Raw genomic sequence first — 55,621 nt, 5'->3', positions numbered from 1 at the left:
AACCATCGCAGCGGCAGTGTTCGCGACCCTTGTCGTCTCAAGCATAGCCGAGGCCGCCGACCATCAGGTGCAACTGCTCAACAAGGGCGAGCACGGCATCATGGTCTTCCAACCGAATTATATCGAAGCAGCCGTTGGCGACACCGTGACCTTCGTCCCGACCGACAAAGGCCATGACGCGGCCAGCATCGACGGCATGATTCCGGACGGCGCGCAGCCCTTCAAGGGCGAGATCAGCAAGCCGCTCACGGTCACGGTCGACAAGGAAGGGCTCTATGGCGTCAAATGCGTTCCGCACTACGGCATGGGCATGGTGGCGCTGATCGTCGTCGGCAAGCCTGTGAACCTGGAAAAAGCCAAGACCGTCAAGCAGCCTGGCAAGGCCAAAACCGTGTTTGCCGATCTGTTGTCGAAGGTCCCGGCAGGCAACTGAGCTGCAACCCGCCGGCGTCTGGCCGCCACCGGCTTGTCCGGCGGCGGCCTTTGTGTGTTTGCCGCCTCCGGTTGGGGAAGGCGAGATCGCGATCCCGCGCAGGTGGCCAGGCAACCAGCCCGCAACCCTGTCCTGGCCGGTTGAGCGCTCAACTTCGCGGCGACCTCCCTTCCGGATATTAGGCCGCAGCAGGACTGGCTTGCGGCAAAAGGCCTTCAGGTGACATGTTGCTTGGAGCGCAAACCATGGCACAAGCCGGAAAACAAAGATGAGTCGTCTTGACCGCTCGCTGATCGCCAGCCTGTCGGCGTTCCAGGGGCTGACCCCGGCCGAACTCGACCGCATGGTCGGCCAGGCCCGCTCGCTGCGCATCGCAAGGAACCGGGCCGTCTTCGAGCAGGAGGGGGACGCCCATTCCTTCTTCCTGCTGCTGGATGGCCATATCCGCGTCGTCAAGAGTACGGCGGAGGGCGGAGAGGTCACTGTGCGCTACATCGGTCCTGGCGAACTGATGGGCATCGCCACGGCTCTTGGCCGCACCACCTATCCAGCCAGCGCCATCGCCGCGGTCGACTGCGTGGTGCTGGCGTGGCCCAGCGTCCTGTGGTCGCAATTCGCCTCCGCCTATCCAAGCTTTGGGGCCAGCACCTACAGGACCGTTGGCAACAGGCTGCAGGATGCCCACACGCGTGTGGTCGAAATGTCAACCGAGCACGTCGACCGAAGAGTGGCCCATGCCCTGCTCAAGCTGGTCAACCAGACGGGAAGAAAGACGCAGGAAGGCCTCATGATCGACTTTCCGATTTCCCGCCAGGACATCGCCGAGATGACGGGAACGACGCTGCACACGGTTAGCCGCCTTATGAGCGCCTGGGAAGGAAGAGGACTGGTCAAGAGCGGCCGCCAGAAAGTGACTGTCGTGGAGCCGCATCGCCTGCTCATGCTGGCCGAAGGCCGGACGCAGAAGACATAGGCGCCGCACCGCCGGAGGCGGCAGCGGCGGCCTCCAGATCGCTGCGCAACGAATCGACATCCAATCCGTGCTCGCGGGCGGCGTCAGAAACCGTATGGAAGGAAGCAATTGGACAACCAACGCACAGCATGCCGCTGCGAATGACCACGCGGATGGTCAGCGGCCATCTGCGCATGATCTGGTCCATGGTCATATCGTCATCAATCAAAGATCCCATGGTCGTCATCCGCTCCCGAAGTCGGTCAACCCTACAGCAATGGACGGCGGCGGCTCTTTGCGCATTGGCAAACCCCCGCGCGGAGCCGGCGTCATTCGCTCAGCCGCGCCGGATCACGACGCGATAATGTCCGTCGGGCTCGAAGGCTCCGCGCCAGAGATGGCCGCGCGCCTGCAGTTCCTCGAAAAGGAAGATCGGCTCCCGCGGCAGCAGGGCGGCAAGCGTTTGTCCGGGCGACAGCGCCTCGACCGCTTGGAGCGTCCGCACCATCGGTTCAGGAGGCTCGAGATCGCGATTGTCCAGTTCGACGACGGGCGCGGGCCAGATCTCGCCGGTGGTGATGGCTCCATCAACGGCTGGCGCTGGTTCTGCTGCCCCAGGGTCCGGCTGCTGCCCGGCCGGCGTGAAGATCACCTCCCAGTCGCCATTGCCGATCTCGCGCGCCGCCGGTTCAAAGCCACGATTGCCCAGGACCTGAAACAGGGGGATCGGCTTGAAGGTTGCAAGAAGTCGCAAGCTCTGGCCAGGTGCGAGCGCGTCGACCGCCTCCATGATGGCGCTGAAAGGTTCCCCGCCTTCGCGCAGGATCGGCCTGACGTCGACTTCGTAGTAGGGAAGAGTCATCGTTGTCTCCAGTTCATTCGCCATCAATGCGGGGTGGGCAGGAAAAGTCGTGGCCGCGACGCGCCTTCGGGCAGCCGTTTGTCGTCCGGTACGTTGGCGAGACGGCGCGCCAGGACGAGCTCGACGACAATGGCCAACGTCGCGAGCAGCGTCGCGGCGGCCGCGGCGCGAAACAGGCCAGGCTGGTCCACGAGCAGGGTTGCCGTGCCGGCCAGCACGCCGAGGAAATAGACCGCGAACCAGATCCAGCCACGGCGTTCCATGACGAGATCCTGCACCCGCGGCGTCGGCTGTCTGCCCATGACCGGGCCATAGCACTCCAGCCAGGTCAGGAACGGCACGATCTTGTAGAGCTGCGAAAGTCCCAGTCCAGTGAGCCAGCCGAAGGCGACGAGATAGAGAAGCGCGCCGACATGGCGTTCCAGCGTTCCGGTCGCGAGCAGGGCAAGCAGCAGAATCCCCGACAAGGCGAGTGCCAGAAAGGCAGCTTGGGCCGCGCGACTGTTCAATTCGATGATACGGCGCTTGCGGTGGCGGTAGAAGAACGCAAGGTCGAATCCGTAAAGGACGAGGGCAGCCAGCGCGAGCACCACCGCCAGACCCGTCGCCGCAGTGGCTGCGCCAGCGAGCCCCACTGTTTCCAGAAGGGCTGCGATTGGCGAGGCCAGGGCCATCAGCACCAGTGCAGCGACCCCGCTCCACCAGGACAGACGGCTGGTGGCGCGCTCCCGGTCCGGTGATAGCATGAACATCGGCAAAAGCCGGTAGGAGACGCCGATCGCCGTGAAGCTCAGCCATCCGCCAAGCCCGACAGCGATATGGACGGGAAGGGCTTGCATTCGGAAGTCGATCTCGGCCAGCGCGGGGAGGAAGCCCGAAATCAGCAACGCCAAGAGCGCGCCGAGAGTGGCCGTGACGAGCACGCATGCCAGGCCGACGGCCACGAAGCGCGCGGGCCGTTGCAATTTCACGCGCCAGAGCGTGCCGCCCAGCACACCGCAGATGAGCACGAAGCCGGCCGGCAGAAGCGTGCCTGCCACGGCGAGCAGGGGAATAGCGGCGTCGAAGACGCCAGCCAATTGCAGGAAACCCGCCAGAAGAGCGGCAAGGCCGGTCAAGAGACAGATCAAAGCGGGCAACACCAGACGTTCCCCGCGCAGAGGCTGCGCGATCAGCACCGGCACGAACTGGAACAGGGCGCCGCACATCAGCAGGCTGAGCCAGCCGATCGTCATCATGTGCACGAGGATCAATGTCTCGGGAGCCTCGGCCGCTACGGCCGGGAAGCCGTAGCCGGCGACCATCACCATCTGGGCACCGACAAGAAAGATCAGTGCCGCGGTGAAATATGACATCGTCCAGCGCGAGAGCGCAGTGCCTATCATAACCGTTTCCTCGCAGCGCCTTCATGACGGACAGCGCTCCAAAACCGTCGAGACTCCCCTGTGGCGTTCCGCGACGGGGCCCTTTGCCGTTGTGGCCGCTCGCGCTGCAGACGATGAGCAGACCCGCCCAAAGTCTAGCCGGCCGGTCGCAACAGACTTTGTCCAAACGCAAACTCGTTGGCGAGCGACGCATTTTCTCTTCGCCCGAAGGATCGAGCGTCGTGGACCATCGCCGACGCGCCCAACGCAAGCTTGCGATCCGGGACGCGCTGGTTCACGACGCGTCTTGACAAGGTCGCGAACAGGTTCTGACGCTCGGAAGGGGACGAGGGTCTTTTTCAACGCGCCGCGCTTGCCTGCGCGCGCAGGCTGTCGCAAATGTATCCTGAGGATCATGGCGGATGCATCGACGGTGAATCCGCCATCACAGCCTCCGTCGCGATGCCGCTCGGGGTCGTAAGGTGTCCGCTGCGGCTGCTTGGGTTCGAGATGTGCGTGATCCGCAACTATGCGCTTGCCGTCGTGTTCATCACGGCAGCAGCTCTGACCATCGCGTCCGGTGGGCATCCAGTGCCGGATGCAGGGCACCTGCTCTGGGTGCGCGGCAACGACACCTTTATCGGCTGCGCGACCGGTCTGGGGGTCTTGTTGCTGACACCCCGCACCGTGGCCGTGCGTATTCCGCGGGAGCTCGTCGACACTCTGGCGGCGCTGAAAACAACGCTCGGCCACGCCGTCGAGGGAGCGGTCACGACCAGCGCTGCGCGACAGGCGCGCCGAGACCTCCAGCACCGCACCATAGCCCCCCTCCAGGCCTATGATGCCAGTTCGGGTGCGTCACTGCGGCCCCGCGATGCTGCAGGGCGGATGTGGCCAGCTGTCGTCGTGGCGCAGCGGCTAGCCTACGGACCTGACGGCGACAGAGAGGTCAACCACGCGCTGGCGATGCTGTCCGATGCCATCTGCGGCGAGACCAAGCCCGCGCCGCTCTCCCTTTTGCCGGAATTTCTAGGCACCGAGATGCGAAACCTTCGTGATTCGCTGGTGTATGAAGGAACCCGCGTTGCAAGACAGCCGTGACTGTCAATGCCGGGAGTGAAAGGACACCAACCGACAAACTTCCGCGTGCCCGGATCTAGGCTGTTCGCGCGGTTGTCTTCCGCCGTCGCAAGAGCCAGGCAACAAAGCCAATCACGACCAGCGCACCCAAGGCCAAGACAGTCCGAGCCACCGTCACCAGAGCGGATTTGGCAGGGCCCGCCCGCAATTCGGCAACCTGTCCGACAGTTACCTTGGCGGCCGGATTGCCGAAATTCTCGATGAGATACGAAGCCAGGGCGGCGATCTGGGTGTCGGACAGTTCCTTGGCGAAACCCGGCATCAACACCCCCGGTTGGCGATGCAGTCCCTCAAGCATCACGATAACCAGATTGTTGGTATTTGCCCGCCCCAGCGCCGTGTTGTGCAGCAGCGAAGGCAGGCCACCATCGAAGCTTCCTTGGCCTTGTGCCTGGTGGCATGTTGCGCAGTAGGCGTCGTAGAGTTGCGGTCCCGTCATGCTGTTGCGATCCAGCGGCAACGCCACACCGCGGACGCCCGCCAGGTCATCAGACGGGCTGCCCCAGGCAAAGACGGGCTGCGTGTCGGCCGTGTCGTGAACTGGCGGGACGGTTTTCACGTAGACCGCGATCGCCCGCAGATCTCCAGGCGTCAAGAATCGCAAGCTGTTGTCGACAGCTTCCGCCATCGGGCCGGCCGCCTGACTCTTGCCCATGGCGTGGCCATCCCGCATGTAGGCAACGAGTTCCTCGACGCTCCATCCACCGACGCCGCTGTTGGCATCGGACGTGATGTTGGGCGCATGCCAGAGGCCGACATCGCCGCCGCTCATTTCGCTCGATATCTTTTCCGCCATGAACAGATTGCGCGGTGTGTGGCAGGTGCCGCAATGCGCCGGTCCGCGCACCAGATAGGCGCCACGGTTCCATTCGCCGTCGTGGGCCGCGTCTGACTTGAACGGACCATTGTCGAGGAACAGCAGGTTCCAGGCCGCCATCGAAAAGCGGAGGTTGAACGGGAACGGCAGCCTGGTTTCAGCCGGGCGGGTTTCCACTGAGGTCACGCCATTCATGAAATAGGCATATAGCGCAGCGACGTCATCATCCGAAAGCAACGCATAGGCTGTGTAGGGCATCGCCGGATAGAGATGCTTGCCGTCGGCGCGCACGCCCTTGCGCAACGCCGTGTCGAACTGCTGCAGCGTGTATTTGCCGATGCCGTTTTCCTTCGACGGCGTGATGTTGGTCGACATGATCGGCCCGATCGGCGTCTCAATGGCAAGACCACCAGCCATGATTTCGCCGCCGGGTGCGGTGTGGCAGGCCACGCAGTCGGACGCCGTGGCAATATATTTGCCGGCGGCGATCAGATCCGCATCGCCGGCAAAGGCAGGGGTTGTGACAACCGGGGCGACAGCCGACAATGCCAGGGCGACGGCAACGCGGCTGGACAGGCGGGGCATCAGGCGGTTCATGTCTTGGCCTCGCCCGCGGCGGTCGAGGTGTTGTGCTGCCCCAGCATATGAGCCACCGCGCGGAGCGCCACCGCAAGACCGTTCTCCGTCGAGTTGCAGGTCGCCGATGTCGGCAGCACGCCGGTGCTGGCAAGGAACAGGTTCTCGTGGTCGTGCGCGCGTCCCCACTGGTCGCAGACCGAGGTCTTGGGATCGCTGCCCATGCTCAGCGTGCCGCAGATATGCTGGTTGTTGGCGAAGTCGCCGTCCTTGCTGAAGCGCAGGTTCGTTCCACCCATCAACTCGGCGATGCGCCGAAAGTCCTGCTGCGAACGCTCGTGACCGCGCCTGGTGTAGTCGGCGATGGCATAATGCGCTTCTGGCTTCGGAATGCCCATCGCGTCCTTTTCGGAGCTCAGCGTAATCCGATGCTCAGGGTCCGGCAGCACCTCCAGCACATTTTTCACGTTCATCTCGCGAGCCGCGCTGAAGCGCAAGCGCTTCTCGAGTTCGCTGCCGTAGATGCCCGCCGCGATCAGGCTCTTCGTCGCGCCATCGACCCGCGAGATGTTGGTGAAGTCGAGCCGGTAGGGCGAATGCTGGGACCGGAACGCGCCGTCGCGCATGGTGTTGATGGAACTCGGGCTTTGCGGTCCGCGCCCCAGCCATACGTCCTCGTCCGCGTCGAAGGTCAGCGAGGTGCTGGGATGATCCATAAGGTTGCGGCCGACCATGTCGGAGCTGTTGGCAAGGCCTTTGGGAAACTTGTCGCTTGCCGACACCAGCAACAGGCGCGGGCTCTCGATGCCGTTGGCGGCAACGATGAAGGTCTTGCCAGCAACCCGGTGTGAAGCCTTGTCGGGATCGTAGTAGAGCGCTGCCGCGATACGGCCCTTCTCTTCATGTTCAAGCTTGTAGACATTGGCGTTCGGGAGCAGCCTTGCTCCAGCCCCTTCGGCGGCTTCCGCTGCAAGCCCGCCGTGGTATTGGGCGTCGATGGGGCAGATCGGCTGGCACGAGTTGTTGCCGCAGCAGGCGGGCCGTCCGTCATAGGGCCGGCTGTTGCGCGCCGTGGTGTTGGAGACGACTTGATAGTCGGACGCTAGCCGCTCGCGCAGGCGCCGCATGGCATAGGGTTCGGCGACCGGTTCCATGGGAAAGGGCCTTTTGCGAGGCGAGCCGGTATTGGGTGCGCCCGACACACCCATGATCTCCTCGGCTTCCTGATAGAATGGCTCAAGGTCTTCATAGGTCATCGGCCAGTCGACGCCGACATCGTAAAGGCTCTTGACCCTGAAGTCGTTGGGCAGGTTTCGCCAGGCATGGGCCGCCCAATGCCATGTCGTACCGCCGACCTGCCGGATGTACTCGGCGGCGTAGGGATAGGGGCCGGCCTGCATGAGGTAATTGTTCGGCTCAGGCTGATAGACCGGGTGTGGCGCCCAGGCTGCGGGCGGATAGGGCGACATCCAGTCGCTGCGACGCGGTGAGTTGCGAAAGCGTGCCACCAGCTCGCCGCGGGTAACGCGCGGGCCCGCTTCGAGAATGATGACCGACGCACCAGCCAGCGCGAGCTTTCGCGCCACGAGCGAACCGATGATCCCCGAGCCGACGACAACAAAATCCGCTGATAGGGCGTCGGCCATGCGTTTTCCTCAGGTTGGTTTTCTGGTCCAGCTGCCGTAGGCGCCATAAGCGTAGGTCGGCGGCTTCAGCACGTCAGCGACCGCCTGGGCGTTGAGCGCGGTCTCGAACGCCAGGCAGCGCGCCTTGGCCCCGTCGCCGACAATGCCCATGTACCAGGCCGTCATGATCCGCCAGGGCACAAGCTTGAGCGGTGACTTCTCGTCGTCCAGCGTCTTCTGCAATTGCATGGGATCGATCCGGCGCTGCTCGATCGTGTCGAGCAGCGCTTTCGCGGCCGCGGGGAACCCGGGATCGTCGGCGACAAGGGCCTTGTAGAGCCGCAACGCCTGGACCGAATCCAGTGATTGGCGCCCTGCAAGGATGGCCGACAGCGCAACGAACGGCGCCGTATCCGCCTCCGTCACCTCCTGGGCCAGCGCCCACGGGATCAAGGATGCGGTATAGGCCGAAACAAGCCCGAAAAGCAGCAACCGGCGGGCGGCGTTCGGTTGGTCGACAACCTGTTCCATGGGCCTGTCCTCGGTCACCCCGATGCCCTGACACGATCGCGATCTTGCGTCCGGCATATCACCTGTTCAAAACCCAAGATGCGGCGAGGCGACCAGCGTGGCCGCGCCGTCACCCAGAAGAAATACGGCTAAGAGAACCGCCGCCCAAAAAGCCGGATATTCCCATCCGCCATCGGTATTGCTGAACAGCCATCCCTTCTTGCCGTGAACGGTCACGATCGTTCCAACAATGAGGGGGATGAGCAGCAAAGCCACACAACGCGGATAAATCCCGAGGATGAGACACGCGGCTCCACCCAGTTCGGCGGCAATGGTTGCGTAGGCCAACCAGCCCGGGAGACCCAGGGAGTTGAAGAAGGCGATGGTCCCCGGAATGGTGAACACGCGCCACTTGAGCATCGCATGCGCAATGAACATGGCCCCAAGGCAAAGTCGAAGGAGCAATATCGCATAGGGCGCGGTCACAAGATCAATCACGAGAACCTCCCTGGTGAAAGGCTGTCAACGATCAGTTGCCAGCCGCGACGGTATCGGAAAACGCAACATCGTGACAGCGCCTGGACTTGAAGCGACGTCAGGCGTCTTTGGGAAGCACCTGGAGGACCCGTGCAATGAACATATGGAATTCCGCCATGTAGTTGCGCAAGAACTGCTCGGTGGATTCAACGGTCACTTCGCCGCTGTCCGTGATCAGGCCCGGCGTGAACTGGATATAGGCTTCCGGCGCGTTCATCTGCGGCGAGTTGCAGAAGCTGAGCACGCTGCGCAGGCTCTGCTGGGCCACGGCGGTTCCGATGGTTCCGGGTGATGTCCCGATGACGGCCGACGGCTTGCGGGCGAAGGAATTCTTGCCATATGGGCGGCTCGCCCAGTCGATGGCGTTCTTGAGCCCGCCCGGGACCGAGCGGTTATACTCCGGTGTGACGAAAAGGACGGCCTCGACCGAGGCGATGGCGTCCTTGAAGGCACGCGCGACAGGCGGAAAATCCGCATCGTAGTCGTAGCTGTAGAGCGGCAAATCCTTGAAGGAGATCTCCGACATCTCCAGCTCCGGCGGGGCAAGCTGGACGAGTGCTGTCGCGAGCTTGCGGTTGATCGAAGCTTTTGCGAGGCTGCCGATCAGATAGCCGACCTTGTGCGTGGTCATGTGGCGGTCTCCTGTTCCACCGACCCCCATGACAGTATCCGCCTATTCAACGACAGGCGCCAGTCCCAATTGCAAATACCACCGTGGCCGCGGTGCGCCGCACCGGCAGGCAGGCCAGGTCAGCAAGGGTTCACGCGCAGCGTCAGCTTCCCTTCGTCCTCGCACGGAAAGACATGCGACGGCAGACGCCAATGCCCAGCAACCGCAGACCGAAGCACAATGCTACTCCCGGTCTGAAGGCGAACGCCTGATCGCTTGCTGACGATGGAAAGGCGTCGGATTCGGTCGATGACGATGAGCCGGCTTTCGATTTCAGGATTGAGGTCAAGCCTGCCTGCTTTCATGTCGGTGTGGCGCTTGCGCATGGCGCCGACATAGGAGGCTACCAGAGAGTGGTCCTTTGGGGCTCGACGGATGGGTTCGACACAGATCAAGGTCCTCTTGCCTGATGTCGACGGCTAAAATGGCCTCGCCAGTCGGGCTGGTCGCTGGATCCGGGGGGCAGCCATCCTGGCCGCCGCAAGCGTCCCAAAACGGCAGCGGGCTCCATTTGGCCAGCGCGGCGATCGCCGAGGTTCAACGCGGTGGTTCCTCGTCCGAAGGGTTTGCTTCCGCCCGTCCTCGCGCCGACAGATGTGCGACGGGCAGACGCCAGTCGTATCGGATTGCCATGAAGCGAAGGCCAAAGCACACCCCACCTCCAGCCAGGGCCGAGACGCCGTAGGAAAGACCCAGCACATAGCCGATGACGACGATGGATGCGCCGGCTAATGCGGCAACGGCATAGAGATCGGAACGCAGCACTTGGGGGATCTCTGCGAGCAGGACGTCACGCGTCATGCCGCCGCCGATACCGGTCAGCATGCCCAGGAGCGCGGCCATCATCGGGTTCAAGCCGAACTCGATCGCCTTCTGCGCGCCCGCGACTGCAAAAAGCGATAGTCCCGCCGCATCGAACAGGAGCACGGGACTGCGCAGCCTGTCGACGCCGGCATACCAGAAGAAGGTGATCAGCCCTGCGAAGACAGAAACCAGCAGATATCGTCCATCGGTCAGGCCGGCAGGCGGCACTGCGCCGATCAGCAGGTCGCGGGTGATCCCGCCAAAATTTCCTGCCACGAAGGATAAAACGAGGATGCCGAATATGTCGAGGCGGCGGTTGACGGCAGCAACCGCCCCACTGATTGCGAAAACGAAGGTGCCGATCAGGTCGAGAACATGCACGAAGGTTTCAAGGGTGTTCATCGTGGTTCCGCCCGCAAGAGCTTAGCGCGTCGGTCCGAAGGCGCGAGATGGCAGTCGGAAACCGATACGCAAAAGCGCCAGGTCGACTTACAGGCTCTACCCGACGCGCTCGCTCCGCCATGCCCCAGGCAAGGCACCTCAGGCCGCGCCAAGCCAGGCCAGCGCTGCGACAACCAGCGCTTCGACACCTGTTTCCAAGGTCGGATGCAGGACCGGCGCGAATTGTGGGCTGTGATTGACCGGCAGTTCGTTCAGCTTGCCCGCCGCCTTGGCCTTCGCATAGATGCTGGGATCACTGCCGCCCACGAACCAGAACACCGAAGGCACCTGCCAAGCGGTGCCGAAGCAGCCGAAATCCTCGCTGGCCGGCGCGGGGCCCGTGTGTTTTACCCGGTCGGCGGAAAAATACGCGCGAAAAGCCTCGGCAATGCGATTGCTCGCGGCCTCGTCGTTCACGTTGAGAGGGTAGCGGTCGAGCGGGGTGATCTCCGGCTTGCGCGGGGCGCCCGAGGCTTCGGCTTCGGCATTGACGATGCGTTCGATCGCCGCAAGCACGTGCTTGCGCACACCGGCATCGAAGGTGCGAACGTTGAGCTTGATGATGGCATCGTCGGGAATGACGTTTTCCTTGGTGCCGGCCTGCAACACGCCGACGGTGACCACTGCGGCATCCGTGGCGGCAACCTCGCGCGAAACGATGGTCTGAAGCCGCAGGACAACGGATGCCGCCATGACGACCGGATCGATGCTCGCCTGCGGCATCGAGCCATGCGCTCCGCGCCCGAACAGACGGATTTGCAAGCTGTCGGCCGCGGAGGTGATTGGTCCGGCGCTGCCGGCGACACTGCCCGCCGGGCCGACCATGACATGCTGGCCGAGCACCACATCGGGCGTGGGAAAGCGTTTAAGAAGGCCGTCGTCGATCATGGCCTGGGCGCCTTGCGCGGTTTCCTCACCGGGCTGGAAGACAGGCATTAAGGTACCCTTCCAGACATCACGCGTCTGCGACAGCAATGTTGCCGCACCAACCAGCCAGGCGACGTGCATGTCGTGGCCGCACATATGCGCCACTGGTACGGTTTTTCCCTCGGCGTCCGTCGCCGTGACCTGACTGGCATAGGCAAGGCCGGTGTTCTCGGCAATCGGCAGCGCGTCCATATCGGCACGCAGCATCACCGTCGGTCCCTTGCCGTTGCGGAGCAGTCCCACGACACCCGTCCTGCCGACCCCGGTCGTCACTTCGTAGCCGGCTTTCCTGAGCCCGTCCGCGGCGAGGCCCGCAGTCCGCGTCTCCTGCATCGAGAGTTCCGGATGGGCGTGAATGTCCTTGTAGAGCGCCTCAAGATGGGGCAGCAGCTTGCCCATGTTCGACAAGATGGCCGATGTGTCCTCGCGAGATGTATCCTTCTGCATGATAGTCTCCTACCGACGGCTTTTGAACCTTCGATGGCCAGCGGCGATGATGATGATCGTCGTCACCTGAAGGGACGGCAAGTCCAATTCCTTCGATCAACTGATCGTGACCCCATCTCACATTCGCGTTTCGGCACAAGTCGACCCTGTTCGCTGCCTTTCGTCGTCGACAACGACGTGACGTCGTCCTTCTCGGACTGGCGGAAAAGCTCGGGCGGGACCGGGGTAAACAGGGCCGCGGGAGCGCCGGTGCTGGCACCTTGTCCAAGGCGCGCCGCGGCCAGGCCTGCGTCAAGCGGAGTGGAGAACATCTGGCGGCAGGTGCTTCGCTGACGGCATGCCGGGAGCCGGCACGCCGCCTTCTCGCAGCGTCTGCGGGCGGTTCCCCTGCACGGCACAGTGAGGGGAGCGCGGCGTTGGCTGGAGGAACTGGCCAAATCAATGCCTTGCTCAATGTCAAGGGAGAACCATAATGGGCAGAGCAAGGGCTGTCTCCGATGACATTGGGCGGCAATAAATGACAGACGAAACATCGCTGGTTCTGATGATCGTCCTGCCTTTCGCGGGCAGCCTTGCCGTGATCGTACTTCCGAAAAACGCGCGCAACGCCGCAGCGACTCTCGCCGGCGCAGTGGCGCTCATCGGTCTGGTTCTGGCGGCTGGGTCTTATCGGTCCATCCTCGATCGAGGTGCGGTGCGCAGCGATATCCAATGGCTTCCCACGCTGGGCCTTGATTTCACTTTGCGAATGGATGGATTTGCCTGGCTGTTCGCCATGCTCATAAGCGGCATCGGCTTCCTCGTCGTCATCTATGCGCGTTACTACATGTCGCCCGAAGACCCCGTTCCCAGGTTCTTTTCATTCCTGCTCGCCTTCATGGGATCGATGCTTGGGGTCGTCATTTCCGGAAACTTGATTCTGCTGGTCGTGTTTTGGGAGCTGACCAGCATTTTTTCCTTCCTGCTGATTGGCTATTGGCACCGCAACGCCAGCGCCCGTGACGGCGCCCGCATGGCGCTGACGATTACCGGCCTCGGCGGCCTCGGCCTGTTGGCTGGCTTCCTGCTGATCGGCCATCTTGTTGGGAGCTATGACCTTGATCGTGTCCTGGCCTCGGGCGACCTGATCCGCTCCCACGGCCTCTACGTGCCTATCCTGGTTCTTGTGCTCCTCGGGGCATTCACCAAGAGCGCGCAGTTTCCGTTCCATTTCTGGCTGCCGAACGCCATGGCGGCGCCGACCCCGGTCTCGGCGTACCTGCACTCGGCGACGATGGTGAAGGCCGGCGTGTTCCTGCTGGCGCGCCTGTGGCCGGTGCTTGCGGGGACGTACGAATGGTTCTGGATCGTAGGCTTCGCCGGCATGATGTCTTTCGTGCTGGGAGCCTATTTTGCGATCTTCCAGCGGGACGTAAAGGGCTTGCTCGCCTATTCGACGATCAGCCATCTCGGTCTGATTACGCTTCTGCTCAGCCTCGGCAGCCCACTGGGGGCGGTCGCAGCCATCTTCCACATGATAAACCACGCCACGTTCAAGGCCTCGTTGTTCATGGCTGCCGGGATCATCGACCATGAGACCGGAACGCGCGATATGCAGCGGCTGGGCGGACTGTTCCGCTTCATGCCCTACACCGCGACGCTCGCCATGGTGGCAAGCGCAGCCATGGCCGGCGTCCCCCTCCTGAACGGATTTCTCTCCAAGGAAATGTTCTTCGCCGAGGCGATCGCAACGCACGCCGATTCCATTCTCGATACCGCCGCGCCCTATGCGGCCGTCCTCGGCAGCGCTTTCGCGGTTGCCTACTCGGTACGCTTCATCCACAGCGTGTTTTTCGGGCCGCTGCCGGCTGATCTGCCTCGCGAACCCCACGAACCGCCGTTTTTCATGCGGTTTCCGATTCAGCTTCTGGTCCTCGCCTGCCTCCTGGTCGGGATCGTTCCCGGCCTGACCATCGGCCCGTTCCTCCACACCGCTGTCACCGCCGTCCTCGGATCCGCAACGCCGGAGTACAGCCTGGCCGTTTGGCATGGGTTCACAATTCCGCTGTTCATGAGCGTGTTGGCGCTCGCCGGCGGGGCAATCCTCTATCTGCTCCTGAAGGACTATCTGGCGCGCTGCGAGGACGGACCACCCTACCTCCGCCGTCTCAGGGGGCAGCGCGTCTTCGAGCGCGTGGTGGTGGCGGTCTCGTGGAGAGGTGCGCGCTTCATGGAAAGCCGTCTTGGAACGCGTCGGCTCCAGCCGCAACTTCGCTTGCTGGTCGTCGTGGCCGTCATCGCCGCTGCATGGCCATTTTACAGGCTCGGTTTCGATCCCGGTCGGCTGACAGTCCAAGGCGCCGACGTCTCCTTCGCCGGTATCTGGGCGATCGGCGTCCTGTGCGCTCTCGGCGCTGCGTGGCAAGCCAAGTTCCACCGACTGTTCGCCCTGATCCTGCTCGGCGGAGCCGGACTTGTCACCTGCATCACCTTCGTCTGGTTTTCCGCACCAGACCTCGCGCTCACTCAACTGCTCGTGGAGGTGGTGACCACGGTTCTCATCCTTCTCGGCCTGCGCTGGTTGCCCAAGCGGTCGACAGACGTAACCCCCGGCCTGGCCACGACAGGGGCAAGACTGCGCCGCTACCGCGATCTGGCCATGGCTGTGACGTGCGGAACCGGCATGACCATGATCGCCTATGCGGTCATGACACGGACCCCGCCCGCGACCATCGCCGACTTCTTCCTGACAAAGGCCTATTCGGAAGGCGGCGGCAGAAACGTCGTCAACGTCATCCTGGTGGACTTCCGGGGTTTCGACACGTTCGGCGAGATCACGGTTCTCAGCATCGTCGCTTTGACGGTGTTCGCCCTGCTTCGCCGGTTCCGGCCGGCGCCCGACAATGTGGCCCCCCCTGAACAGCAACGCCTCCAGCGGGCATTTGACGAAGCCCGGCCCTATCGCGAGGCGGGCGATACGGTGAGCGACTATTTGCTGATCCCCGCGGTGATCATGCAATGGCTGTTTCCGGTGATCATCGTGTTCGCCGCCTATCTGTTCATGCGCGGCCACGACCTCCCCGGCGGCGGCTTTGTCGCCGGCATCGCATTGGCCACTGCCTTCATTTTGCAGTATCTGGCGGCCGGCACACGCTGGGTTGAAGACAGGCTGCGGGTCCTGCCGGTGAACTGGATCGGCTTCGGCCTTCTCCTGGCCGCCCTCGTCGGCGCCGGCTCCTGGCTGTTCGGATACCCCTTCCTGACCTCGTATTCCGGCTATGTCGAACTGCCGCTGATCGGTTCCGTCCCGGCGGCTAGCGCGACCCTTTTCGATCTCGGCGTCTTTTCGCTCGTTCTCGGTGCGACGGTGCTGATGCTGATCGCTCTCGCCCACCAGTCCATCCGCCGGCTGCGCGCATCCCGGATCGCCGCGCAAGGCAACGAGGAAATCGCATAGTGGAGCTTATCGTCGCCATCGCAATCGGCGTGCTGACGGGGTCCGGCGTTTGGCTGTTGCTGCGGCCGCGGACCTTTCAGGTCATCGTCGGCCTGTCGCTCATCGGCTATGGCGTCAACCTGTTCATTTTCTCGATGGGCAGACTTAGGGCGAATGCGCCCCCCGTTCTCCAGGCCGGCGCTGTGCTCAACCCGGCGGACCACGCCGACCCCATACCACAGGCGCTTGTTTTGACCGCGATCGTCATCGGCTTCGCGACAACTGCCCTGTTCCTCGTGGTGCTGCTCGTTTCACGCGGCCTGACGGGCAGCGATCACGTTGACGGCAGGGAGCCCAATTGATGGAAGCGGCAGGTCATCTCATTGTCATGCCGATCGTCCTGCCGCTGGCGGCAGGGGCGTTTCTGCTGCTGCTGGACGAGCGTCGCCATGTCATCAAGGCAGTGATCAGCATCATGTCGACACTTGCGCTGATGGTCGTCGCCATCGCTCTGCTTGGCTCCGCTGACAATGCCACCGCCTCGTCCGGCGCAGCAACCAACAGCGTCTACCTGCTCGGCAATTGGCCGGCGCCGTTCGGCATCGTGCTCGTGCTCGACAGGCTATCTGCCCTCATGCTGGTCCTGACCAGTGTCCTGGCGCTAGCTTCCCTGGCCTTCTCGCTGGCGCGCTGGCACAAGGCAGGTCCGCATTTCCATACGCTTTTCCAGCTTCTCCTGATGGGGCTGAACGGGGCGTTCCTTACCGGTGACCTGTTCAACCTGTTCGTCTTCTTCGAGGTGCTTCTGGCCGCTTCCTATGGCCTCGTGCTGCATGGCTCGGGACCGCTCCGCGTCAAGGCGGGCCTGCACTATATTGCAGTCAATCTCGCGGCTTCGTCGCTGTTTCTGATCGGGGTCAGCCTGATCTACGGGGTGACCGGTACGCTGAACATGGCAGACCTTGCGCAGCGAATCCCGGCGGTGCCGGCGCAGGATCGGATGCTGCTCGAAGCCGGCGCCGCCGTCCTCGGTATTGCCTTCCTGGTCAAGGCGGGCATGTGGCCGCTCGGCTTCTGGCTGCCGGGCGCCTATTCAGCGGCAGCGGCCCCGGTGGCCGCGATCTTCGTGATCCTGACCAAAGTCGGCTTCTACGTCCTCCTCCGGCTCTCCCTGCTGCTTTTCGGCGTCGATGCCGGCGCCACGGCGGGCTTTGGCGACGCGTGGCTGCTGTTCGGCGGCATGGCCACCATCGCCTTCGGCGCGATCGGCGTGCTGGCGTCGCAGGCGGTGAGCCGGCTCGCCGGCTTCAGCATCCTGGTCTCATCCGGCACGCTGCTGGCGGCGATCGGCATGGCCGACGCGAGGGTCACTGCCGGAGCCCTGTTCTACATGGTCAGTTCAACCCTGACGATCGGTGCGTTCTTTCTCCTGATCGAGCTCGTCGAGCGCGTGCAGGACCCAGCCGCGAATGTTCTGTCGGTGACCATGGAAGCCTATAGCGACGATACGCAGGAGGACGTGGCGGACGAGGAAGTCGGCGTTGCCATTCCCGGGACGCTGGCCGTTCTCGGTATCTGTTTCGCGGCATGCGGCCTCTTGCTCGCGGGCCTGCCACCGCTTTCGGGATTTGTCGGAAAGTTCGCGTTGCTGACCGCAATGGTGCGCCCCGAGCCGGTGGCGGACGGCGTCGTCGTCGCGGGCTCGACATGGGTGCTGGTCGCGTTGCTGATCCTCTCCGGCCTGTGCGCCCTGATCGCCACGATGCGCGCCGGCATGCAGATTTTCTGGGCGCCGATCGAAGGCACCGTACCGCGCGTGTTGCTCCTGGAGATCGCGCCAGTAGCCTTCCTGCTGACGCTCTGCCTGGTGATCGCGGTTCAGGGCGGACAGATCATGCGCTATATGGAAGCCACCGCCCAGGCCCTGCATTCGCCATCGGGCTATGTGCGAGACGTCCTGTCCGCCCAACCGACACCAGGCCCCAACGCTCCGAGCGACAAATGAGCGCCCTTGTGCCCTATCCGCTGCTGACAGCGTCGCTGCTGATGATGTGGGTCCTGCTCAATGGGCTGTCCGTCGGCCAGGTGGTTCTCGGCGGCATAATCGCGCTTGCGGCGTCCTTGGCGATGGCAGCGTTGCAACCCGTCAAACCAAGGATACGACGCTGGGACATGATCCCGCCACTGGCCCTGATCGTCCTGGCCGACATTCTGCGCTCCAACATCGCCGTGGCGGGCATCATCCTGCAAGGCAGGCGGCATGCGCGAACATCCGGCTTCGTGATGATCCCTCTCGAACTGCGCGACCGGACTGCGTTGGCCGTGCTCGCCTGCATCATCACCAGCACGCCCGGCACGGCTTGGGTGGAATATCATGCCGGCAACGGCATGCTTCGCATCCATGTTCTCGACCTGATCGACCAGCAGGCGTGGATCGAGCTGATCAAGCGGCGTTACGAACGGCGGCTGATGGAGATTTTCGAATGAGTGGCGTCATAATCGCCTGGTCCGTCACCATCGCCCAATTGCTTCTGCTGGCCGCCATGGCATGCGCTCTGCTGCGCCTCGTTCGAGGGCCGCGCGCCCAAGACCGGATTCTGAGCTCCGATGCGCTCTATGTCGGCGCCATGCTCCTCCTGCTGACCTTCGGCATCCGTGCCGGCAGCACCGTCTATTTCGAGGCTGCCCTGGTGGTCGCGCTTCTCGGCTTCGTCTCGACCGCGGCGCTGGCGAAATTCCTCATGCGCGGCGAGGTGATCGAATGACCCATGCCGCTGATCTGCCGGTCTGGGCGGCTCTGCTCACGGGGTTCTTCCTGATCCTGGGATCGACGCTGACCCTGCTCGGCTCGGTCGGGCTCCTGCGGTTCAGGAGCTTCTACGAACGAATACATGCGCCGACGCTGGGGACCACCTGGGGCACGGGCGGTGTTCTGATCGCCTCGATGATCTTTCATTCCGTGCTTCAGTCGAAACCTGTCCTGCACGAGATACTGATCGCACTGTTCGTGACGGTCACGACGCCGGTCTCGCTTATGCTTCTGGCGCGCGCGGCGCTTTACCGGGACCGCAGCGAGGGCAACGACGGCGTCCCGCCATTCGAGGCGGCTGCGGAATCCCGGAACGAAAGACGACGATCATCCAACACATAGCCTCGATCAACTTCGGACAGGCGGCACCGCTAGAACATCCACGTCGACCGATCGCAGAATGCTTTCAGTCACGCTTCCCAGCAGCACCTTGATGAGACCCGTACGGCCATGCGTTCCGATCACCAGCAGATCTGGCGCAACCTCCTTGATCGCCTCCATGATCGCGTCGACAGGGCCCGCTTCCTTGACACGCAGCGACCATTTGTCGACGCCAAAATCATTTGCTTCCAGAAACGCGACCAGGTCCCTGCCCACCTGCAAGCGTTCTAATGCCACGTAGCGCGCGATCTCGTCCTTGCCTATTCCAGCATTTGACATTTTTCCCTTGGCGAACGCATCGAAACCATGGACCAGCCAAAGGTTGGCATCGCCGATCAGCCCAACTTCCCTCGCCGTCCTGATTGCACGGGCGGAGGGCTCGGACATGTCGACAGCGGCCATCACCTTTCTGTATGCATGCTTTGCGTCTGCATTCACCATCAGCACCGGGCACGGTCCTGTACGGATCACCCGTTCGATCGTTGTCCCGACAAAAATATCGCGGAGCAACTGCTTTCTGTGCGCGCCCATGACAATGAGATCGATCGAACGCGCCTCGGCCGCCTTCAAAAGGCCGTCGAACGGATCGCCGGCGACAACCACGGCATCACACCGCAGTCCCTGCAGTTCAGCCATGGAGATCGTTTGCTCCTCAAGATATCTCCGAGCTTCACGGCTTTCGAGTTCAACGATCGCCGAGGGTTGGTCGTCGTCGACGACATGGACGAGTGTGAGTTGCGCGGCAACCTGCCGAGCCAAAAGACCGGCCCGCCGCACTGCCCGCTGTGAGCGGGTGGAAAAATCTGTCGCCGCAAGGATTTTCATGGCAGCTCCTGTTCCTCGCCCGTGAGATCATCAGCGTAGCCCTTCGGCAGATCTTGGGTCGTGATCCAGTTGACGATGGTCTCGCTTGTGCGGAAGGGCCATCCTAGGCGCCAGCTCCTCAATACGGCAAGTGCCGCCCTGGCAATGCAAAGAGCAGGTGGTCTTGCAGCCGCGCCTGCCATCGTCGGCCTTGACTTCCAGGATTGCTTCACCAACTATGACTGTATGAACAGCGCAGCCAAAATCCGTCGTGATTTTCTTTTCCGGGTTTGCCCGATCGCGGGATCGTAACCCCCGGCTCGGCTGCTATGCGCGCCCCGAGCCGCGGGGCATGACTTACATCAACATCGGATGATCCGCACGGCTGCACAGCCTCGGCGATATCGCGGTTATTATCAAGATTTCAGGAATTGGCTCAGTTCCGGCGCCCTTGGCGGGCGGCTGGTGTGGGCAAAGCATGAGTGTTCAAATGCAAACCAACACGAAAACCCGGCGTAAGCCGAACATCCGCATCTCGCAGTCGGACCATGCGCGTCTGTCGGTGCTTGCGAGCACTGTGGCGACACGCAACCCGGAGGCGTCCGATGAACTGCTCGCCGAACTTGAGCGCGCACGCATCGTCGCCGATGGTTGGGTTTCCGACGGCACCGTCCGGATGGGTTCGACGGTGACGTTCAAGCCCGATACTGGCAATGCGAAAACAGTGACGCTGGTATATCCAGCCGATGCGGACATCGCTGAGGGCAAGGTTTCAATCCTCACGCCGATTGGCACGGCCCTGATCGGTCTCTCGGCCGGACAATCGATCATGTGGACCGCCCGCGACGGACGCCGGCACGAACTGTCGGTGCTTGCCGTGGCCCAGCCCGCTTCGCAAGGCGACGGCACCGATCGGCACGGACCCGCGTCTGCGACGATCGCGGCGGGCGTCTAGACATGGGCATTTCGATCCGTCTCCTCAATCACGCAGGCGGCCTGATCGTGGGAGTCTGACCCCCTGCGCCGGCCTATCTGGTCCGGCACAGGGGTTGCCTTCCACATCCGATCAACCGCTTGACGCCGGATCCCTTGCGCGGGCCCGGCTGGAGACGCACCATGCCCCCTATCGACAGCTGCCAACTGACCACCAAGGACTATACAATTCTTGAGGTGATGCGGGAGCGCCATCCCGCCCGCGATGAAACCTTCTCGGCTATCCTTCGACGGAAGATCTCGAGCGCGGTTGTGGTGTTTCGCGAAGACATCCCCGCAACCGTCGTGACGCTGAGCAGCCGCGTCGCCTATCGCGTAAACAACGGCCCAGCCGAAACCCGCATCGTCGCACATGACGAGATGCGCGGTCTGGTTGGCATGCTTTTGCCCATCACCAATCCGCGCGGCGTGGCGCTGCTGGGTCTGGCCGAAGGTCAGTCCATGTCCATTCCAGCTGCGGACGGCGGCGTCGAGACGCTGACCGTGCAGGAAGTGGTCTATCAGCCAGAAGCCGCAAGGCGCGAGAGATTGAAGCTGACGGAAGGCGCTGCGCAGGACTCGTTGCGGCCGGGGGGACCAATTCTGCGCGTCGTCCATCGTTCGGATGAGCTGCAGGACAAAGCGGATGACAAGGCCATGGCGGCTTTCAACGCCGGGTTCGACGACCCGGGTCCGTCAGCGGCCTGAGCGCTCGACTATCCCAAAGGCTGTGAAGGCGGGCAGACAACCGTTCCGTTGGCTGCTGCCCTCACAAGACGCCCCGTCGGCAGAGTTGTTGACGGGCCTGATCTTGTACCGAATGAGACCGACCAACGAGGATCTGATCATGCATGACGATGACCACCAGAATGGCGCCAAGCCGGAGGATGTGCGGGCTGCGTTGAGGGGCTGGGCATTCTTTGCCGTCCTGATGACCGGCATCTTTGGCGTGGCCTACGCTTTGATTGAAATGTAAATGACCGACGAAGCCAAGCACCTAACCGGCTTGGGCGGCAGGCTTTCGCGAGGGTATGAGCCGCGACGTCCTCCAAGACCAGCCGACGTCAGCCATCCCTGCCGGCCTGGAAACGCCGAAGACCAAGCATAAGAGCGGTCATCGTTGCGCTCGCGCACGCCACTGCCAGCAGGGTGATCACGCCCGCGGAGCCGGAATTCTGCGCTGCGCGAAATGCGTTGTGTTTTGCGGGCAAAGGACTGTGAACCAGAGCTTTCAGGTCTGACTTGCTGCCGTGTCGAACAGAATAGGCGCGCGTGAATTCGGCCCCGAGGAGAAAGATTTCAGACGAATAGAAAACCCACAGGAGGACGACGAGCAGCCCACTGGCCGCCCCATATGAGGAGGCGACAGCACTGGTGCCGATGTACCAGCCGATAAGAGATTTCCCCAGTGTGAACAGGGCTGCGGTCATGACAGCGCCAATCGCCACGTCCCGCCATTGCAGGGTTCGATCGGGCAAGACTTTGTAGATTGCGGCGAACATGGCCGAGATCAGCACAAACGAAATGACCGCGTTGATCATGCCGAGGATAATTGTGCCGAACGGAAGATGAGCATTGATGATGTTCCCCAGTGCCGCGATCGCTGCGCTTGCAACGAGAGACACCAGCAACATGAAACCGAGCGCAGCGACCAAACCCAGACTTGCTGCGCGGGCCCGGACCAGACGCGACAACGAACTTCCCTGGGGCTCAACCTTCCAGATCGTGTTCAGGGATTGCTGCATTTCGCCAAAGACGCCCGATGCGGCCACCAGCAACGTGACGACCCCGATCGCTGCGGCCCAGGTTCCGGATAACCGGCTCGAGGCGCTCTGCAGCGCGCTCTGCAGGAGATTTGCGCTTTCTGGCCCCATCAGCCCCGAGATCTGAGCAGACAATGCCAACTGCGCAGCGTCGCGACCGAAGACAAGACCTGCAATGGCGACCATAATCAGCAGAATTGGGGCCAGGGAGGTGGCGGCATAAAAAGCCATTGCCGCGCCATGACTGAGAGCATTGTCGTTGACGAAGCCGACAGCGCTTTCCCTCGCCAGGTCCCATACATTTGTGATCGAGCGTCGCATCTTGCGTCCGTCGGCATTTGGCAATTGTGTCTACCAGCAATGCGCCAGAACTTCCGATGTTCCGATCAGGCCGCTCACGCGGATTCAGGACTTGGATCGAAACTCTCGACGAGGAACCGCCGCGGGGTCTCGTTTCCTATGGCAGCGCGAGCCCGATCTGCGGTGGGCCGACTCCGCGCGGCCTCCATCGCCTGGCAGGAAGTCAGAAATGGCGTCTCTGCCTGGTTGGCTGGCGCGGGGTTTGCGACAAATGCCGGTTCAACGCCAGTTCGGGGGCTCCAGAAGAGCCTCGCCCCCTACCGCCGGCGTCGACGTCGGGTGACACCTGGTCGCTCGCTCGAACTGTCCCCTGGGCCGCAGTCGGTCGGTCTCGTCCGCGATACAGCGAATTGCGGTCAAGCAGTTGTGCGACGATCTTGCGGGCCAGCAGCGTCAGGGGCCCCCTTCACACCGATCGTCAGACGGCGTCGGAACCGCATGCCAAATGCTTGTTTGCCCCCTCCAACCAGTCGCGAGGAAACGCTGATGCCACCCTCCAACTGCAAGGGTCATTGGCGTTGGCCCATTGGATAATCCTGCGTGTTGATGCAGGAGCGCCATTGTCTCTCAACCGGTTGTCTGACCTATTCTGGATCTATGGCTCAGGGGTGGGCCGGGCATTGGGGAAAAATCTTGAAAACTCTTGGATATTTAGGGGTGGCTTCGGCCGCTCTGCTGACCGCCTGCGCCACGCCAGCAGATAAGATCACAGCCGCTTATACATCACCAATTTTGTATCAGAGCTTGACCTGTCAACAGATCGCTGCAGAGGCACAGGCGGTGACGTCTCAAGTTGCATTGGCAACCGGAAACCAGAACCAGAAAGCGACAGGAGATGCCGTCGCCTTTACGGTGGGAATGGTTGTCTTCTGGCCTGCCTTGTTCTTGATGCATGGCGACGGCGCTGAAGCTGGCCAGGTCGCCAATCTGAAAGGCCAGATGCAGGCGCTCGAAATAGCCAGCGCGCAGAAGGGCTGCGGGATAGTGTTCCAACAGCCAAAGCCGGAGCCGAAGCAAGCCAAGAAAGGCGCGACGCCTTATCCGTGACCGAACAAGGAGGAACCACCCGACTACGATGGCAGGAATTCACATAGCTGTATGAGCGGGCTGAACTCGTTCTGGACGGTCTTGTTCCGATTGTGTTGGCTGTGGGCGTGCAGCGTTTGAAGCAACCGCCGTGGACCACGTGACGAAATCAGCCTTCCAAGGCCTGAACAAATGACGGCACCCGGCATCCAGCGTTATTGGCGCGAGCGCCCTGGCTGGCGCAACGATGCCGGCTGGGCTTCGCGAAGCCAAGGCAGGCACCGCGTTGGCGCTTCCCGCATCGAGGCTCGCGGCCTCCAAGATCGCGATATTTCGCCGTCCAGTCGTGACCTTCGGGGGGCCGGTCGACGAGCGCCGGCATCAATGTCGGGATGAAACCGCAACCCAAATCAGCGGGCACTTAATTGGTTGCGAAGCATTTTAACGAATCGTTGACCGCGCCGTCCTATTCTGGGACAGCGCGGTCGAACCCCAACCCTGGCTGCGCGGGCGGCTCCGGCAACCCACCCCGTCGCTGTGTCGGAGCCGCTGCCTCACCAAAATACTAGCAATGGTTGAATTAACTGTTACCGCACGCGCTCCCGACTCTCTGTCGCCAGCATTGCTGGCGGCAGGGCACTTGCAGTGGCAAGGCAAGGTATGGGTGCCGAAGGCGCCTATTCTCCCGCATTTCGGTGTTCCCCATTGACCTATCCCAAGGCCCGGCGTGAAACCGGGCTTTCTGTTTTGGCTTTCAGGTCCTTGCAATGAGCCAGCCACGACCGGCCCCTGCTCACCAGGCACACGGCCGTCTTCCGGTTTCTGCCAGTTGTCAGCGTGCCCCCGGACTTCGATGCCGAACAGAACAAGACGGCGTAAGGGCGTCGAACCGTCGCGAAGGATCTTCTGATAGGTTGCCGGGCTCTTGGCTTTGATTGGCCAGCCTTTGGCACAATCCGCCGCCCCGGCGCGCGGTGCTCAGGATAGTCTTGAGCTCACCACCCTTGGATTGGCGCCACGCAAGGGCGCCTTGTCGACGGATTATATCGGTGTCCTGGAACGACGCTCGCTCGCCGTGGCAAGCAGCTTTTCAATCGTCGGCGCAATCTAGGTCCCGGCGCTTTCGAGCGCCGCAGACCGATGGCCTCGAAAGCCCTTTCTGAGGGCGTGCATGACAGCCATGCTGACGGATGCCCTGGCCAGCGCACCAAGGGCACCGGCGTGCAGCTCTGGGCAAGTTACGGCGACAGGTCTGGCACGTGACGGCCAGGACGTGGGTGAACATAGTGGACTCCAGGCGCACGTTGTAAAAGCAACGTGCAAAAAACTGCACCGCGTCGATTTGGCGATCCATCCCGGAGTGGAGTACTGTGCGGCCCTCAGTTCACCATCGAGCCACCCCGGGGAAAAGCATATGCTTCCCCGGAAAGCCTCAGCATCAAGATAAACGTTTTCGTGCGCATGCCGGCAATGTAAACGTTGCTCCGGCTAAAGCAAGGATGGAAACTGCCCTGCGACAAAAGTATTCCTTGTGACATGCATTCCCACATTTGACTTCTGCGGCGTTATGGTCAAAATGGCGGCATGCAAAGTTTGCTCCGCTATTTGCCGTTTGTTCGGCTGGGCCTCATCGTAGGCCACTAGCCCTGGTCCGGATTGTCGCCGAAGCGACAAGCGGGCCAGGGAGTTCTTCTGACATCACCGATCTAAGTGGGTGAGCTGGCCACAACATTTGCGGGCTCAATCCGATTGTGAACGTCACGCGGCTTGTTCCGGCGCGATAAAGAGCCGGACGCAGCTGACGAAACCTTGACCTCAGGGCAGGAATCCAATGTCAAAGAAAAACGGTAACCGAGAAATTCGCAAGCCAAAGAAAATCAGAGAAAAAGATGTAGAAATATCTGCGGTATCTCAGCAATCTGTCAGAACGGGGCAGCGCGTGCCGAAGAAATAGTATTCGACATAACACATATGACGCTGCCTTGCAGATAATCGCCCCGAATCGGGTTATGAGACCGTCTTGAAGTCGGTCACATATTGGTTCTATTCCGAACTTAAACCGTTATAGTACCATGAAAACCGCCGTGAAATCGCTTTTTACGTCCGGGTTTTCCCCGTTGCGGGATCATGGCCCCTGGCTCGGCCTGCCAGAGCCAGGGGCGGTATTTTTCTCCCGACGTATTCTGTCGGCTCGGCTGCGGAAAACAATCGCCGCGCGATGTGGAGATATGTCATGCGCAACAGTCAAGTCTTTCGCCTCACGACAAAAGACTACACCATCCTCGAAATCATGCTCGACCGTTGCCTTGGGCGTGACGATCCCTTGGTCCCCATCCTGAAGAGAAAGCTGTCGGCCGCCGTCGTGACGTTCCGGGAGGATATCCCGGCAAACGTTGTAACGCTGAGCAGCCGGGTCACTTACAGGGTGAACGATGCCCCGGCTGAAACGCGCATCGTTACCCATGACGTGATGCGCGGCCTCGTCGGGTCGGTTCTGTCGATCACCAATCCGCGCGGGCTCGCGCTTCTGGGCGTGGCTGAAGGCGAGCGGATGACATTCGCGGGGGGGGACGGAAGCGAAGAAACGGTCTCCGTAGATCATGTGGTTTATCAGCCTGAGTCCTCCCTGCGAGAAAAGGCCAGGCTTGGTCGAGCGGCGGCAAGCGGGCAAGCGCCTCAGCCCGCTCTGGGCGCCGCGCGCGGCTCAGGAGACATTCTCCTGAGGGCAGCCAGGTCGATGTTCATGACGGATTGCTTCGACGATCCCGGACCGTCAGCTGATTAAGCTGGCAAAATAAGTATTGCTTTGGGCGCGGACGTGATCGGTGTCACGTCCGCGTGGCACGCAACGGTGGCTGCGGTTCAACGAAACCGTTGATCCACGCGTGCGTTTTGGTTCAGTACGCTTCATCTAAGGTTCCATCATGGACGAAGCCTGGTTTTCCAAGCCTGTGTCCTGTCACCACTGGCATAAGTGGAGACATTCGCAATCTGTCGAACGCTCAACAAGCGGCAGATTTGCTCGAAACCACTGGCGCGACGCAGGAAGTCAAATACATCGGTCCGCGTTAAGAGCTTGTCGACAGGCCAAAAGTGGGGGTGTCTCCCGCCGATGTCGCAAGAGAAGTCTTCGTCGAAGCTGCTCGGGCAGCACATATTTTGGTTGAGTGAGAGTCCAGCTCAGGTGCTGAATTGCTTGTTTGTCTTTTGGCCATCGAGCGCGTTCCCGCGCCGTGTGCCGAAGCCAAGCAAGGTCGAGCGGTCGCGCTCCTCGGCCTGTTTCCTGGACCGCGCGCGCATCAGATCCTTCCAGCCGACATAGCCGACCAACTGCAAGCCCTCACGGGTGACGACGGGCAGATGGGATACGTTGGCGATCAGCAATTTGTCGGAGAGACCTTCCAGATACTCATCCGGATAGGCCAGCGTGACTTTGCCGCCGGCCAGCAACTCGCCAAGCGTCGTGGTGCGGTGGGTGCCGGCGCGTCTCCAGCGCAGGATCGCGGGCGGATCGATGAGGCCGAGCACATGCCCGTTCTCGTCGATCACTGGAAAGCTCGGATGCCGCGTTTCCGGCGCGGTCAGGAATGCCGCGGCGCCATGCAGCGTCATCGTCGCCGGCACACTCTCGACCTCGGAGGTCATCACCTCGCGCACCCTGGTCAGAGCGAAGGGATCGACGCGATACTCGCGAACCAGATGGTGTCCCCTTCTGGCGATCTTCTCGGTCAGGATCGAACGCTTCATCAGCAGCACCGTGACCGCGTGCGCCGCGGCACAGGCCGCGATCAGCGGCACCAGCATGTGCGTATTGCCGGTCAGTTCGACGGCAAAGAAAGTTGCGGTCAGCGGCGCCCGCATCGTACCACCCATCGTGGCGGCCATCGCCAGCAGCGCCCAGAAGCCCGGATCCGCCGCAGGCAGAACGCCAGCGAGCACCGCCCCCATCGCACCGCCCATGATCAGCAGCGGCGCCAGCACACCTCCAGATGTTCCCGAGCCGAGTGCAACCGACCAGATGATGGCCTTCACCACCAAGAGGATGAGTGCCGCGTTAGCGACCGTGCGGCCTTCCAGCATGTCGGAGATGTTGTCATAGCCGACGCCGAGCGCCTGCGGTTCGATCAGCCCGCCTATGCCGATCACCAGACCGCCAATCATTGGCCACCACATCCAGTGGATGGGCAGCTTCTGGAAGCCGTCCTCGCAGGCATAGACCATCTGCGTCAGCAGCCCCGACAAAAGGCCGGCCGCGACACCGATCGCCACCCAGCCGGCAAGGCCGACAAAGGACACCTCCATGCCGCCCTGAAACGGAAAGATGGGGCCAGGCAGATGCAGCAGGGTGCGCTCGACCTCGGCAATGATCGCCGCCACCGCCACGGGGATGAAGCTGCGCGGGGTCCATTCGAAAAGCAGCAGTTCGACCGCCAGCATGATGGCGGCGATCGGTGTTCCGAACACGGTGGTCATGCCCGCCGCCGCACCAGCCACCAGCAGCGTCTTGCGTTCATTGTCGCTGACCGGCAGCATCTGCGCGATCAGCGAGCCGATCGCGCCGCCGGTCATGATGATCGGGCCCTCGGCGCCGAACGGGCCGCCGGAGCCGATCGAGATAGCCGACGACAGCGGCTTCAGGACCGCAACCTTGGCGTCGAGCTTGGAACGCCCGAGCAGGATCGCCTCGATAGCCTCGGGAATGCCGTGGCCGCGAATCTTCTCGCTGCCGAAGCGCGCCATCAGGCCGATGATCAGCGCGCCGATCACCGGGACGATGACGGCGGCAAGTCCGAGCGGCGTGTCCCGCAGCTTGAGATCGGCGAGCGAAAACTGGCCGAAATAAGCAATGTTGGTGGCCAGACGGATCAGCTTCAAAAGCCCGATGCCGGCAAACAGGCCCGCCGAGGCGACCACGACGGCTATTGCCGCGATGAACAGCACCCTGGCATCGGTGGTGAAATCCCTGAGATGGCCGGGATTGGAATGGTGGATCTTCATGGGGTGCTTTCTGGCGGCGGCCGGATCTCGAACCTGAGGCACGGCCGAAGCGGCCAGCCGGGTTGTCGGTTGGCTATGTATCGTAACACGATATAAATATTCAAGCCGGTTTCGCTCGAAATCCGTTTGAGCTTTCGCGGAAAACGAACAAATGTCAGACATGACGCAGCCGCACAAACCACGCCCCGCCATCAGACAAGCCGACTACCAGCGGCTGTCCGAGTTTCGCTACCTGATCCGCCGTTTCCTCGAATTCAGCCAATTGCAGGCGGAAGACGCCGGCCTGACGCCGCGCCAGCACCAGGCGCTGCTGGCGATCAAGGGTTTCCCAGGCGGCGGACCGGTGGCGATTGGCGATCTGGCGGAACGCCTTCGCATCCGCCATCACAGCGCCGTCGAGCTGGTCAACCGTCTCAGCGAGGCAGGACTGGTCGCGCGGGATCAGGACAGGGACGACCATCGCCGCGTGCTGCTGCGGCTGACCGAGCGAGCCGACGATTGCCTGGCCGAGCTGTCGGCCGCGCATCTCGACGAGCTTTCACGCATAGAACCGATGCTGAGGCGTCTGCTCGTCCGCGATGGCGACCAATCGGCGCCAGGTCCCGATTGTGGAGTCGCGGGCACGTAGCCCGGATCCCGCGGCCGTTTAGAAAACTCGGTCGCCTGTGCTTCAATTCGTCTGCACATGCGGGACGTGGTCGGTGGGCGGCCCTGATCTGCGTCATGACGCAATGCGCGGCCGCCCCGTGGCTGTAGCGACGACGATGGCTTCGACGAAACTGCGCTCGCCCTCGATTGTAGCAACCCTTATGTCCCGTGAGATCTCGATCCGCGCCTGATCGGTCCCGGCGCGCTCGGCGAGACCTGCTGCCAAGGCGCGAATGTGGGCTTCGGCGGCGGCCATTGCTTCGTCCTCGGTGTCATAATCGTCCAGGCGCAGGCCGGAATTGAGACGGAAGAGGCCGATCTCCGGCTGGCTGACGCGGGCTTCCGCCGACATCCGTACCTGCCCGACCACCGCGCCCAGCGCATTGGCGACGTCGGCATGTTCGGCAATCCTGCACGCATTGCCGATGATCGGCGGCAGCCCCGCGTAGTGAAGCGACGCCGATGCGCCGAGGCCGATCACCGGCCGGTCGAGTGCGATCGACAGCTGCGCCATGCCGCCTTGTCGGCCAACCGCCCGCTGCACCAGCGGGCTGGCAATGGAGACGCCGCCCTCCAGCCCGTCCTCGGCAAAGACTGTTTCAAGAATAGCTTCGGCCGAACGCCGGGTCACCGTGGCGAGAACCATCTCGGAAAGAGCTTCTGCTTCTTTGGCGACACGATGCCCCTGGGCGTCGCGCTTGCGTGAAAACAGTTCGGCGCCCAGTCGAGCCGCGACGGGATCCCAATTCCCTTGCCGGCCGACCACGTGGGCCGCGTCGGAGGGCGTGAAGCCCACGATATGCACCAGACCGCGCGCGACCAGGCGGTTGAGTGTTGCGACCTGTGACGTCGATACGAGCAGCCGATCAAGCGCGGCGGGAATTGTCGATATGTCGGCATAGAGCCTTGCCTCGGTAACCGTCAGGCCTGCAGCGAGACGCTCGGGCACACCCGTACGCACCGCGAAACGGCCGTCCAGCCGGCTCGTGTTTGGGCTGAGCAACTGCCGCTTGAGACCTTTGTATATGGCATCGTCGTGCTTCACTGCCGCGAGCGCCAGCGGTACCAGTCGGCGGGGCCCGAGCACGATCGTCGAAGTCAGCGATCGCTCATGAAGCGAGACTTCCGAATCTCCACCGAGGCCAAAGGTGCGCATGGCGACGGCTTCCACCATGGTTCGCATTCCGCCGACGGTGGCGCCTTCCGGATCGAGCCGCAGGCGGCCGCCGTCGAGAACGGCGATGTCGGTGGTGGTGCCGCCAATGTCGGACACGACGGCGTCATCGATGCCGGTCATGTACCGCGCCCCCACCAGGCTTGCCGCTGGTCCTGAGAGGATGGTCTCGATCGGCCGGGCCCGAGCGAATTCGGCGGTAATGAGCGCGCCATCGCCGCGTACGACCATGAGCGGAGCGACGATCCCACGTTGCGCCAGAAAGCCCTCGGTGGCGTTGACGAGGCGATCAATCATCGAGATCAGTCGCGCATTGAGAAGCGTCGTCAGCGCCCGACGCGGGCCGCCAAGTTTCGACGACAATTCATGCGAACAGGTCACCGGAAGCCCGGTCCGCGCGCGGATGACGTCGCGTACCGCGATCTCATGTTCGGGATTGCGAACCGCAAAATAGGAGGCCACGGCGACACCCGAGACAGTGTCGCCGAGAGACGGCAGCGCGGCCACGAGAGCGTCCAGCACCAAAGGACGCGGATCGCCGTGGACGTCATGTCCGCCCTGGCAAAGGATGACCGGATCGGAGCCGAGGGCTTTGGACAATCCGCTCCGGGCAAGATCGGCTTCATCGAAGCCGACCATGATCAGCGCGACCCGTCCGCCCTGCCCTTCGACGAGCGCGTTGGTGGCCAGCGTGGTCGACATCGAGACAAGCTTGATCGCGCTGGGTCTGACGGCAGCCTCGGCCAAAACAGCATCGACGGCACCGGCGATGCCCTCGGCAAGATCGTGTCGTGTGGTCAGCGATTTGGCCTTGGCCACAATGCCGGTAGATTCCGACCACAGGACGGCATCGGTGTACGTGCCGCCGGTGTCGATGCCCAGATACAGAGGCGACGGCTGGTGCGCATATGCGTTCATCTTGTGCAGTCGCCCAGCCCAGGCCCCGGCGAGAAATATCCGTGTTTCAACGCGCGCCGATCGTCGAGACCCGGCCGCGGTGTCGGGAAAGATGGCCTTCGCCGGGCATCCGGGTTCGCAAACCCAGCCGTGGGTGCATTTAGCGGGACGGCGAGCATGATCTCGCCTTCATGGAAGCAGCCCACGGGACAGGCTCCCACGCGGTCGATGTATTTGATGCGTCTGATGCAATTGTCAGGGGCCACGAGCGTCATGAGGCGTCTCTCAGCCACGGCCGGTCAGGGCGATGGAACAGGGACAGCTTCAGCCTTTCGGCGATGTGGGCGGCCTTCAGCCAACAGAGTCCCGCAGTCTCGCTGTCGAGCAATTCATCGCAACTGTGGCCAAACAAGGCGAGGCACCGGTCGAGCAGACCGATCTCCAATCCACCCATGTGCTTGTGAACCGCGACGAGACTGCCCTTGTAGAACCCGTTGGTCAGCGTGACCGAGGACCAGAAATCGTGCATCTCCGCCAGCTGTGTTTCCCAGTCGCCCGCAACGACGCGCTCGAAAGTCGGCCCGAGATCCGTGTCGGCGTGGATCTTGCCATAGAAGCAAGCGACGAGCTGGCGAATCTGCTCTTCGCTAATCGGGGCTGTCTGCATCAACGGCATACTCTGCTCCAACGCTTATCCGCGCCTTCAGACCACGACATAGGTCATCTCGAGTGCAACGCGGTGATCATCGATAGCCCGTACGCCGGCGGTGTTTTCGGCCAGAATGAGCGTGGCTTTCCGCTCCTGCTCCGAGAGGTAGGCTCCCCAGAAGGCGACCACGCCGTTGGTCACGGTTACGTCCGACCTTCCAGTCGAGGGCCATGGTTCGGATTTCAAGGCGTCGTGAATCTCCAACCGGATGCTGCTGTCGTCAGGAGAGACCGGAGCGCGCCAACCCTTCCTGGCGACGATCAGGGCCCGCACCAGATTGGTGCGACTGACGATCCCGACCACCAGTCCGTCGCGCAGCACCGGAACACGCTTGATCCGATTGTGTTCAAGCAGGGCTGCGATCTCGACGACTGGGGTGCCCTCGACCACGGTCGCAACCTGCTTTGTCATGACGTCGGTCACATGCGCGGAACGAGACTTGACATAGCCTTCCGCAAGAGCGGCGTTGTTGGCGAAAAGCCGAAGCCACCAGGAATGACCCTGCGGCGCCGTACCGATCTCCGCCCGGCGGATCAGGTCTCCTTCACTGACGATGCCCAGCAGCGCACCCTGATCAATCACCGGCACGGCGCTGACCCCGTGCGACAGAAGGACATCGGCGACCTCGTCCACCGTACTGTCAGGCCCGACCGCGATGACCGGTGACGTCATCACATCCCTGGCGATCAGCATCGTTCTCCTTCACCTGTCTGCAGGCGGCGGAGCCGGCAGGGTCCTTGCAGAGGCTTGCCCCGACAGACCTGCATTAAGGCTGATCGCGCGATAGAACTCCCTTGCATGGAAAGCATAGGCTTCCAGATCGACCGGATCGCCGGCGAACAGCCCGATGTCCTCTGCTTTGCGAAAGAACCAGGGAGCGGGCAAGCCAGGTTGCAGCGCCTTCACGGCAATGGCCGCAAGCAATGGCAGGCCTTCGTCCGCATCGTCGTCCATCAGTTGTTCGAGTGCGTCCCGGATCACGCCTGTTGCGTGCGAACCAATCATGGTCTCGGCCAATCTTATATAGGTGATCGGCAGCCGGGTCTGTGCTTGCAGGAGCAGTTCCTGGCGCAGCCGTGTCTTGAGAGTATTGTCATCCGAAGGAGTGATTGGGCTGCGGCCATATACGTCGAGGCGGCTGGCAGACACCATTCGCCCGACCACATGACGTTGAACGTCCCTGCCGGAAAGTATCCTGCCGAAATCGCGTTCAAGCCTGTCCATTATCATCATCGCCGAGCCCAAGGCGCCCTTCGCGCGATACCGCCAAGAACTCCCCCTGGCGTTGCCGACCTGCTGGCTGGCACCCAATCTGTCAATTTCGCTACGCACGAGCTTCACTTATCCTTACCTGCAAGACAAACGAAATTTATTGCCGCTTCAACACAATTATTTTGCATTATAATTGCGGTTGCGGCGTGTGCCGGCCCTTCCCTTTTCCCATTCGATATGCATTTTTGACAGGTGAAGTCGCCGCGCGCGAACCGTCTTGGCTTCTGGCAGGCGGTGATTCCGCTGCCGAAAGCGGTCCGGAAGGAGATTTGAAGATGATCACCGGCGCTCAATGCCGTGCCGCCCGTGCGCTGGTTGAATGGACCCGCGAAAAGCTCGCCGGCAATTCAGGCGTGGATGCGCCGATCATCGAAGAATTCGAGCGCCGGATCAGCCTTCCCGGCCAGGATGTCTGCGGCACGCTGCAAACCGCGCTTGAAAACGCCGGCGCCGTTTTCATCGCCGAGAACGGCGGCGGTATCGGCGTTCGCCTGAAACTCAACCGCTCAGAGGTCAAGCGGATTGGCGTTCTGGAGAATGAAGGCGGCATTGTCGGCATAGATGCCGTTCCATAGGCCACGGGTCTTCGGGGCTCAAGGAATTCGCGGTCGCAGCCCGGCCGGTGCAAGCAGGGAGGCCGTCATGACGGTCACGTGGGCTGATCTCACCGAAGAGGAGCAGACGGCGCTTAAGCGCATGAATCGCGGCCCCTACCCGGCCCTATCGAAAGCAATGGCTGAACGCCTTGTCTTCCTCGGGCTTGCGGAAGAGAGACCGCGCGGGACCGGCATAAACCGGTCTGGAAGAGAGCTGGTGATAAACACGCTGCTCGGCGCTCGCCGCGAATAGCTCAAGACTGGTGCCGCCGAGGCGGTTGCCTTGACCTCCAGGATTGCTTCACCAACTATGCATGCATGAACAGCGCAGCCAAAATCCGTCGTGATTTTCATGGTGGCTTGCAACGCCGGGTTCGACGATCCTGGTCCGTCAGCCGCCTGAGCGCTCGACTATCCCAAAGCCTGTGAAGGCGGGTAGACAAGCGTTCCGTTGGCTGCCGCCCTCACACCATCTGTGGGTTTCGCCGGCTCGATCCTGTCCTGGCCCATCAGATGAAAAACCGACTCGCCGCGGCTGATCAGGTAGTCGGCGACGATTCTTCTGTGGCAGCGCCACCAAAGCGCTTCCGAGCACATGATGGCGCACCGCCGCTGCCGACCGAGGGCCACGAGCCGGTCCAAGCCGCCACAAAACGCCGCCGATAGCGCGTAGTCGGCGTAGTTGTGAAAACTCTGGTTGATCCAGAATGCATTGAGCGTCGGGGGAATGTCGTGGGCCTTGCCGCGCAGGCCTCCAAGCTCGGCAATGTATTCATATCCGATCCCGAACGCCCCCAGGCTTTCCGCAAGCAACTCGCTGTTGAACTGCGGGTTCGCCCGCGATCGCCGGACGGTTCTTATGTCCACAACGAGGGCGATTTCTCCAACTCGCAGCAGGGCAACGAATTCGGCAATCGACCGGGTCGAGTGACCGATGGTGTGGAACGGGTAAGGCATGTTCGGTCAATCCGTGGCGATCCATCCTTCCGGTGACGCGAACCGTTTCTTTGCGCCTGGAGGGACGATCATTTCACAACTTGCTTCAGGCCGCGCAGCGCCTCCTGCACATCGGCTCGCGCTTCACTTGCTTCCGGATAGACGGCATAGGCCGGATAGGTGAACTCCGGCGCGCCTTCCACGACCTCCAGCTGCCCCGCCGCGATATGGGGAGCTGCGGCGCCCCTGCGGAAATAGCCCATTCCGCCAGCGCGCAGGATATAGCTCAATCCGAGCGGGCCAAGGCCGACCATCAGTCCCGGCTCGCCGAAGGCAGTGGAAGTGGAGTCATGCTGGGCCGCAAACAGCGGCCCCCAATCGACATAGACATAGTCCCTGGAACTGCCAGGTACTCCCTCCCTGTCCGTGGTCCGGACCAGGACGAGTTGCTCTTCGACGAGAAGCTCTACCCGGAAACCCGGTAGCAGCTTCGGGGCGTAAAGCACCGCAATGTCCAGAACGCCTGTTCTGAGCTGCTCGAGGAGCTGGTCCGGCACGCCGACTTGGGCCTGGATGGCGATTTCCGGCCTCGTCTTCTTCATCCAGACCAGCCAGTCGAGCAGCAGCGGGTTCCATAGGCTGAGCTCTCCGCCCAGGGCAACGACGCTCGTCCGCCCCGATGGGATGGCGAGCTGGTGGCGAGCCCGTTCCCAGATTTGCACGAATGACTGGGCAAACCGCTCGAACTCACGGCCCGCTGGCGTCAACTGCGCACCATTGCGGTTGCGGACAAAGAGCTGACGTCCGAGCTCTTCCTCGAGTGTGCGTATCCGCGCGCTGACAGTTGTCTGGGTGACGTGGAGTCGGTCGGCGGCTCTCAGAAAGCTCCCGGAATGGACGATCTCCAGAAACGTGCGCGCGCGGTCGATGTCCATCGCAGCCTCCAGTTTAGTGCAATAATCTTGCACTAATACAGCATTTAATTCCGTTTGCCTTCCTGTTTTACGCGGCGCAACGTCCAGGCAGGCGGAGTTTCCGCCGCAACGGATAGGGAGCGTGCGATGTCTGATCGGGAGGATGTTCACCCGGAAACGAGAGAATACGCCTCTCCGCCATGTTTCATGCATGAGCTCGTCCCTGGGTACGGCACCGAGCTGGTCGTCCAGGACGCATGGCACGACGTCCGTCGATGGCGCAAGGCGGAACGCAAGCGGCTGATCGATGAGCGTCTCGCGGTCGATGCCGAGGAACGCATGGCGAGGTCTTTACGGATCGCGTCCGCCCTCGATCTGGCTGTCGGCCGGGTAGGTGGGCGGATTGTCAGCGGCTATTGGCCATTCCGCGGTGAGCCCGATCTCCGCAACTGGGCGATAAAGGTGATCGAGCGCGGCGGGCGGATCGCGCTTCCAGTCGTCATCAAGAAAGGCTGGCCGCTGGAGTTTCGAATCTGGGGACCGGGAGACCCGCTGGAGCGCGGCATCTGGAATATTCTTGTCCCCTCACACGGACCATCAGTCCAACCGGATGTGATCATCGCGCCTGTCGTCGGGTTTGACCAGGCTAACTATCGCCTGGGTTATGGCGGCGGCTTCTTCGACCGAACCCTGGCCGCCGCGCCGAAGCGGCCTCTCGTCATCGGCGTCGGCTACGCCGGCAGCAGGGTTCCGACCATCTATCCGCAGCCGCACGACGTTCCAATGGATGTGATCGTCACGGACCAGTGAATGAATGCAGGCACGGCCCGATCCGCTTGTGACGGCGAAACGCAGATCCATCGTTGATTCTGCCCCGCCTGCCGAAAGCAAACAGCAGGAAGCACATCATGTCTGATCCAGCCACGAGCTTGGATGACCACAAGCCCCGATTTCTCGTCCGGTGGCTGTTCTCGACCAACCACAAGGATATCGGGACACTCTATCTGCTGTTCTCGATCATGGCGGGCGTCTTCGGCACCGCGCTTTCCGTGTTGATCCGCATGGAGTTGCAGGAGCCAGGCTTGCAGATATTTGGCGATCCAGGTGTCTACAACGTCGTCGTCAGCGCCCATGGGCTGGTCATGATCTTTTTCGTCCTCATGCCGGCGCTGATCGGTGGCTTCGGCAATTGGATGGTACCGATCATGATTGGCGCGCCCGATATGGCCTTTCCGCGTTTGAACAATATCTCGTTCTGGCTTCTGGCCATGTCGTTTATCCTCTTCATCACCTCAATGTTCGTGCCAGGAGCGCCCGGCACGCTCGGTCATGGCGGCGGCTGGACGCTCTATCCGCCCTATTCGACAGACGGCCAGCCCGGTCCCGCCGTCGACCTCGTCATCCTGTCGATCCACCTTTCGGGCGCCTCCTCGATCCTTGGCGCTATCAACTTCATCACCACCATCTTCAACATGCGCGCTCCCGGCATGACGATGCACAAGATGCCTCTGTTTGCCTGGTCAATGCTGGTCACCGCCTTCATGCTTCTCATGTCGCTGCCGGTGCTCGCCGGCGCGGTCACCATGCTTTTGACCGATCGCAATTTCGGCACGACCTTCTTTTCACCGTCCGGCGGCGGCGATCCGATCCTCTACCAGCATCTGTTCTGGTTCTTCGGCCATCCTGAAGTCTACATCATGATCCTGCCCGGATTCGGAATCATCAGCCATGTCATCTCGGCCTTCGCCAGGAAGCCGATCTTCGGCTACATCGGCATGGCCTATGCGATGGTGGCAATCGGCGCGATCGGTTTCGTGGTTTGGGCACACCATATGTATACGGTCGGCCTGTCCGCCGACACCCAGCGTTACTTCGCCTTCGCCTCAATGGTCATCGCCGTTCCAACCGGCGTAAAGGTGTTTTCGTGGCTGGCGACCATGTGGGGAGGATCGATCGAGTTCAAGACGCCGATGCTATGGGCTCTCGGCTTTATCCTGCTCTTCACCATCGGCGGCGTCACCGGCATCATGGTTGCCAGCCCCGGTATAGATCGTTCGTTGCACGACACGTACTTTGTGATCGCTCACTTTCACTACGTGCTGTCTTTGGGGGCGGTTTTCGCCATCTTCGCCGGCTTCTACTACTGGTTCCCGAAGATGACCGGTTACATGTATAGCGAGAGGCTGGGCAAGTTGCATTTCTGGCTGATGTTCATCGGCGTCAACCTCGTCTTCTTCCCCCAGCATTTTCTGGGCATGGCCGGCATGCCGCGACGCTATGCCGACTACCCCGACGCTTTTGCCGGATGGAATTTCGTCTCGTCGATCGGGTCCTACATTTCAACGGCGGGACTTGTCGTCTTCTTCATCACGGTGGCGGAAGCTTTCAGCCGCAAACGCAAGGCCGGCGCCAATCCTTGGGGCGAAGGGGCAACCACGCTCGAGTGGCAGCTGCCATCGCCGCCGCCCTTCCATCAATGGGAAAAGCTGCCGCGCATTCTCTGACTTCGGCCCTTCCTTCAATCGCCCCCTGCGGTCACTTCGACATCTTGTCGGGAGAACGTCATGAACGAGACCACAGATCCAAACAGCCAGCTCCTCCTCGTGGCGATGATCGCGTTTTATTGGGCATTGCTGGGTGGTTGGGGCCAACGTCTGCCGCGGTCGGGCGACAAGACCAAGCGGGACGATGCGCCGATGGAGCAACGAACCGACAGTCTCGAAAACACGTGCTCCGCGGGCACGTTCTTGGATGTGATCCGGGAGATCGACCCGAATTTCGACCTCGACGCGTTTCTGGCCGACGCCAAGACGGCGTATGAGGTTATCCTGCGAGCCTATGCGGACAGCGACATCCAGGCGTTGAAGCGCCTTGTCGGACCGCAAGTGCTTGATGCCTTCGAGCGAGCCATCGCCGGACGCCGGGATCGGGAGGAGATGCTGCAACTCACCTTCATCGGCACGAACGAAGCAAAGGTGGTAGATGCTCTCGAGGAGGATGATGCCGCTGAGATTGTTGTTCGCTTCGTTTCCGACGTGGTCAGCGCTACACGCTCGGCCAGCGGCGCGATTGTTGCCGGCGATCCCCAGCAGATCGTTGAGGTGGTCGATGCGTGGACATTCGCCCGTGAACGTCCCTCAACGAGGCGGAAATGGACGTTGATTGCAACCGAAGGCGAGGAACGAGCATGTGTTCTTCGAAAAAACGCCTGAACGCCGTGTACCAGTTGAGGGGCAGGCAACCCAGAGCGTTCGCCTGCCAGGAAGGGTTTTGTCAACTTGTGACGATGCGCATCCGTTGTTTGTCTATCACCTCGATTCGACCTGGCCCGTAGATTGTTTTCAAGCAGCATGCGGTAGGGCGCATTCCGGCCGACACGATCGAAGCTCCGCGTGCACTTCCGCCATTCGACCAGGCGGCGATGGATGGATATGCGATCCGCCTTTCAGGCAAGAACGGCGTGCCTTTGGTCCTGCCGATTTCCGGACGCACCCTGCGCTGGCGACAAACCCGACGTGTTGGCACCGGGGACAGCCCATCGCGTTATGACTGGTGCCGACCGCAATGCGATGCACCTGGTCCCATCCTCCTCGGTCGGCAGTTGATCTGAAATGAGGGCTGCATCCCGCTGGCTTGCGCGCGACCCGTACTCAACGACATCGGTTTAGCGGGGTCGGTCGCCTGCGGTCTGCGGCGCCGAACGTCATGTGACGCCCAGGTAACGATCGGGCCTGTGATTGATGGCAATGACCATGTTGACGATCGTGGCGCCAAGGATCGACAGCATGAGATGATCGGGTGTCAGGACAAACAAGGCGGTACCGAGTATGCCGAGATCAACGGCAAGCTGGAAATACCCACCCCTGATCCCAAAGGTCTCCTGAAGAAAGATAGCCAGGATATTGATGCCACCGAGACCGGTGCGATGGCGAAATAGAATTAACAGCCCCGTCCCGCACAGGCCGCCGCCTAGCACTGCTGCGTAGGTGGGGTCTAGCAACGAAAATTCGACCCAATGTTCCGACAGCCGCGACAACAGGGAAACGAGGCTGACCGCGAGAAACGTCCTGACTGCGAAACGCCAGCCCATTCGTTTCATCGCCAGATAGTAGAAGGGAATGTTGATAAGGGAGAAAGCCAACCAGAACTGCATGCCGGTAGCGTATTGCAGTAAAAGGGCCATTCCGGCGATTCCGCCGACCAGAAGCGTCGCCTTGGCGTAGATCACCGTGCCGAGTGCGACGAAGAGCGTCCCCAGGACCATTGCCAAGGCATCTTCATGGAGGCCGTGCCGGTAGTGTTCTGGGTGTTCCATTTGCCAGCCTCGCTTGCGGTCAGGAACGGTTTTCCAAATCTGTGCTGAAGAATTGGACCTACCGCCCCTGAGCCAATATCGAAACGATCGGGGCCATCTGTAGTCGACAGAGGGCGCGCGATCTTTGCGCCTGCGCAAACGAGATCACGCACAGCCCAGACATGCGCAGGAATTTGCTTTGCTGGATCATGCCCATGTGTGGACGCGGCAGTTCGACCCGACAGCACACCGACCTTCCCGACAGAAAGCTTGTCGTGTCACGAAAGGAGGCATGTGACAGCCGCAGGACTGACGAAGCAGTTAAGCTATCGCCTTTCGCTTCGCCCTCTGTTGCTTGACAGGTGCAGCGGGCTTCCGGCCGAGACCCGATGATCTCGCAAGCTCAGACCGGACCGCGGAATGGTGCGGAGCCACCCCTTGGATAAGCGCGCGGGAGCTCCCATTTCGCCCCGTATTCGCCAGGGTTAGGCCGTGGTGTTTGTGGCGGCTGTTCAACGATTTCCAGCCGACAGAGATTTCTCAGAGGGGCGTCCTCCGATAATATCGAACCCGGCAGACCAGCCGCCGGCGCAGCGTTGTTTTGGACAAACGCAGAAACAATGTGGGAAGTCAGTCCCGTCAGGTCCGCATTCCGACGATCAGCTGTTCGGTCAATGCAGCGAAACACCCGGTGCTGTTCCTCTTTCGTATCGAGGAAGATGGATGGCGCAAGAAGTTGGCCCGCGGAACGAACTGGCGTGATCGTGAAGGTCCTCGCCCTCCTATTCGAACATGATCCGGCCGGTACCTTTTTTGGCGATCAACATTCTGCGAACTTCCTGGATCCGCTCAGCCTGTTGTTTGGTATAGGGACCCATCGGCCGGGTCTTTTCATCGCCGCGACGGACCCGGCAGTACCAGCGGCCGCTGTCCGAGAAGATTTCAACCGAAGTCGGCGTCTCATCGGACGCTTGCCCTGCAACCTCTCTGACGAACTGGACAATCTTCGAATGATGCTGAGCGGGTGCTAGCGTGCGCAAATCGTTGATAAGGTTCTGTTGTTGAATTGTGGGCATAGCTAGAACTCCTTTGGTCACGACGGCACACCGCTCCGCCATCCTGGTTCCACTCTCTCCGGATCATGGCGCCCATGAGCGCTTGCTAAGTTGGCATTTGGCGCTCCATTTCCACCTCGGCCTCCAGGCTTTCGACGTCGCGGAAGATCGAAGCGGCAGCCAGCGTACGCCCTTTGCGCTTGAAGCGAACGAGGCAATCCTTGGCTGTGATGTCTCCATCGACCGCGATCTCGTCCCATTGCCCGGCATGGCCGACATAGTTGATGGGAACATCGTAGTGCTGACTCCAGAAGAACGGCACAGCCGCGAATATCTCCCGATGGCCGAGCATGTTGAGGGCGGCTGTTTGCCCTTGCCTCTCGGCAACCACCCAATGCTCGACCCGGATGCTCTCGCCACTGTTAGGATCTGGCCAGCGCGCGATGTCGCCGGCCGCGAATATCCCTGGTTCGCTCGTTTCCAGAAAGGCGTCCACGACAATGCCGTGGTCAACGACCAGTCCCGCCGTTTCGGCAAGTCCGATCCGCGGCCGCACGCCGATGCCGACGACGACGAAATCCGCCGCCAACGTACCGCCACTACTAAGTTTCACCTTCCTGCCGTCGATGCTTTTCGCCGTGTTCTCCAGATGGAATACGACGCCATGCTGTTCATGGAGGGCGCGGATGAAGTCGCCAATTTGCGGCCCCAGGACCCGTTCCATGGGCCGTTTTTCCGGCGCCACGACATGAACCTCGATATCGCGGGCCCGCAGGGCGGCGGCAACCTCGAGCCCGATGAAACTGGCTCCAAGCACGATCGCGCGGCTTGCCGTGGTGGCCTGCTCGATGATCGCCCTGCAGTCTGTGAGCGAGCGCAGCGTGTGAACGTGTGGTTGGTCGGCGCCTGGGATGGTCAGGCGGACGGGTTCGGCTCCGGTTGCAAGCAACAGCCTGTGGTAAGGGACCCTTCCTTCATCAGCGAGGACGACCTCACGGGAACGCAGGTCGATGTCAACGGCCTTCGTATCGAGACGCAGGTCGATATTGTTTTTTGAATAGAACGTCTCGCCGCGGAGCGGAACCCAGTCCTCAGGGGCCTTTCCGGCGAGGTAGTCCTTGGAGAGGTTGGGCCGGTCGACCGGTGGCGCATGGTCGTCGCTGATCATCACGATGCTGCCTTGGAACTGCTCCCGTCGCAGCATGTCGGCCGCCGCGAAACCCGCCGCGCCGCCGCCGACAATGACAATCTTCTTGGGGACCGGACCGGAGCCTCCGGAACGCGGTTTCGGAGCCGTCCGTTTCAGTTTCTCGCCGACGAATATCCGGCCATCCCGCTGTTCGACGGTCCAGCAGGCGAGAGGAATGAAGGCAGGAGCGCGCAACGCTTCGCCCGTTCGCAGATCGAAGCACGCATGGTGCCAGGGGCAGCGGACGGTATCCTCGACCACAAGGCCCTCAGCGAGCGGCCCACCGTAATGCGTGCATGTCGCGCTGACCGCGAACACCTCGGTTCCGCGGCGCACCAGCAACACCTGCTCGCCGCCGCAATGGCCGGCAAGCTTCCCGCCATCAGGAAGGTCGGACAACGCGATTCCCTGGGCCAGATCCGGCCCGACGATTTTGGTATGGCCTTCAGCCATTTTCTTCTCCCTTGGCGATCTGGTGTCAAAATCGCTCATTCGGCGAAGCGGCGATCCGCGTCGCTTCGGGATACCTTCCGCCTGGTAAGGCGCCCTCAGGCTCTCGGCACATGCGCCAGATATCCCAACCACGTCACGCATCGGGCTTTTCACACGGCAGTTTCCCGCCATCGCCGGTATCATGCAAACGAATTTAATCGGTAATTGAGTGCAGTTTTTATGATGGCATTGCTCGGCGATTCCGCTGCGGGCCACTATAGGATCGCTTGCCCAGTCCTGCCCCAGTCGGCGAGAAAGGACTCGAGGCCCCTGTCGGTCAGTGGATGTTTGGAAAGGTTTCTGAGCACTGCTGGAGGCACGGTCGCGATATCGGCGCCGGCCATCGCCGCCTGTTTGACATGAAGAGGGGTGCGAATTGAGGATGCCAGGATTTCCGTCGTGAACGATTTGTCGTTGTCGTAGATCGTGCGGATTTCTCGGATCACTTCCATGCCGTCCAAACCGAGATCGTCGAGCCTGCCGACGAATGGCGAAATGAAGGTAGCGCCTGCCTTGGCCGCTAGCAGTGCCTGGTTGGCTGAGAAGCACAGGGTGACATTGACCTTGTGTCCGAGCCGACTGAGCGCCCGGCAAGCCCTGAATCCATCCCAGGTGGATGGCACCTTGACTGTCACATTGGCGGCGATGCTGGCCAGACGCTCTCCCTCGGCGATCATGCCGTCGAAGTGGATCGCGGTGACTTCTGCTGAAACCGGGCCCTCGATTGTCTGGCAAATTTCCTTGATCACATCCCTGATCGGTCGGCCGGTCTTTGCGATAAGGGACGGGTTGGTGGTCACCCCGTCGAGAAAACCTGCTGCAGCAAGCTCACGGATTTCAGAAATGTCGGCTGTATCGATAAAGAACTTCATCGTCTTTCTCCTTAACGTGAATACGTCCACCAATGATTGGATGAGGTTTCTTGAGTTTGGTTCCGCAAAAATTGATTTTGCTCTCGAAGTTGTGACCGCATTCCCTATGTCTTTGACAGGCAACAGCAGTGCAGGAGCGACGTCGATGAGTGAAGAAATCTCCAATGACAAAGTAAAACTGAAACGGGCGTATGAGAGCCCCGCTGCCGACGACGGCCTGCGCGTGTTGGTTGACCGGCTTTGGCCGCGCGGGGTCAAGAAGACCGAAGCAGCGATCGACCATTGGATGAAGGAACTTGCGCCAAGCACCGAACTGCGGAAATGGTTCGGACACGATCCAGCCCGATGGCAGGAATTCCGTCGACGGTACGCAGCAGAAATTCACGAGCATCGCGATGACCTCGACCGCTTGCGCGGCCTGATCCGGGAAGGCACGGTCACACTCGTCTACTCGGCCCACGACGAAGCGCACAACGATGCCGTCGTTCTCAGGGAGATCTTGCTGACGCATCGATAGACAGGTCATGTCCGGTCCGTCTCTGCGGCGCTGTCAGAATCGAGACAGCCGGTGAATTCGTTTCTAAGGATTGCCTCGTCGGCTGCGTCCGACACGAACACGAAGATGTCGCCGCGATATCGTTCGATCCAGTGATGACCTGTGCCATGGCTGCGCAGGCAGTCACCGATCTGATGGATCGTGGAATGGCCAAGACCCTCGCGCAGAAGAAATTTCATCAAGGTTGAGCTTTTGCAGGTCGTGCGCCTGACTCAGGGGCCGACCTTCTGGCCCTGGGCATTGAACTGTTTGAGATAGGCGATCACGTCGGCGATCTCCTGGTCCTTGTTGAGACCGGCGAATGTCATCTTTGTGCCGGGCACCAGTTTGCGCGGCGCGTGCAGATAGGTCGCCAGTGTCGGCTCATCCCAGGTCAGACCCGAATTCCTGTTCGCCGCGGAATAGCTGTAATCGGGATACACGCCGGCCGCTCGACCGACGACCCCATTCAAGACCGGACCTGCTCCGTTCTTCGCATCAGGGCCGACCGAGTGGCAGGCCATGCACCTCTTGAAGACGGTTGCGCCGGCTTCCGCCTTGCCGGGGGACAAGTCCTGCGCATTGGCCGACCCGACTGCAGTGACAATTGCGGTCATCAATCCAAGCATGGTCGATTTCATGGTTGCTTCTTTCAGCGGGCGGCGGGTCGGTTCCGGCAGAATCGGCCCCTGCGGTATGCGGTCCGAAACACACCCGGCCTGCCGGATCCGAACCGCGGATCCGGCAGGCGTTGCCTCAGGAGGGAACCAGGGGGCCGGGGTCTTTCAGATACTGATTCTTGATGGCGTCCACCGCCCAGTAGGCAAGAGCGCCCACTGGTCCGGTTGGGTTCTTCCCGGCGTTCTGCGGAAACACGCAAGCGCCGGTCACGAATACGTTGGGAACATCCCAGACTTGAAGATACTTGTTCAAGACGCTGGTGCTTGGATCGGCCCCGAAAACTGCCCCGCCTGTGTTATGCGTGCTCTGGTAGGGCACTATCGAATACGGCACGGGCGGAATGCTCCGATCGACCTTGATCGCACCCATTTCCTTGGCGATCTTCACGCAGATATCGGCCTGACCGTTCATCTGCCTTACCTCGTTGTCCTGGAAGTCGAACGTCATCCTCATCAGCGGACGTCCAAAGACGTCGGTGTAGGTCGGATCGAGGCTCAGATAGTTCTGCCGGTAGGCCATCACCGCCCCTTGATTGCCGACGCTGGTCGCGTGGTCATAATTGTCGACCACCGCCTTCTTCCACTCAGAACCCCAACGCGGGGTGCCGCGTGGTGTTGGGTGTGACTGGATGGGCCGGGCGCCTGAGTTGCTGCAGCTGATACCGCCGCCGCCGATGTATCCGGCGCTCACGAAATCGTAGTTGTCGCCGTTGAAATCGTCCATGGTCGTGCCAAGCGCGCCTGCTCCCATGAAGCGATTCAGGATGGTTTCCTTGTCGAAGAAGGCCGTAGCGCCTCCGCCGCACTGATAGGCATAGTTGCGGCCGACCACGCCTTTTCCCGTTGCCGGGTCATAGGGCACGCCGATGCCCGAATGCAGCAGAAGGTTGACGTTGCCGAGCGCATAGGCCGAGAGGATGATGAGGTCGGCAGGCTGTTCGAACTCCCGCCCGCATGCGTCGAGATAAGTGACGCTGACCGCCTTCTTGCGGGTCGAGTCGAGATTGACCTTCAGCACGATCGAGTTGGTGCGCAGCTCGAAATTCGGGTTCTTCACGGCCAGCGGGATGACGGTGAAATGCGGGCTCGCCTTCGCGTTCGCCTCGCAGCCGAAACGCTCACAGAAGCCACAATAGTGACATTGCCCGAAGGCCACACCGTCGGGATTGACGTAATCCCGTGACGCGTTCGACGACGGGTTGGGGAAAGGGTGGTAGCCGAGATTGCGGGCGGCCTTGTCGAACATCACCATGCTCTGCGCGGCAATCATCGGCGGATTGGGGTACTCGTCCTTGCGCGATCCCTCGAAGATGTTGCCACCATCGATCTTCCGACCGTTGATGTTGCCGGCCTTGCCCGAGGTGCCGCAGGTTTTCTCGAACTTGTCGTAATAGGGCTCGAGATCGTCATAGGTGATCGGCCAGTCCTGCAGGTGCATATCCGAAGGAATGATCTTTTCACCATATTTGTCGACCGTCCTGGTGCGCGCTTGGTGGTCCCATTCGAGCCACCGCCAGGTGACGCCGTTCCAGTGCACGCCAGCGCCGCCAACGCCCTGGCCGGGCAGGAACGAGCCGAGTTGACGCATCGGCAACGCCGTTTGCGATTCACTGTTGCGGAATGTGATGGTTTCCCGCCGCACGTTCTGCATGAGGTCGTGGCGGGCGGCGTAGCGCAGTTCGTCGTGGATTTGCGGGTCGACGAAGTCCGGATTGGTGTCGCGTGGGCCTCCCCGCTCAAGGGCGACGATTTTCAGCTTGGTCGACGCGAGCTCCTTGGCGATGATGCCGCCTGTCCATCCAAGGCCGACAATCAGGACATCGACAGCGTTGAGTTTGGTGGCCATGTTACAGTCTCCTTTTCCGTCGGCTAGATGAGGTCCTGGATGCCCTTGGGTTCAGCCTTGTAGGGCCTGTTCCGGAAGGGTTCGATCTTGTCCATGTACATGGCGTCTGCGCCTGGAAAACCGATCATCTTCCAGGCCGCCCTGTCCTTGTTCCCGCCATACATCGGGTCGGCGAAATAGCCCTCGATCGTCAGTTGAAGCAGCAGCCCGAAGAAGGTCGCGGTGGGCACGGTTGGGAGCTCGACCTTCCCGCCCTCGAGATCGGCAAGCACCTCGGCACGATCTTTTGCCGAAAGGCCATCGAAGGTGCTCTTGTGGGTTTTCTGCACAAAGGCATTGGCGTCGGCGATGCCGGCCCGGATCAGTTCCGATGGCGTCATCGGCAATTGGTAGCCCTGCTCGGGCGTACCCTCGCCAAATGGCCCTTCCAGATACAGGCGGTCACCCTTGCCGTATCCACCGGCCATCTGCCGGTCGATGTAGGTCGCAACGCCGAGTTCCTTGGCGCCGGGGCCGGTTGAATCGCTTGGAAGGAGCGTATCGACCGCCGCTTCGATGAAGGCGGATTCGTCCACATTGAAGAATTCATAGCCAGAGCCTCCAGCATGAGGTTCGGTGGCGGCAATCCCGTGGTGATGTTTCGTATCTGCGGCGGTCGCGGCCATGAGGTCGTCCGCCGATGCGGAGCCGCCAAGCGGCAGAGCACTCGCTGCCGCTCCGGCAGCTCCGGCCGCGCCGAACAGTTTCAGAAAGTCACGACGCCCCACATCACCTTGGCTCTTTTGTCTCGTCGACATGATTTCTCCTGTGACGCTGCAGGCAAAACGATGGGGAGGTTGGAGAGAGCTTGCGCTCGCTCCAACCGGCGCTGCGCAGCATCCAGCGCTAAGCTTGGTGGATTTCCTCGAACCCTATTGCTTGCGCTTACTATCTAGCAAACGAAATTCATTGACATTTAAGCGCAATTTTTATGCTATGTGCGCTATGGACATTGAGCTCGCCCGCACCTTCATCGAGATCGTTTCGACAGGAAGTTTCATTCGGGCCTCTGAACGTTTGAATGTCGCCCAGACGACCGTAAGCGCACGAATCCGCAACCTGGAACAACAACTGGGCCGTGCGCTTTTCGTTCGGCACAAAGGCGGCGCCTCGCTCACCCCGGCCGGCGAGCAGTTCCTGCGTCACGCCCCGATGTTCGTCCAGCTGTGGCAGCGCACCCTTCATCAGGTTGCCGTGCCTCCGGGACGCCGGGCTGTTCTGACGGTAGGCAGCGAAGTCAGCCTTGCGCAGCCGCTTCTGCTCGATTGGGTCCGATGGATGCGCTGCTCGCTGCAGGATATCGCGCTTCGGGTACACGTCGACGTGCCCCAGGATTTGATCAACCAAGTCGCTTCAGGGACTGTGGACGTAGCAATCATGTACGCGCCCCAACATAGGCCCGGCCTGAAGATTGATTTGCTCATCGAAGAGAAGCTGGTGCTTGTGACGACGAACCCCGATGGATATCAGCCGGACGGATCGGACTATGTCTATATGGACTGGGGACCCGATTTTACGCTTCACCATGGGATGAATTTTCCGGAGGCAGCGCCGGATCTTTCTTTCGATCTCGGCCCGCTCGCACTGAACTATGTCCTTGCGGCCGGCGGTTCCGGATATTTCAGAATGAGCTCCGCGCAGCCTCACTTGGCGGCCGGCCGGCTCCATCTCGTGCCTGACATGCCGCAGTTCTCCTATCCGGTCTACGCGGTGCGATCCGCAAATGCGGACGAGAGCGTAGTGGGCCCTGCCCTGGCAGGGTTGCATTCGGTCGCACGTGACGAGACCAAATTGTAGGAATTGTTGTTCGACGTCTATGTCTCCGCTTGGATTGCCGGGAACAGGAGGTCGACTGTCGTTCCGATTCCTTGGTCACTCGCAATGCGAATATGGCCACCAACCATCTGTGCCAATGCCTGGACCTGCGAGAGTCCTATCCCCGTTCCGTTCTCGCCTTTCGTGGTGAAGAAGGGATCGAATACCTTTTGCAAGACCTCCGGAGGCATGCCGTAACCGTGGTCTTTGACGCGAACGTACGCGTAGGTTCCCGGCCCGGGCGGATCAGGTGACGACGCCGTCTGCACCAATCGCCCGGTAGTGACCAGTACCTCGCCGCCATTTGGCAAGGCATCCCGCGCATTGATGACGAGATTGAGCACCGCTGCGTCGAAAAATGCTGGATCGATCAGGCAGTGCGGGACACCCGAACCAAGTTCGAGCTTGATACGGACGTCAGGTCCCGCGCCATATCTGAGGAATGGCTCGAAGGACCTGAGGAACTCATTCAAGTCGCCGGCGTGGGCATCAAGTTCTTGATGCTTTGCGAAGGCAAGCAACTGCGAGCTTAGCTCGATCCCTCGATCGATCCCATCCCGCGCTGCCGCAATGTAGGCCCGCACGCTTTCAGGCTCGTCGGCACGTCTCTCGGCGAACCTCAGGCCGGATTCGATGACTGTCAGAAGGTTTCGGAAATCATGGGCTATACCGCCTGTCATTTCGCCCAGCGCGGCAAGCCGATGCGTCGCACGCTCACGTTGTTGGCCTGCAGTGCGGACATCGAGAGGCATGTCCGACACATAAGCGCTCTCGTCGTGTTCCGTCCGAGATCGTGATCGAGGTCCGTATGAGACAATGTTGCCTGTCATGAAAGCTGTCCGCTGCCGGTCAATGACGACTGCGGGGGCCACCCGCATCGTCGTATTCAGGGTTCTCCCTGCTGCTGATAGTCGTGTCGCCGTACGATCTCTTTTGCCATGATGTCTTCGACCGCTGGAAACGCCCTGAGGGCCTCCTCTGGGAGACCGCCATTCGCGCCAGCCAGTTCAGTCCATTCATGCGCCTGGGGTTCGCCGACGACAATACGGCCGACCATTCCGGCATGCTCATGCGGGATACAATAGTAATCGTAGACCCCTTGCTCGGTGAAGGTAACCGAAAAGCTCTCGCTAGGCAGGAGGTAGTCGGAGTCCCACGGTTTTGCGGCCTCTGGCATGCGGCGAGGTCGGTGGAAGTTCGCCGGATTGTAGGCTGTCGTCGTATGCGAATTGCCGGAGTCGAGATTGATCCAGCGCACCGTCTGCCCTGGTTTGATCAGAATGCCGATCGGGTCGAACCAGACGTGCGAGCCGTCGCCGCTTCCTTGCATCCTGATGTCCACCACCGCGCTGGCCCACGCGGCCAATGGGAATAGGGAAAGGAAGGCGGCAAGCCCGCCGCCCGTGCCCAGGATCTCACGACGCGTGCGTGTCATTTGGCGACCCGCGCTTGGTCGGCGACCGGGACATGCCACAGCACGACGTGGGCATGCGGGACGTCGACGCCTGGGTGGCCGGCATTGTAGTAGACGTCGACATGGTCGACGTTTCCGCCCGGTGCCGCGAGGTTGTCAAAACGCGTGTCCGGGTTGAGATCCTTGATCGGCAGCATGTAAATGGTGCTGACAAGCTTGCCATCGTGATCATAAGCAAGGAACGGACCGGCCGGCAGCGTCGCGGGATCGACGAAGAGCTGGCCCATGCCCGGCAGAAAGTCAGGCAGCTTCACCAGCTTGCTTACCTGTTGGTAAGGCGCCGCCGGCGGCGATTTGGCCACGTCGGCCGCCGCCATGGCGCAAACCGAACTGGCCATTGTCGCGACAAGAGCGAGGGCGAGTTTTTTCATAAGGGTATCTCCTTGTTTTGTCGAATTCCAAAGCCGCGATGGCCGAATTTGGGAGACCGGCAAAAATGTGATTTTGCTGTTGATATGGCCTGTTCGTGCCGCCAGTAAGTAGGAGACCCTTGTGTTCGTCCAACGAAATTAACTGCCATTTCAGTGCACTATTTCTGCATACCTGTGGTTGTTCCTTATCTTTGTGGCCGGCCGCACGAAATCTGCTCCTGCCGCTGGAACATTAGAGATCGATGATAGTTTTTCAGCTTTGAATACCGCTGCTTGATGTCTGCTGAAAGTCGGTTGGGCAACCGATCGGCTTGCGCCCCTGATCTCTTAGCCGCGAGTTCTCAGACGGCGAAGACCACACAGGTCGAGGACAACAGGCTGTGGACGCCGCTGGAAGCCAAGAACAGGAGCTAGTCATGAAACATCAGACATTCGACGAACTGCAGTCAATCGCCGACATCAATCCTATGGCGCCGGCCCTGCTGATGACCAGAGTGCAGCGGATCGAACGGTGGGCGGAACTGCTCGAAATGCATCCGTCGCGCTGCTTGGCCGCGCTCACTGGCACCGAGCATCTTTACTCCGGGATCCGCGACGAGGCACGGGCAACCGGGTCTCCGATAACGGTTGCCTTCGATGATCCAGTGCTGCGTGCTTCGGGCCTGAAATCGGACACCTACGGCGAAGCCAAGCGCTTCTTCGAACTGTCCGACTGGCAGCTGCATGAAATCGTCTGCAGCTGCCATGCCGGTGCCACGATGCGGTCCGACTGGGCGGCCGGCAGGGTGCGCGGGACGCTCGGAGGCAGCAAGGTTCTTGCGTGGCTGAAACGTTTAATGGCGCACGGTTGAGTGCCCAACGTTAGGCCAGCGAAGACGCTGCGCCGCCGCTTCAGCTGCAAGATTGCCAGCTGGCGAGGCGGCGCCCTCTGCCTCCCGCCTGCACGATGGCGCTCGTAAGTTCCGGCAGCCACTGGTTCTTCGGCGAGCCGCCACCATTCTGTGGGGTTTGATGCGGCTGGTGAGGTTGTATATTGCACCAGCTATCCTGGGAGCCTGCAGGATGACTTGCTTCAGGCCTTGAACTTATCGGGAAACTGCTTGCCGATCCCGTCTGTCAGCGTGTCGGCGAACTTCAGCATGTCGACACCTCGCCTGTTGCCTGCTCCAGGTGTTTGTGAAGCTTGCCCTCCAGCTCCTTTTCCGACCAGTTCGGTTAGTCAATATTGCGCTGGTCCCCTTCGCGCATGGCACGACGCAGCCGATGTCTGCCCGGCAGCCGCCTAAGCGGCGATCCGGCCAAGCGGGTGCTGTTGGCGGAGGCAAGCCGAAAGGAGAAATCTGGCTGGATCAACATACTGGTCAGGTACCTCTATTGCATAATTGCATACCTCAACGGGATACTTTTTTCTGCTGATTTGCGACGTATATTGCGAAATACATTCAATACTGCCTCCATTCAATATTGCTTCCCTGGCTGGGGTGGGAAAGATTGGTTTTCGCATCCGCATCGATTGGGTTTCATCGCTTCGGTCTCGGGCCGCGATCGGGCGACCTGTCTCTATTGGGTGACGATCCGCGCGGTGTCCTTCTGGATGAGCTGGATGAACCTGGCATTGCCCTCCTGAGAGGCGGCGATCTCCTGTCCGCGGCCGAGATCATCACGGAGCGACATCGCCAGGATCGGCTACCGCGGGGCTATCTCGCGGCGGCAATCCGACGCCTTTCCTTCTTCGTGCCGATCGATCGCCGGGTGTTCGAAGCGGAAGTGCAGGCCCGGATAGACCGCGCCCTGATCGTCAGGACAGGGCTCGTCGAGCGGCTGGTTACATTCTGGATGAACCATTTCGTGGTGGAGACCGGCGCCAATGGCACTGTCCGGCGCACCGCTGCGGCATTCGAGCGGGAAGCCATCCGGCCTTTCGTCCTCGGGCGTTTCGAAGACATGCTCGTCGCCGCAAGCCGGCACCCGGCAATGCTCTCCTATTTCAACAGCGCAATTTCGGTCGGGCCGAATTCGGTGATCGGGCGCCAGTCAGGACGCGGGTGCAATGAAAACCACGCGCGCGAGCTGCTCGAATTGCACACGGTAGGGGTCGAGGCTGGCTATTCGCAAGCAGATGTCACCGCGCTGTCGAAAGTGTTGACCGGCTGGAGCTACAGGGGGGCAAGCGGGGACGATGAGCTTGCCGATGACTATGGATGCTTTTGGTTCGTCGCGGATGCACATGAGCCTGGCGGCCAGCGGGTCATGGATGTCGACTATCCGCAAACCGGCCTGGATCAGGGCGAAGCGGTTCTGTCCACTCTTGCGGCCCATGAAGCAACAGCAAGGCGGATCGCTTGGAAGCTCGTCCGTCACTTCGTCAGCGATCACCCCGCGCCGGACATCGCCGAGGAGGTCACGGCAGTCTTCCTGGAGAGTGGCGGGGACCTCAAAGCGTGTGTTCGAACGCTGCTTCTCCACGACAAGGCGTGGGGGCCGGTGGTGAAGATCAAGAGCCCAGGTGAGTTCCTGTGGTCGGCTCTCAGGGCTCTGGGTCTCGGCATCGATGTCGCACAGGTCGCACGCGTGTTGAGCGCCCTGGGTCAGCCATTGTGGAATCCACACGCCCCCAATGGTTTTCCCGATCACGCCGATAGCTGGCTGGCTGGCAATGCGATGACCGATCGCCTCGATTTCGCCGAAGAACTGGCGGCGCGGGTCCGTATTGACCTGGACCCGCTGGCTCTCACCGATGCGGTGTTGGGCAAGCGTTGTTCTGCAAGTACGCGGGAGCATATTGCCCGTGCCCAAACGAGATCCCAGGCGCTGGCTTTGTTGCTCATGAGTCCAGAGTTCCAGCGGAGATGACGGGGATGCCGCCAACGTGTATCTCAAGCGGCAGTTTCGTTGCCTGGTCGAGAACGCCACGCACGGTCTACGCTGCGCCGCGCGATCCGCGAATGGTAGTCGTGATCCTGCGCGGAGCTTTGGACGGTCTGGCCGTTGTGCCACCCATCGGGGACCCGAATTACGCGCGGCTGCGGGGCGAGCTTGCAATTGGCGTGGCCGGCATCGGGCGTATCCTGTCGCTGGATGGGTTTTTCAGCTTGCATGATGCGATGCGGACATTGCACGCACACTACGTGGCCGGCGACACCCTGATCGTCCATGCCGTGGCCACGCCCTACAGGGATCGTTCCCATTTCGACGGCCAGGATGTCCTGGAAAGCGGCATGCCTGGGCCAAGAGATACAGTATCCGGCTGGCTCAATCGTGCGGTGTTGGAACTTCCGGTTGGCGATCAGATCGAGGTCGCCCGGCCAGTCGGGCTGGCCATTAGTCCTACCGTTCCGCTGATTTTCCGTGGTGCCGCGCCCACATTGACGTGGACGCCGCCAAATTTCCAGTCAGCTTCTCCGGACACGCAAAGTCGTCTTCTGGAGCTTTATGGCGAAATCGATCCGGCGCTCTTGCGTGCCTTCGTAGAAGGCCGCGAAATTGACAGTCTGTCAGGTCATGGTGACGTTCCCGTGCCGCGCACAAAGACGGCAGGGCCTTCCTTCCGTGAGGCGGCGGAGGGCGCCGCGAAACTGCTCGCGGCCGAGTCTGGCCCGCGAATTGCCGCACTCGTCTTCGACGGCTGGGACACGCACGCGAACGAGGGCGCCGAACACGGAAAGCTGGCAAGGCTGTTGGCGGCCTTGGATGACGCTTTGGACGGTTTGGCTAGCGGCCTAAAGTCCGTCTGGCACGATACCGTGATCGTCGTCATCACCGAGTTCGGTCGCACGGCGCGGATAAACGGCAATGAGGGGACCGACCATGGTACCGCCACGACGGCCTTCCTGATGGGTGGCGCCGTCAAAGGTGGACGGGTGGTGGCGGACTGGCCGGGACTTGGAAACTCCCAACTGCATCAAGGCCGAGATCTCATGCCAACCACCGATCTTCGTGCGGTGCTGAAGGGCCTTTTGCGCGACCATCTCGGTGTCTCGGAGTTCGCCCTGTCGCAGCGTGTATTCCCATCCAGCATCGCCGTCAGGCCTTTGAACGGGCTGATCGGGTAGCGCGCTCATCCGCCTTCTTCGGATCGATGTCCGCTTTTCGTCGGGAGGCGGGGGCCGCTGCTACGACCGAGATCTGGCGCATTGCTGACCGGCGGCTTTGGCCCGGATGCGGACGGTCGGATTTTGGCAAGGTAGCTTTGAAAGCAGCCGTTCCGCATCGATCCGTTCTGAGGCGATCTCATCCGGCTCGATACCGCAACGGGTTCCGAGAAATGGATCCGAGAATAATAGACGCCTGTTCAGCAGGCATGGAGCACTGCCATTCAGTCCTTGGCGAGAACGGCACCGATCCGGAACGACGTGGGCGCGTCCAACATGGCATGCCCCCGGCTGAATCTCTCGAGCCTGTCGAACACGGTGGCCTGTGGCAGCACGTCCCCCTGCAGTTTCGGGCGGCACCTTTCAGCCCGGGTCGACGCCTTCATATTTGGCAGCTCGTGCGCGATGCCCTTGTGGCACTCGATGCAAGTCGCCTCGCCGGACGGAAGGTAGCGCGTGTGAATTTCGGCTGCGCGCGGAGCTTGTTTCGATAGGTCCATCGCGACCGAGGAATGGCAGTTGCGACCCTCATCTCCGCCGTTCTCGGTGCATCCTTCTTTTCCTGAAACCTGCCTTTCGTCTAGTTCCCCGCAAAAGGTGCCCCTACGGGTTCGCCTCGCATCCCAGCCACCCGCGCTGAGAAGGGCTGGCCCCGCGTCACTAGTATATCGGCATGCCGCTCGTCCGGATGGCCAGGTTGATGTCGCCAGTTTCTCAACTCAGCATGCCGCCATCCACACGGAGTTGCGACCCGGTGATGAAGCTGGATTTCTCACTGGCCAGGAACAGGACGGCATTGGCGATGTCTTCGCCCTCGGCATAGCGGCCAAGTGGAATGGAGCGCGCGATATCTTCCTGCGAGCTGCCTGAACCGCCTTCCAGCGAACGCATCATTTGCGTGTTGGCGGGCGAGGGATGAACCGAATTGACGCGAACCTGATAGGGTGCTGCTTCGTTCGCTACGATGCGCGTCATGCCGTGAATGGCAAACTTTGACGTCACATAGGGCGATACCGGCATCGGCCCTGCCACCAACCCACCAATCGATGAGGTATTGATGACGCTGCCGGATTTTTTCGCATACATCAC

The 55,621-nt window shown here is 61.5% G+C and carries 57 protein-coding genes and 1 pseudogene (1 of these 58 cut by a window edge); 26 read left to right on the top strand and 32 right to left on the bottom strand.

From position 1 onward, the window contains the following. On the top strand, positions 1-433 hold the 3' portion of the coding sequence (locus OOJ09_RS27900) for a pseudoazurin (protein WP_269908283.1). The gene continues 11 nt to the left of window position 1, outside the view; the window shows 433 of its 444 coding nt (coding positions 12-444); its start codon lies off the left edge, out of view; its stop codon occupies positions 431-433. Positions 434-701: 268 nt separating this feature from the next. After that, on the top strand, positions 702-1,406 hold the full coding sequence (locus OOJ09_RS27895) for a Crp/Fnr family transcriptional regulator (protein ID WP_269908282.1): 705 nt from the start codon (positions 702-704) through the stop codon (positions 1,404-1,406). On the opposite strand, the gene OOJ09_RS27890 is transcribed toward OOJ09_RS27895, so the two are convergent. The 3 genes from OOJ09_RS27890 to OOJ09_RS27880 all read right to left on the bottom strand — a co-directional run bounded on the left by OOJ09_RS27890 (position 1,372) and on the right by OOJ09_RS27880 (position 3,632). Continuing rightward, complete coding sequence (locus tag OOJ09_RS27890) at positions 1,372-1,623, bottom strand: DUF1858 domain-containing protein (RefSeq protein ID WP_269908281.1); 252 nt, start codon at positions 1,621-1,623, stop codon at positions 1,372-1,374. The two genes, OOJ09_RS27895 and OOJ09_RS27890, sit on opposite strands and share 35 nt — an antisense overlap. Before the next feature lie 99 nt (positions 1,624-1,722). After that, positions 1,723-2,247, bottom strand: coding sequence for a DUF2249 domain-containing protein (locus tag OOJ09_RS27885; protein ID WP_269908280.1), 525 nt, complete (start codon positions 2,245-2,247; stop codon positions 1,723-1,725). A gap of 23 nt (positions 2,248-2,270) precedes the next feature. Next, a complete protein-coding gene (locus tag OOJ09_RS27880) occupies positions 2,271-3,632 on the bottom strand; it encodes a hypothetical protein (protein WP_269908279.1) in 1,362 nt (453 codons plus the stop codon). A 378-nt stretch (positions 3,633-4,010) separates the two neighbouring features. Here OOJ09_RS27880 and OOJ09_RS27875 point away from each other — a divergent pair, with 378 nt between their 5' ends. Continuing rightward, positions 4,011-4,712 (top strand): FUSC family protein, encoded by a 702-nt coding sequence (locus OOJ09_RS27875; RefSeq protein WP_269908278.1) that lies wholly within the window; start codon positions 4,011-4,013, stop codon positions 4,710-4,712. 55 nt (positions 4,713-4,767) lie between these two features. Here OOJ09_RS27875 and OOJ09_RS27870 read toward each other — a convergent pair whose 3' ends face one another. From OOJ09_RS27870 to OOJ09_RS27840, 7 genes are all read right to left on the bottom strand, one after another. Beyond that, positions 4,768-6,165, bottom strand: a complete 1,398-nt coding sequence (locus OOJ09_RS27870; protein WP_269908277.1) for a cytochrome c — start codon at positions 6,163-6,165, stop codon at positions 4,768-4,770. Beyond that, on the bottom strand, positions 6,162-7,790 hold the full coding sequence (locus OOJ09_RS27865) for a GMC family oxidoreductase (RefSeq protein WP_269908276.1): 1,629 nt from the start codon (positions 7,788-7,790) through the stop codon (positions 6,162-6,164). The genes OOJ09_RS27870 and OOJ09_RS27865 overlap by 4 nt, the downstream gene beginning before the upstream one ends. A 9-nt stretch (positions 7,791-7,799) precedes the next feature. Next, the gene (locus OOJ09_RS27860; RefSeq protein WP_269908275.1) at positions 7,800-8,300 is read right to left on the bottom strand and encodes a sugar dehydrogenase complex small subunit; all 501 of its coding nucleotides are present in this window, start codon (positions 8,298-8,300) and stop codon (positions 7,800-7,802) included. 66 nt (positions 8,301-8,366) lie between these two features. Continuing rightward, positions 8,367-8,777, bottom strand: coding sequence for a DoxX family protein (locus OOJ09_RS27855; RefSeq protein ID WP_269908274.1), 411 nt, complete (start codon positions 8,775-8,777; stop codon positions 8,367-8,369). Positions 8,778-8,874: 97 nt separating this feature from the next. After that, positions 8,875-9,447 carry an NADPH-dependent FMN reductase gene (locus OOJ09_RS27850; protein ID WP_269908273.1) on the bottom strand — a complete coding sequence of 191 codons (573 nt, stop codon included), beginning with the start codon at positions 9,445-9,447 and terminating at the stop codon, positions 8,875-8,877. 576 nt (positions 9,448-10,023) lie between these two features. Further along, a complete protein-coding gene (locus tag OOJ09_RS27845) occupies positions 10,024-10,692 on the bottom strand; it encodes a trimeric intracellular cation channel family protein (RefSeq protein ID WP_269908272.1) in 669 nt (222 codons plus the stop codon). Positions 10,693-10,830: 138 nt separating this feature from the next. Next, on the bottom strand, positions 10,831-12,105 hold the full coding sequence (locus OOJ09_RS27840; RefSeq protein WP_269908271.1) for a M20 family metallopeptidase: 1,275 nt from the start codon (positions 12,103-12,105) through the stop codon (positions 10,831-10,833). 517 nt (positions 12,106-12,622) lie between these two features. Between OOJ09_RS27840 and OOJ09_RS27835 the strand changes: the two genes are divergently transcribed. The 6 genes from OOJ09_RS27835 to mnhG are packed head-to-tail and all read left to right on the top strand — an operon-like array spanning position 12,623 to position 18,671. After that, the gene (locus tag OOJ09_RS27835; protein WP_269908270.1) at positions 12,623-15,541 is read left to right on the top strand and encodes a monovalent cation/H+ antiporter subunit A; all 2,919 of its coding nucleotides are present in this window, start codon (positions 12,623-12,625) and stop codon (positions 15,539-15,541) included. After that, the gene (locus OOJ09_RS27830; RefSeq protein ID WP_269908269.1) at positions 15,541-15,882 is read left to right on the top strand and encodes a Na+/H+ antiporter subunit C; all 342 of its coding nucleotides are present in this window, start codon (positions 15,541-15,543) and stop codon (positions 15,880-15,882) included. The genes OOJ09_RS27835 and OOJ09_RS27830 overlap by 1 nt, the downstream gene beginning before the upstream one ends. After that, positions 15,882-17,525, top strand: coding sequence for a monovalent cation/H+ antiporter subunit D (locus tag OOJ09_RS27825; RefSeq protein WP_269908268.1), 1,644 nt, complete (start codon positions 15,882-15,884; stop codon positions 17,523-17,525). Before OOJ09_RS27830 ends, OOJ09_RS27825 begins: the two co-directional genes overlap by 1 nt. Then, a complete protein-coding gene (locus tag OOJ09_RS27820) occupies positions 17,522-18,007 on the top strand; it encodes a Na+/H+ antiporter subunit E (protein WP_269908267.1) in 486 nt (161 codons plus the stop codon). Before OOJ09_RS27825 ends, OOJ09_RS27820 begins: the two co-directional genes overlap by 4 nt. Beyond that, positions 18,004-18,285: a K+/H+ antiporter subunit F gene (locus OOJ09_RS27815; protein WP_269908266.1), complete on the top strand. Its 282-nt coding sequence runs from the start codon at positions 18,004-18,006 to the stop codon at positions 18,283-18,285. Before OOJ09_RS27820 ends, OOJ09_RS27815 begins: the two co-directional genes overlap by 4 nt. Beyond that, positions 18,282-18,671, top strand: coding sequence for a monovalent cation/H(+) antiporter subunit G (mnhG, locus tag OOJ09_RS27810; RefSeq protein ID WP_269908265.1), 390 nt, complete (start codon positions 18,282-18,284; stop codon positions 18,669-18,671). Before OOJ09_RS27815 ends, mnhG begins: the two co-directional genes overlap by 4 nt. A gap of 6 nt (positions 18,672-18,677) precedes the next feature. Here mnhG and OOJ09_RS27805 read toward each other — a convergent pair whose 3' ends face one another. Continuing rightward, positions 18,678-19,535, bottom strand: coding sequence for a universal stress protein (locus OOJ09_RS27805; protein ID WP_269908264.1), 858 nt, complete (start codon positions 19,533-19,535; stop codon positions 18,678-18,680). Positions 19,536-20,004: 469 nt separating this feature from the next. Here OOJ09_RS27805 and rnk point away from each other — a divergent pair, with 469 nt between their 5' ends. The 3 genes from rnk to OOJ09_RS27790 all read left to right on the top strand — a co-directional run bounded on the left by rnk (position 20,005) and on the right by OOJ09_RS27790 (position 21,462). Beyond that, positions 20,005-20,469 (top strand): nucleoside diphosphate kinase regulator, encoded by a 465-nt coding sequence (gene rnk / locus OOJ09_RS27800; RefSeq protein ID WP_269908263.1) that lies wholly within the window; start codon positions 20,005-20,007, stop codon positions 20,467-20,469. 161 nt (positions 20,470-20,630) lie between these two features. After that, positions 20,631-21,194, top strand: a complete 564-nt coding sequence (locus OOJ09_RS27795; protein WP_269908262.1) for a nucleoside-diphosphate kinase — start codon at positions 20,631-20,633, stop codon at positions 21,192-21,194. 139 nt (positions 21,195-21,333) lie between these two features. Then, positions 21,334-21,462 (top strand): hypothetical protein, encoded by a 129-nt coding sequence (locus OOJ09_RS27790; RefSeq protein ID WP_269908261.1) that lies wholly within the window; start codon positions 21,334-21,336, stop codon positions 21,460-21,462. A gap of 88 nt (positions 21,463-21,550) precedes the next feature. Here the strand turns inward: OOJ09_RS27790 and OOJ09_RS27785 are convergent, their stop codons facing one another. Then, the gene (locus OOJ09_RS27785; RefSeq protein ID WP_269908260.1) at positions 21,551-22,570 is read right to left on the bottom strand and encodes a YihY/virulence factor BrkB family protein; all 1,020 of its coding nucleotides are present in this window, start codon (positions 22,568-22,570) and stop codon (positions 21,551-21,553) included. Positions 22,571-23,242: 672 nt separating this feature from the next. Between OOJ09_RS27785 and OOJ09_RS27780 the strand changes: the two genes are divergently transcribed. Beyond that, complete coding sequence (locus OOJ09_RS27780) at positions 23,243-23,656, top strand: hypothetical protein (RefSeq protein WP_269908259.1); 414 nt, start codon at positions 23,243-23,245, stop codon at positions 23,654-23,656. 2,212 nt (positions 23,657-25,868) lie between these two features. Next, entirely contained in the window at positions 25,869-26,420 is a 552-nt protein-coding gene (locus OOJ09_RS27775; protein ID WP_269908258.1) for a nucleoside-diphosphate kinase, read from the top strand. Between the two features lie 395 nt (positions 26,421-26,815). Here the strand turns inward: OOJ09_RS27775 and OOJ09_RS27770 are convergent, their stop codons facing one another. Beyond that, positions 26,816-28,633, bottom strand: a complete 1,818-nt coding sequence (locus OOJ09_RS27770; protein WP_269908257.1) for a chloride channel protein — start codon at positions 28,631-28,633, stop codon at positions 26,816-26,818. 151 nt (positions 28,634-28,784) lie between these two features. On the opposite strand from OOJ09_RS27770, the gene OOJ09_RS27765 reads away from it, so the two are divergent. Next, on the top strand, positions 28,785-29,261 hold the full coding sequence (locus OOJ09_RS27765) for a MarR family winged helix-turn-helix transcriptional regulator (RefSeq protein WP_269908256.1): 477 nt from the start codon (positions 28,785-28,787) through the stop codon (positions 29,259-29,261). 93 nt (positions 29,262-29,354) lie between these two features. Here OOJ09_RS27765 and OOJ09_RS27760 read toward each other — a convergent pair whose 3' ends face one another. From OOJ09_RS27760 to OOJ09_RS27740, 4 genes are all read right to left on the bottom strand, one after another. Further along, positions 29,355-31,373 carry a hydantoinase/oxoprolinase family protein gene (locus tag OOJ09_RS27760; RefSeq protein ID WP_269908255.1) on the bottom strand — a complete coding sequence of 673 codons (2,019 nt, stop codon included), beginning with the start codon at positions 31,371-31,373 and terminating at the stop codon, positions 29,355-29,357. Between the two features lie 250 nt (positions 31,374-31,623). Continuing rightward, entirely contained in the window at positions 31,624-32,028 is a 405-nt protein-coding gene (locus OOJ09_RS27750) for a group III truncated hemoglobin (protein WP_269908254.1), read from the bottom strand. A 27-nt stretch (positions 32,029-32,055) separates the two neighbouring features. Continuing rightward, the gene (locus tag OOJ09_RS27745; RefSeq protein WP_269908253.1) at positions 32,056-32,754 is read right to left on the bottom strand and encodes a CBS domain-containing protein; all 699 of its coding nucleotides are present in this window, start codon (positions 32,752-32,754) and stop codon (positions 32,056-32,058) included. Between the two features lie 9 nt (positions 32,755-32,763). After that, on the bottom strand, positions 32,764-33,402 hold the full coding sequence (locus OOJ09_RS27740) for a hypothetical protein (protein ID WP_269908252.1): 639 nt from the start codon (positions 33,400-33,402) through the stop codon (positions 32,764-32,766). Positions 33,403-33,608: 206 nt separating this feature from the next. Here OOJ09_RS27740 and OOJ09_RS27735 point away from each other — a divergent pair, with 206 nt between their 5' ends. Next, complete coding sequence (locus tag OOJ09_RS27735) at positions 33,609-33,908, top strand: XRE family transcriptional regulator (protein WP_269908251.1); 300 nt, start codon at positions 33,609-33,611, stop codon at positions 33,906-33,908. Between the two features lie 67 nt (positions 33,909-33,975). Next, complete coding sequence (locus OOJ09_RS27730) at positions 33,976-34,182, top strand: hypothetical protein (protein ID WP_269908250.1); 207 nt, start codon at positions 33,976-33,978, stop codon at positions 34,180-34,182. A 158-nt stretch (positions 34,183-34,340) separates the two neighbouring features. On the opposite strand, the gene OOJ09_RS27725 is transcribed toward OOJ09_RS27730, so the two are convergent. Together OOJ09_RS27725 and OOJ09_RS27720 are read right to left on the bottom strand one after the other, a co-directional pair. Continuing rightward, on the bottom strand, positions 34,341-34,886 hold the full coding sequence (locus OOJ09_RS27725; RefSeq protein ID WP_269908249.1) for a DUF488 family protein: 546 nt from the start codon (positions 34,884-34,886) through the stop codon (positions 34,341-34,343). A 68-nt stretch (positions 34,887-34,954) separates the two neighbouring features. Beyond that, the gene (locus OOJ09_RS27720; RefSeq protein WP_269908248.1) at positions 34,955-35,800 is read right to left on the bottom strand and encodes a LysR family transcriptional regulator; all 846 of its coding nucleotides are present in this window, start codon (positions 35,798-35,800) and stop codon (positions 34,955-34,957) included. Between the two features lie 126 nt (positions 35,801-35,926). Here OOJ09_RS27720 and OOJ09_RS27715 point away from each other — a divergent pair, with 126 nt between their 5' ends. The 4 genes from OOJ09_RS27715 (at position 35,927) to OOJ09_RS32100 (ending at position 39,389) form a co-directional block, all read left to right on the top strand. Next, on the top strand, positions 35,927-36,589 hold the full coding sequence (locus OOJ09_RS27715) for a 5-formyltetrahydrofolate cyclo-ligase (RefSeq protein ID WP_269908247.1): 663 nt from the start codon (positions 35,927-35,929) through the stop codon (positions 36,587-36,589). A gap of 98 nt (positions 36,590-36,687) precedes the next feature. Then, entirely contained in the window at positions 36,688-38,283 is a 1,596-nt protein-coding gene (gene ctaD / locus OOJ09_RS27710; RefSeq protein ID WP_269908246.1) for a cytochrome c oxidase subunit I, read from the top strand. 60 nt (positions 38,284-38,343) lie between these two features. Further along, the gene (locus OOJ09_RS27705) at positions 38,344-38,991 is read left to right on the top strand and encodes a Tim44/TimA family putative adaptor protein (protein WP_269908245.1); all 648 of its coding nucleotides are present in this window, start codon (positions 38,344-38,346) and stop codon (positions 38,989-38,991) included. Positions 38,992-39,113: 122 nt separating this feature from the next. Beyond that, positions 39,114-39,389 (top strand): hypothetical protein, encoded by a 276-nt coding sequence (locus tag OOJ09_RS32100; RefSeq protein WP_420107560.1) that lies wholly within the window; start codon positions 39,114-39,116, stop codon positions 39,387-39,389. Between the two features lie 93 nt (positions 39,390-39,482). On the opposite strand, the gene OOJ09_RS27700 is transcribed toward OOJ09_RS32100, so the two are convergent. The 4 genes from OOJ09_RS27700 to fsa all read right to left on the bottom strand — a co-directional run bounded on the left by OOJ09_RS27700 (position 39,483) and on the right by fsa (position 43,681). Then, positions 39,483-40,094, bottom strand: a complete 612-nt coding sequence (locus OOJ09_RS27700; protein ID WP_269908244.1) for a YitT family protein — start codon at positions 40,092-40,094, stop codon at positions 39,483-39,485. Positions 40,095-40,855: 761 nt separating this feature from the next. Further along, positions 40,856-41,149 (bottom strand): hypothetical protein, encoded by a 294-nt coding sequence (locus tag OOJ09_RS27690; RefSeq protein WP_269908243.1) that lies wholly within the window; start codon positions 41,147-41,149, stop codon positions 40,856-40,858. Between the two features lie 85 nt (positions 41,150-41,234). Beyond that, positions 41,235-42,770 (bottom strand): FAD-dependent oxidoreductase, encoded by a 1,536-nt coding sequence (locus OOJ09_RS27685; RefSeq protein WP_269908242.1) that lies wholly within the window; start codon positions 42,768-42,770, stop codon positions 41,235-41,237. 254 nt (positions 42,771-43,024) lie between these two features. Next, complete coding sequence (gene fsa / locus OOJ09_RS27680; protein ID WP_269908241.1) at positions 43,025-43,681, bottom strand: fructose-6-phosphate aldolase; 657 nt, start codon at positions 43,679-43,681, stop codon at positions 43,025-43,027. Positions 43,682-43,826: 145 nt separating this feature from the next. Between fsa and OOJ09_RS27675 the strand changes: the two genes are divergently transcribed. Beyond that, positions 43,827-44,198 carry a DUF488 domain-containing protein gene (locus OOJ09_RS27675; protein WP_269908306.1) on the top strand — a complete coding sequence of 124 codons (372 nt, stop codon included), beginning with the start codon at positions 43,827-43,829 and terminating at the stop codon, positions 44,196-44,198. Positions 44,199-44,203: 5 nt separating this feature from the next. On the opposite strand, the gene OOJ09_RS27670 is transcribed toward OOJ09_RS27675, so the two are convergent. The 4 genes from OOJ09_RS27670 to OOJ09_RS27655 all read right to left on the bottom strand — a co-directional run bounded on the left by OOJ09_RS27670 (position 44,204) and on the right by OOJ09_RS27655 (position 47,539). Beyond that, the gene (locus OOJ09_RS27670) at positions 44,204-44,416 is read right to left on the bottom strand and encodes a hypothetical protein (RefSeq protein ID WP_269908240.1); all 213 of its coding nucleotides are present in this window, start codon (positions 44,414-44,416) and stop codon (positions 44,204-44,206) included. Between the two features lie 33 nt (positions 44,417-44,449). After that, the gene (locus OOJ09_RS27665; protein ID WP_269908239.1) at positions 44,450-44,857 is read right to left on the bottom strand and encodes a c-type cytochrome; all 408 of its coding nucleotides are present in this window, start codon (positions 44,855-44,857) and stop codon (positions 44,450-44,452) included. 115 nt (positions 44,858-44,972) lie between these two features. Beyond that, positions 44,973-46,742, bottom strand: coding sequence for a GMC family oxidoreductase (locus OOJ09_RS27660; RefSeq protein ID WP_269908238.1), 1,770 nt, complete (start codon positions 46,740-46,742; stop codon positions 44,973-44,975). Between the two features lie 23 nt (positions 46,743-46,765). Continuing rightward, positions 46,766-47,539 carry a gluconate 2-dehydrogenase subunit 3 family protein gene (locus OOJ09_RS27655; RefSeq protein ID WP_269908237.1) on the bottom strand — a complete coding sequence of 258 codons (774 nt, stop codon included), beginning with the start codon at positions 47,537-47,539 and terminating at the stop codon, positions 46,766-46,768. 187 nt (positions 47,540-47,726) lie between these two features. On the opposite strand from OOJ09_RS27655, the gene OOJ09_RS27650 reads away from it, so the two are divergent. Beyond that, complete coding sequence (locus tag OOJ09_RS27650) at positions 47,727-48,578, top strand: LysR family transcriptional regulator (RefSeq protein ID WP_269908236.1); 852 nt, start codon at positions 47,727-47,729, stop codon at positions 48,576-48,578. 17 nt (positions 48,579-48,595) lie between these two features. On the opposite strand, the gene OOJ09_RS27645 is transcribed toward OOJ09_RS27650, so the two are convergent. The 3 genes from OOJ09_RS27645 to OOJ09_RS27635 are packed head-to-tail and all read right to left on the bottom strand — an operon-like array spanning position 48,596 to position 50,441. Next, a complete protein-coding gene (locus tag OOJ09_RS27645; RefSeq protein WP_269908235.1) occupies positions 48,596-49,426 on the bottom strand; it encodes an ATP-binding protein in 831 nt (276 codons plus the stop codon). 56 nt (positions 49,427-49,482) lie between these two features. Then, a complete protein-coding gene (locus OOJ09_RS27640) occupies positions 49,483-50,031 on the bottom strand; it encodes a plastocyanin/azurin family copper-binding protein (RefSeq protein ID WP_269908234.1) in 549 nt (182 codons plus the stop codon). After that, a complete protein-coding gene (locus OOJ09_RS27635; RefSeq protein ID WP_269908233.1) occupies positions 50,028-50,441 on the bottom strand; it encodes a DUF5602 domain-containing protein in 414 nt (137 codons plus the stop codon). The genes OOJ09_RS27640 and OOJ09_RS27635 overlap by 4 nt, the downstream gene beginning before the upstream one ends. Before the next feature lie 416 nt (positions 50,442-50,857). Between OOJ09_RS27635 and OOJ09_RS27630 the strand changes: the two genes are divergently transcribed. The 3 genes from OOJ09_RS27630 to OOJ09_RS27620 all read left to right on the top strand — a co-directional run bounded on the left by OOJ09_RS27630 (position 50,858) and on the right by OOJ09_RS27620 (position 54,493). Next, positions 50,858-51,292, top strand: a complete 435-nt coding sequence (locus OOJ09_RS27630) for a hypothetical protein (RefSeq protein ID WP_269908305.1) — start codon at positions 50,858-50,860, stop codon at positions 51,290-51,292. Positions 51,293-51,932: 640 nt separating this feature from the next. Beyond that, on the top strand, positions 51,933-53,294 hold the full coding sequence (locus tag OOJ09_RS27625; protein WP_269908232.1) for a DUF1800 domain-containing protein: 1,362 nt from the start codon (positions 51,933-51,935) through the stop codon (positions 53,292-53,294). Beyond that, complete coding sequence (locus tag OOJ09_RS27620) at positions 53,291-54,493, top strand: DUF1501 domain-containing protein (RefSeq protein WP_420107558.1); 1,203 nt, start codon at positions 53,291-53,293, stop codon at positions 54,491-54,493. Before OOJ09_RS27625 ends, OOJ09_RS27620 begins: the two co-directional genes overlap by 4 nt. A gap of 263 nt (positions 54,494-54,756) precedes the next feature. Here OOJ09_RS27620 and OOJ09_RS27615 read toward each other — a convergent pair. Continuing rightward, positions 54,757-55,074 (bottom strand): annotated as a pseudogene (locus OOJ09_RS27615) (NapC/NirT family cytochrome c); the annotation flags it as partial. A gap of 172 nt (positions 55,075-55,246) precedes the next feature. After that, on the bottom strand, positions 55,247-55,621 hold a 375-nt coding region (locus OOJ09_RS27610), incomplete at its 5' end, for an SDR family NAD(P)-dependent oxidoreductase (protein ID WP_269908230.1).

Source organism: Mesorhizobium qingshengii (genome assembly GCF_027563465.1).
In the GTDB taxonomy this organism is placed as follows: Bacteria; Pseudomonadota; Alphaproteobacteria; order Rhizobiales; family Rhizobiaceae; genus Mesorhizobium; species Mesorhizobium qingshengii_A.
This window is presented reverse-complemented; position numbering and strand designations above follow the sequence as displayed.

Coding starts and splice junctions, on each gene's coding strand:
- OOJ09_RS27895 (WP_269908282.1), top strand. CDS start 702: ATGAGTCGTCTTGACCGCTCGCTGATCGCCAGCCTGTCGGCGTTCCAG.
- OOJ09_RS27890 (WP_269908281.1), bottom strand. CDS start 1,623: ATGGGATCTTTGATTGATGACGATATGACCATGGACCAGATCATGCGC.
- OOJ09_RS27885 (WP_269908280.1), bottom strand. CDS start 2,247: ATGACTCTTCCCTACTACGAAGTCGACGTCAGGCCGATCCTGCGCGAA.
- OOJ09_RS27880 (WP_269908279.1), bottom strand. CDS start 3,632: ATGATAGGCACTGCGCTCTCGCGCTGGACGATGTCATATTTCACCGCG.
- OOJ09_RS27875 (WP_269908278.1), top strand. CDS start 4,011: ATGTATCCTGAGGATCATGGCGGATGCATCGACGGTGAATCCGCCATC.
- OOJ09_RS27870 (WP_269908277.1), bottom strand. CDS start 6,165: ATGAACCGCCTGATGCCCCGCCTGTCCAGCCGCGTTGCCGTCGCCCTG.
- OOJ09_RS27865 (WP_269908276.1), bottom strand. CDS start 7,790: ATGGCCGACGCCCTATCAGCGGATTTTGTTGTCGTCGGCTCGGGGATC.
- OOJ09_RS27860 (WP_269908275.1), bottom strand. CDS start 8,300: ATGGAACAGGTTGTCGACCAACCGAACGCCGCCCGCCGGTTGCTGCTT.
- OOJ09_RS27850 (WP_269908273.1), bottom strand. CDS start 9,447: ATGACCACGCACAAGGTCGGCTATCTGATCGGCAGCCTCGCAAAAGCT.
- OOJ09_RS27845 (WP_269908272.1), bottom strand. CDS start 10,692: ATGAACACCCTTGAAACCTTCGTGCATGTTCTCGACCTGATCGGCACC.
- OOJ09_RS27840 (WP_269908271.1), bottom strand. CDS start 12,105: ATGCAGAAGGATACATCTCGCGAGGACACATCGGCCATCTTGTCGAAC.
- OOJ09_RS27835 (WP_269908270.1), top strand. CDS start 12,623: ATGACAGACGAAACATCGCTGGTTCTGATGATCGTCCTGCCTTTCGCG.
- OOJ09_RS27825 (WP_269908268.1), top strand. CDS start 15,882: ATGGAAGCGGCAGGTCATCTCATTGTCATGCCGATCGTCCTGCCGCTG.
- OOJ09_RS27820 (WP_269908267.1), top strand. CDS start 17,522: ATGAGCGCCCTTGTGCCCTATCCGCTGCTGACAGCGTCGCTGCTGATG.
- OOJ09_RS27815 (WP_269908266.1), top strand. CDS start 18,004: ATGAGTGGCGTCATAATCGCCTGGTCCGTCACCATCGCCCAATTGCTT.
- mnhG (WP_269908265.1), top strand. CDS start 18,282: ATGACCCATGCCGCTGATCTGCCGGTCTGGGCGGCTCTGCTCACGGGG.
- OOJ09_RS27805 (WP_269908264.1), bottom strand. CDS start 19,535: ATGAAAATCCTTGCGGCGACAGATTTTTCCACCCGCTCACAGCGGGCA.
- rnk (WP_269908263.1), top strand. CDS start 20,005: ATGCAAACCAACACGAAAACCCGGCGTAAGCCGAACATCCGCATCTCG.
- OOJ09_RS27795 (WP_269908262.1), top strand. CDS start 20,631: ATGCCCCCTATCGACAGCTGCCAACTGACCACCAAGGACTATACAATT.
- OOJ09_RS27790 (WP_269908261.1), top strand. CDS start 21,334: ATGCATGACGATGACCACCAGAATGGCGCCAAGCCGGAGGATGTGCGG.
- OOJ09_RS27785 (WP_269908260.1), bottom strand. CDS start 22,570: ATGCGACGCTCGATCACAAATGTATGGGACCTGGCGAGGGAAAGCGCT.
- OOJ09_RS27775 (WP_269908258.1), top strand. CDS start 25,869: ATGCGCAACAGTCAAGTCTTTCGCCTCACGACAAAAGACTACACCATC.
- OOJ09_RS27770 (WP_269908257.1), bottom strand. CDS start 28,633: ATGAAGATCCACCATTCCAATCCCGGCCATCTCAGGGATTTCACCACC.
- OOJ09_RS27765 (WP_269908256.1), top strand. CDS start 28,785: ATGTCAGACATGACGCAGCCGCACAAACCACGCCCCGCCATCAGACAA.
- OOJ09_RS27760 (WP_269908255.1), bottom strand. CDS start 31,373: ATGAACGCATATGCGCACCAGCCGTCGCCTCTGTATCTGGGCATCGAC.
- OOJ09_RS27750 (WP_269908254.1), bottom strand. CDS start 32,028: ATGCCGTTGATGCAGACAGCCCCGATTAGCGAAGAGCAGATTCGCCAG.
- OOJ09_RS27745 (WP_269908253.1), bottom strand. CDS start 32,754: ATGCTGATCGCCAGGGATGTGATGACGTCACCGGTCATCGCGGTCGGG.
- OOJ09_RS27735 (WP_269908251.1), top strand. CDS start 33,609: ATGATCACCGGCGCTCAATGCCGTGCCGCCCGTGCGCTGGTTGAATGG.
- OOJ09_RS27730 (WP_269908250.1), top strand. CDS start 33,976: ATGACGGTCACGTGGGCTGATCTCACCGAAGAGGAGCAGACGGCGCTT.
- OOJ09_RS27725 (WP_269908249.1), bottom strand. CDS start 34,886: ATGCCTTACCCGTTCCACACCATCGGTCACTCGACCCGGTCGATTGCC.
- OOJ09_RS27720 (WP_269908248.1), bottom strand. CDS start 35,800: ATGGACATCGACCGCGCGCGCACGTTTCTGGAGATCGTCCATTCCGGG.
- OOJ09_RS27715 (WP_269908247.1), top strand. CDS start 35,927: ATGTCTGATCGGGAGGATGTTCACCCGGAAACGAGAGAATACGCCTCT.
- ctaD (WP_269908246.1), top strand. CDS start 36,688: ATGTCTGATCCAGCCACGAGCTTGGATGACCACAAGCCCCGATTTCTC.
- OOJ09_RS27705 (WP_269908245.1), top strand. CDS start 38,344: ATGAACGAGACCACAGATCCAAACAGCCAGCTCCTCCTCGTGGCGATG.
- OOJ09_RS27700 (WP_269908244.1), bottom strand. CDS start 40,094: ATGGAACACCCAGAACACTACCGGCACGGCCTCCATGAAGATGCCTTG.
- OOJ09_RS27690 (WP_269908243.1), bottom strand. CDS start 41,149: ATGCCCACAATTCAACAACAGAACCTTATCAACGATTTGCGCACGCTA.
- OOJ09_RS27685 (WP_269908242.1), bottom strand. CDS start 42,770: ATGGCTGAAGGCCATACCAAAATCGTCGGGCCGGATCTGGCCCAGGGA.
- fsa (WP_269908241.1), bottom strand. CDS start 43,681: ATGAAGTTCTTTATCGATACAGCCGACATTTCTGAAATCCGTGAGCTT.
- OOJ09_RS27675 (WP_269908306.1), top strand. CDS start 43,827: ATGAGTGAAGAAATCTCCAATGACAAAGTAAAACTGAAACGGGCGTAT.
- OOJ09_RS27670 (WP_269908240.1), bottom strand. CDS start 44,416: ATGAAATTTCTTCTGCGCGAGGGTCTTGGCCATTCCACGATCCATCAG.
- OOJ09_RS27665 (WP_269908239.1), bottom strand. CDS start 44,857: ATGAAATCGACCATGCTTGGATTGATGACCGCAATTGTCACTGCAGTC.
- OOJ09_RS27660 (WP_269908238.1), bottom strand. CDS start 46,742: ATGGCCACCAAACTCAACGCTGTCGATGTCCTGATTGTCGGCCTTGGA.
- OOJ09_RS27655 (WP_269908237.1), bottom strand. CDS start 47,539: ATGTCGACGAGACAAAAGAGCCAAGGTGATGTGGGGCGTCGTGACTTT.
- OOJ09_RS27650 (WP_269908236.1), top strand. CDS start 47,727: ATGGACATTGAGCTCGCCCGCACCTTCATCGAGATCGTTTCGACAGGA.
- OOJ09_RS27645 (WP_269908235.1), bottom strand. CDS start 49,426: ATGACAGGCAACATTGTCTCATACGGACCTCGATCACGATCTCGGACG.
- OOJ09_RS27640 (WP_269908234.1), bottom strand. CDS start 50,031: ATGACACGCACGCGTCGTGAGATCCTGGGCACGGGCGGCGGGCTTGCC.
- OOJ09_RS27635 (WP_269908233.1), bottom strand. CDS start 50,441: ATGAAAAAACTCGCCCTCGCTCTTGTCGCGACAATGGCCAGTTCGGTT.
- OOJ09_RS27630 (WP_269908305.1), top strand. CDS start 50,858: ATGAAACATCAGACATTCGACGAACTGCAGTCAATCGCCGACATCAAT.
- OOJ09_RS27620 (WP_420107558.1), top strand. CDS start 53,291: ATGACGGGGATGCCGCCAACGTGTATCTCAAGCGGCAGTTTCGTTGCC.